Origin of the sequence: Kiloniella spongiae (assembly GCF_001026905.1) — a bacterium.
In the GTDB taxonomy this organism is placed as follows: domain Bacteria; phylum Pseudomonadota; class Alphaproteobacteria; order Kiloniellales; family Kiloniellaceae; genus Kiloniella; species Kiloniella spongiae.
On sequence record NZ_LAQL01000004.1, the window covers coordinates 115,344 to 173,014 of the forward strand.

57 protein-coding genes and 6 tRNA genes (2 of these 63 cut by a window edge) are annotated in these 57,671 nt (G+C 44.3%); 29 read left to right on the forward strand and 34 right to left on the reverse strand.

Annotated features, from left to right (window positions below):
- From WH96_RS07015 to WH96_RS21255, 11 genes are all read left to right on the forward strand, one after another.
- Positions 1-229: the final stretch of an ABC transporter ATP-binding protein gene (locus WH96_RS07015; protein WP_047763465.1), read on the forward strand. 1,406 nt of this gene lie to the left of the window's left edge; only the last 229 of its 1,635 coding nucleotides appear in the window; the start codon falls outside the window, past its left edge; it ends in the stop codon at positions 227-229.
- Positions 226-1,359 carry an ABC transporter permease gene (locus WH96_RS07020; RefSeq protein ID WP_047763466.1) on the forward strand — a complete coding sequence of 378 codons (1,134 nt, stop codon included), beginning with the start codon at positions 226-228 and terminating at the stop codon, positions 1,357-1,359. The genes WH96_RS07015 and WH96_RS07020 overlap by 4 nt, the downstream gene beginning before the upstream one ends.
- Complete coding sequence (locus WH96_RS07025; protein WP_204248145.1) at positions 1,352-2,326, forward strand: ABC transporter permease; 975 nt, start codon at positions 1,352-1,354, stop codon at positions 2,324-2,326. Before WH96_RS07020 ends, WH96_RS07025 begins: the two co-directional genes overlap by 8 nt.
- A gap of 1 nt (position 2,327) precedes the next feature.
- Positions 2,328-2,750: a cytidine deaminase gene (gene cdd, locus WH96_RS07030; protein ID WP_047763467.1), complete on the forward strand. Its 423-nt coding sequence runs from the start codon at positions 2,328-2,330 to the stop codon at positions 2,748-2,750.
- Positions 2,722-3,540 (forward strand): purine-nucleoside phosphorylase, encoded by an 819-nt coding sequence (locus WH96_RS07035; RefSeq protein WP_047763468.1) that lies wholly within the window; start codon positions 2,722-2,724, stop codon positions 3,538-3,540. Before cdd ends, WH96_RS07035 begins: the two co-directional genes overlap by 29 nt.
- Before the next feature lie 4 nt (positions 3,541-3,544).
- A complete protein-coding gene (deoC, locus tag WH96_RS07040) occupies positions 3,545-4,300 on the forward strand; it encodes a deoxyribose-phosphate aldolase (RefSeq protein WP_047763469.1) in 756 nt (251 codons plus the stop codon).
- Entirely contained in the window at positions 4,300-5,622 is a 1,323-nt protein-coding gene (deoA, locus tag WH96_RS07045; RefSeq protein WP_047763470.1) for a thymidine phosphorylase, read from the forward strand. Before deoC ends, deoA begins: the two co-directional genes overlap by 1 nt.
- Before the next feature lies 1 nt (position 5,623).
- Complete coding sequence (locus WH96_RS07050; protein ID WP_047763471.1) at positions 5,624-6,844, forward strand: phosphopentomutase; 1,221 nt, start codon at positions 5,624-5,626, stop codon at positions 6,842-6,844.
- A gap of 41 nt (positions 6,845-6,885) precedes the next feature.
- Positions 6,886-7,854 carry an adenosine deaminase gene (locus WH96_RS07055; protein WP_218045021.1) on the forward strand — a complete coding sequence of 323 codons (969 nt, stop codon included), beginning with the start codon at positions 6,886-6,888 and terminating at the stop codon, positions 7,852-7,854.
- 39 nt (positions 7,855-7,893) lie between these two features.
- Entirely contained in the window at positions 7,894-8,478 is a 585-nt protein-coding gene (locus WH96_RS07060) for a thymidine kinase (RefSeq protein ID WP_047763472.1), read from the forward strand.
- A 150-nt stretch (positions 8,479-8,628) separates the two neighbouring features.
- Positions 8,629-11,190 carry an ATP-binding protein gene (locus WH96_RS21255; RefSeq protein ID WP_053005752.1) on the forward strand — a complete coding sequence of 854 codons (2,562 nt, stop codon included), beginning with the start codon at positions 8,629-8,631 and terminating at the stop codon, positions 11,188-11,190.
- A 12-nt stretch (positions 11,191-11,202) separates the two neighbouring features.
- Here WH96_RS21255 and WH96_RS07070 read toward each other — a convergent pair whose 3' ends face one another.
- The 4 genes from WH96_RS07070 to WH96_RS07085 form a co-directional block, all read right to left on the reverse strand.
- Positions 11,203-11,616, reverse strand: coding sequence for an ExbD/TolR family protein (locus WH96_RS07070; RefSeq protein ID WP_047763473.1), 414 nt, complete (start codon positions 11,614-11,616; stop codon positions 11,203-11,205).
- A 4-nt stretch (positions 11,617-11,620) separates the two neighbouring features.
- Positions 11,621-12,061 carry an ExbD/TolR family protein gene (locus tag WH96_RS21260; RefSeq protein WP_053005753.1) on the reverse strand — a complete coding sequence of 147 codons (441 nt, stop codon included), beginning with the start codon at positions 12,059-12,061 and terminating at the stop codon, positions 11,621-11,623.
- A 6-nt stretch (positions 12,062-12,067) separates the two neighbouring features.
- A complete protein-coding gene (locus tag WH96_RS07080) occupies positions 12,068-12,742 on the reverse strand; it encodes a MotA/TolQ/ExbB proton channel family protein (protein WP_053005754.1) in 675 nt (224 codons plus the stop codon).
- 123 nt (positions 12,743-12,865) lie between these two features.
- Entirely contained in the window at positions 12,866-13,354 is a 489-nt protein-coding gene (locus WH96_RS07085) for a GNAT family N-acetyltransferase (RefSeq protein WP_204248146.1), read from the reverse strand.
- Positions 13,355-13,457: 103 nt separating this feature from the next.
- On the opposite strand from WH96_RS07085, the gene WH96_RS07090 reads away from it, so the two are divergent.
- Complete coding sequence (locus WH96_RS07090; protein ID WP_047763474.1) at positions 13,458-13,781, forward strand: dATP/dGTP pyrophosphohydrolase domain-containing protein; 324 nt, start codon at positions 13,458-13,460, stop codon at positions 13,779-13,781.
- 29 nt (positions 13,782-13,810) lie between these two features.
- Here WH96_RS07090 and WH96_RS07095 read toward each other — a convergent pair whose 3' ends face one another.
- Entirely contained in the window at positions 13,811-14,371 is a 561-nt protein-coding gene (locus WH96_RS07095) for a hypothetical protein (RefSeq protein ID WP_047763475.1), read from the reverse strand.
- Positions 14,372-14,627: 256 nt separating this feature from the next.
- Here WH96_RS07095 and WH96_RS07100 point away from each other — a divergent pair, with 256 nt between their 5' ends.
- The 4 genes from WH96_RS07100 to WH96_RS21265 all read left to right on the forward strand — a co-directional run bounded on the left by WH96_RS07100 (position 14,628) and on the right by WH96_RS21265 (position 17,136).
- The gene (locus WH96_RS07100; RefSeq protein WP_047763476.1) at positions 14,628-15,077 is read left to right on the forward strand and encodes a VOC family protein; all 450 of its coding nucleotides are present in this window, start codon (positions 14,628-14,630) and stop codon (positions 15,075-15,077) included.
- 137 nt (positions 15,078-15,214) lie between these two features.
- Positions 15,215-15,682 (forward strand): hypothetical protein, encoded by a 468-nt coding sequence (locus WH96_RS07105; RefSeq protein WP_047763477.1) that lies wholly within the window; start codon positions 15,215-15,217, stop codon positions 15,680-15,682.
- A 31-nt stretch (positions 15,683-15,713) separates the two neighbouring features.
- Complete coding sequence (locus tag WH96_RS07110) at positions 15,714-16,154, forward strand: hypothetical protein (RefSeq protein WP_162200128.1); 441 nt, start codon at positions 15,714-15,716, stop codon at positions 16,152-16,154.
- Positions 16,155-16,509: 355 nt separating this feature from the next.
- Positions 16,510-17,136, forward strand: a complete 627-nt coding sequence (locus WH96_RS21265; RefSeq protein ID WP_053005755.1) for a pentapeptide repeat-containing protein — start codon at positions 16,510-16,512, stop codon at positions 17,134-17,136.
- A 514-nt stretch (positions 17,137-17,650) separates the two neighbouring features.
- Here the strand turns inward: WH96_RS21265 and WH96_RS07130 are convergent.
- The 3 genes from WH96_RS07130 to WH96_RS07140 form a co-directional block, all read right to left on the reverse strand.
- A tRNA-Arg gene (locus WH96_RS07130) sits at positions 17,651-17,727 on the reverse strand.
- Between the two features lie 20 nt (positions 17,728-17,747).
- A complete protein-coding gene (locus tag WH96_RS07135; protein WP_047763605.1) occupies positions 17,748-18,053 on the reverse strand; it encodes an ETC complex I subunit in 306 nt (101 codons plus the stop codon).
- Between the two features lie 48 nt (positions 18,054-18,101).
- Positions 18,102-18,178 (reverse strand) — tRNA-Pro (locus WH96_RS07140).
- Positions 18,179-18,388: 210 nt separating this feature from the next.
- Between WH96_RS07140 and WH96_RS07150 the strand changes: the two genes are divergently transcribed.
- The gene (locus WH96_RS07150) at positions 18,389-18,727 is read left to right on the forward strand and encodes a DUF1491 family protein (protein ID WP_047763482.1); all 339 of its coding nucleotides are present in this window, start codon (positions 18,389-18,391) and stop codon (positions 18,725-18,727) included.
- Between the two features lie 85 nt (positions 18,728-18,812).
- Here WH96_RS07150 and WH96_RS07155 read toward each other — a convergent pair whose 3' ends face one another.
- Positions 18,813-20,390 (reverse strand): peptide chain release factor 3, encoded by a 1,578-nt coding sequence (locus WH96_RS07155; protein ID WP_047763483.1) that lies wholly within the window; start codon positions 20,388-20,390, stop codon positions 18,813-18,815.
- Positions 20,391-20,841: 451 nt separating this feature from the next.
- Between WH96_RS07155 and WH96_RS07160 the strand changes: the two genes are divergently transcribed.
- Positions 20,842-21,144: a hypothetical protein gene (locus WH96_RS07160; protein ID WP_047763484.1), complete on the forward strand. Its 303-nt coding sequence runs from the start codon at positions 20,842-20,844 to the stop codon at positions 21,142-21,144.
- A 32-nt stretch (positions 21,145-21,176) separates the two neighbouring features.
- Here the strand turns inward: WH96_RS07160 and WH96_RS07165 are convergent, their stop codons facing one another.
- Entirely contained in the window at positions 21,177-21,650 is a 474-nt protein-coding gene (locus WH96_RS07165) for a DUF192 domain-containing protein (protein WP_047763485.1), read from the reverse strand.
- A gap of 299 nt (positions 21,651-21,949) precedes the next feature.
- Here WH96_RS07165 and WH96_RS07170 point away from each other — a divergent pair, with 299 nt between their 5' ends.
- Positions 21,950-22,780 carry a universal stress protein gene (locus tag WH96_RS07170; RefSeq protein ID WP_162200129.1) on the forward strand — a complete coding sequence of 277 codons (831 nt, stop codon included), beginning with the start codon at positions 21,950-21,952 and terminating at the stop codon, positions 22,778-22,780.
- A 92-nt stretch (positions 22,781-22,872) separates the two neighbouring features.
- Here the strand turns inward: WH96_RS07170 and WH96_RS07175 are convergent, their stop codons facing one another.
- Together WH96_RS07175 and WH96_RS07180 are read right to left on the reverse strand one after the other, a co-directional pair.
- Positions 22,873-23,850 carry an alpha/beta hydrolase family protein gene (locus tag WH96_RS07175; protein WP_156176736.1) on the reverse strand — a complete coding sequence of 326 codons (978 nt, stop codon included), beginning with the start codon at positions 23,848-23,850 and terminating at the stop codon, positions 22,873-22,875.
- Positions 23,851-24,227: 377 nt separating this feature from the next.
- The gene (locus WH96_RS07180) at positions 24,228-25,685 is read right to left on the reverse strand and encodes a sodium:proton antiporter (RefSeq protein WP_082130375.1); all 1,458 of its coding nucleotides are present in this window, start codon (positions 25,683-25,685) and stop codon (positions 24,228-24,230) included.
- A gap of 337 nt (positions 25,686-26,022) precedes the next feature.
- Between WH96_RS07180 and WH96_RS07185 the strand changes: the two genes are divergently transcribed.
- From WH96_RS07185 to WH96_RS07195, 3 genes are all read left to right on the forward strand, one after another.
- Positions 26,023-26,259: a hypothetical protein gene (locus WH96_RS07185; RefSeq protein WP_047763488.1), complete on the forward strand. Its 237-nt coding sequence runs from the start codon at positions 26,023-26,025 to the stop codon at positions 26,257-26,259.
- Positions 26,260-26,561: 302 nt separating this feature from the next.
- A complete protein-coding gene (locus WH96_RS07190) occupies positions 26,562-27,032 on the forward strand; it encodes a helix-turn-helix domain-containing protein (RefSeq protein WP_047763489.1) in 471 nt (156 codons plus the stop codon).
- Positions 27,033-27,213: 181 nt separating this feature from the next.
- Entirely contained in the window at positions 27,214-29,202 is a 1,989-nt protein-coding gene (locus WH96_RS07195) for a sensor histidine kinase (RefSeq protein WP_082130376.1), read from the forward strand.
- Between the two features lie 152 nt (positions 29,203-29,354).
- Here WH96_RS07195 and WH96_RS22655 read toward each other — a convergent pair whose 3' ends face one another.
- From WH96_RS22655 to WH96_RS07205, 3 genes are all read right to left on the reverse strand, one after another.
- A complete protein-coding gene (locus tag WH96_RS22655; protein ID WP_281175842.1) occupies positions 29,355-29,480 on the reverse strand; it encodes a hypothetical protein in 126 nt (41 codons plus the stop codon).
- Positions 29,481-29,653: 173 nt separating this feature from the next.
- The gene (locus WH96_RS07200) at positions 29,654-29,968 is read right to left on the reverse strand and encodes a hypothetical protein (RefSeq protein ID WP_047763491.1); all 315 of its coding nucleotides are present in this window, start codon (positions 29,966-29,968) and stop codon (positions 29,654-29,656) included.
- On the reverse strand, positions 29,961-31,025 hold the full coding sequence (locus WH96_RS07205; RefSeq protein ID WP_047763492.1) for a phosphotransferase family protein: 1,065 nt from the start codon (positions 31,023-31,025) through the stop codon (positions 29,961-29,963). The genes WH96_RS07200 and WH96_RS07205 overlap by 8 nt, the downstream gene beginning before the upstream one ends.
- A 126-nt stretch (positions 31,026-31,151) precedes the next feature.
- On the opposite strand from WH96_RS07205, the gene WH96_RS07210 reads away from it, so the two are divergent.
- Positions 31,152-31,802, forward strand: a complete 651-nt coding sequence (locus WH96_RS07210; RefSeq protein WP_047763493.1) for a DsbA family oxidoreductase — start codon at positions 31,152-31,154, stop codon at positions 31,800-31,802.
- An 8-nt stretch (positions 31,803-31,810) separates the two neighbouring features.
- On the opposite strand, the gene WH96_RS07215 is transcribed toward WH96_RS07210, so the two are convergent.
- The 3 genes from WH96_RS07215 to WH96_RS07225 all read right to left on the reverse strand — a co-directional run bounded on the left by WH96_RS07215 (position 31,811) and on the right by WH96_RS07225 (position 34,702).
- Positions 31,811-33,088, reverse strand: a complete 1,278-nt coding sequence (locus WH96_RS07215; RefSeq protein WP_047763494.1) for a TRAP transporter large permease — start codon at positions 33,086-33,088, stop codon at positions 31,811-31,813.
- A 9-nt stretch (positions 33,089-33,097) separates the two neighbouring features.
- Entirely contained in the window at positions 33,098-33,619 is a 522-nt protein-coding gene (locus tag WH96_RS07220) for a TRAP transporter small permease (protein WP_047763495.1), read from the reverse strand.
- A 93-nt stretch (positions 33,620-33,712) separates the two neighbouring features.
- Positions 33,713-34,702: a TRAP transporter substrate-binding protein gene (locus tag WH96_RS07225; protein ID WP_047763496.1), complete on the reverse strand. Its 990-nt coding sequence runs from the start codon at positions 34,700-34,702 to the stop codon at positions 33,713-33,715.
- Between the two features lie 250 nt (positions 34,703-34,952).
- Here WH96_RS07225 and WH96_RS07230 point away from each other — a divergent pair, with 250 nt between their 5' ends.
- The gene (locus WH96_RS07230) at positions 34,953-35,675 is read left to right on the forward strand and encodes a metallophosphoesterase family protein (RefSeq protein WP_047763497.1); all 723 of its coding nucleotides are present in this window, start codon (positions 34,953-34,955) and stop codon (positions 35,673-35,675) included.
- 69 nt (positions 35,676-35,744) lie between these two features.
- Positions 35,745-36,992, forward strand: coding sequence for a hypothetical protein (locus WH96_RS07235; RefSeq protein WP_047763498.1), 1,248 nt, complete (start codon positions 35,745-35,747; stop codon positions 36,990-36,992).
- Between the two features lie 58 nt (positions 36,993-37,050).
- Here WH96_RS07235 and mfd read toward each other — a convergent pair whose 3' ends face one another.
- Together mfd and WH96_RS07245 are read right to left on the reverse strand one after the other, a co-directional pair.
- The gene (mfd, locus tag WH96_RS07240; protein WP_047763499.1) at positions 37,051-40,533 is read right to left on the reverse strand and encodes a transcription-repair coupling factor; all 3,483 of its coding nucleotides are present in this window, start codon (positions 40,531-40,533) and stop codon (positions 37,051-37,053) included.
- Between the two features lie 64 nt (positions 40,534-40,597).
- Positions 40,598-40,882, reverse strand: coding sequence for an FAD assembly factor SdhE (locus WH96_RS07245; RefSeq protein ID WP_047763500.1), 285 nt, complete (start codon positions 40,880-40,882; stop codon positions 40,598-40,600).
- 123 nt (positions 40,883-41,005) lie between these two features.
- On the opposite strand from WH96_RS07245, the gene recG reads away from it, so the two are divergent.
- Positions 41,006-43,087: an ATP-dependent DNA helicase RecG gene (gene recG / locus WH96_RS07250; protein WP_047763501.1), complete on the forward strand. Its 2,082-nt coding sequence runs from the start codon at positions 41,006-41,008 to the stop codon at positions 43,085-43,087.
- A 10-nt stretch (positions 43,088-43,097) separates the two neighbouring features.
- Here the strand turns inward: recG and WH96_RS22510 are convergent, their stop codons facing one another.
- The 4 genes from WH96_RS22510 to WH96_RS21950 all read right to left on the reverse strand — a co-directional run bounded on the left by WH96_RS22510 (position 43,098) and on the right by WH96_RS21950 (position 45,090).
- Positions 43,098-44,528 (reverse strand): DUF502 domain-containing protein, encoded by a 1,431-nt coding sequence (locus WH96_RS22510; protein WP_204248147.1) that lies wholly within the window; start codon positions 44,526-44,528, stop codon positions 43,098-43,100.
- Between the two features lie 147 nt (positions 44,529-44,675).
- Positions 44,676-44,763 (reverse strand) — tRNA-Leu (locus WH96_RS07260).
- Between the two features lie 125 nt (positions 44,764-44,888).
- Positions 44,889-44,976: transfer RNA gene (locus WH96_RS07265), tRNA-Leu, on the reverse strand.
- On the reverse strand, positions 44,947-45,090 hold the full coding sequence (locus WH96_RS21950; RefSeq protein WP_156176737.1) for a hypothetical protein: 144 nt from the start codon (positions 45,088-45,090) through the stop codon (positions 44,947-44,949). The genes WH96_RS07265 and WH96_RS21950 overlap by 30 nt, the downstream gene beginning before the upstream one ends.
- A 424-nt stretch (positions 45,091-45,514) precedes the next feature.
- Here WH96_RS21950 and WH96_RS07270 point away from each other — a divergent pair, with 424 nt between their 5' ends.
- Positions 45,515-45,874, forward strand: coding sequence for a TraR/DksA family transcriptional regulator (locus tag WH96_RS07270; RefSeq protein WP_047763502.1), 360 nt, complete (start codon positions 45,515-45,517; stop codon positions 45,872-45,874).
- A 181-nt stretch (positions 45,875-46,055) separates the two neighbouring features.
- Here WH96_RS07270 and WH96_RS07275 read toward each other — a convergent pair whose 3' ends face one another.
- On the reverse strand, positions 46,056-46,268 hold the full coding sequence (locus WH96_RS07275) for a DUF3126 family protein (protein ID WP_047763608.1): 213 nt from the start codon (positions 46,266-46,268) through the stop codon (positions 46,056-46,058).
- 142 nt (positions 46,269-46,410) lie between these two features.
- Here WH96_RS07275 and WH96_RS07280 point away from each other — a divergent pair, with 142 nt between their 5' ends.
- Positions 46,411-46,611 (forward strand): hypothetical protein, encoded by a 201-nt coding sequence (locus WH96_RS07280; RefSeq protein ID WP_047763503.1) that lies wholly within the window; start codon positions 46,411-46,413, stop codon positions 46,609-46,611.
- A gap of 12 nt (positions 46,612-46,623) precedes the next feature.
- Here WH96_RS07280 and WH96_RS07285 read toward each other — a convergent pair whose 3' ends face one another.
- The 8 genes from WH96_RS07285 to ssb form a co-directional block, all read right to left on the reverse strand.
- On the reverse strand, positions 46,624-47,652 hold the full coding sequence (locus WH96_RS07285) for a M23 family metallopeptidase (protein ID WP_047763504.1): 1,029 nt from the start codon (positions 47,650-47,652) through the stop codon (positions 46,624-46,626).
- On the reverse strand, positions 47,649-48,413 hold the full coding sequence (locus WH96_RS07290; protein WP_047763505.1) for a 5'-methylthioadenosine/adenosylhomocysteine nucleosidase: 765 nt from the start codon (positions 48,411-48,413) through the stop codon (positions 47,649-47,651). The genes WH96_RS07285 and WH96_RS07290 overlap by 4 nt, the downstream gene beginning before the upstream one ends.
- 209 nt (positions 48,414-48,622) lie before the next feature.
- A tRNA-Lys gene (locus WH96_RS07295) sits at positions 48,623-48,698 on the reverse strand.
- A gap of 38 nt (positions 48,699-48,736) precedes the next feature.
- Positions 48,737-48,812, reverse strand: a tRNA-Lys gene (locus WH96_RS07300).
- Between the two features lie 152 nt (positions 48,813-48,964).
- Positions 48,965-49,483, reverse strand: coding sequence for a pantetheine-phosphate adenylyltransferase (gene coaD / locus WH96_RS07305; RefSeq protein ID WP_047763506.1), 519 nt, complete (start codon positions 49,481-49,483; stop codon positions 48,965-48,967).
- A 32-nt stretch (positions 49,484-49,515) separates the two neighbouring features.
- The gene (gyrA, locus tag WH96_RS07310) at positions 49,516-52,353 is read right to left on the reverse strand and encodes a DNA gyrase subunit A (protein WP_047763507.1); all 2,838 of its coding nucleotides are present in this window, start codon (positions 52,351-52,353) and stop codon (positions 49,516-49,518) included.
- Positions 52,354-52,611: 258 nt separating this feature from the next.
- Positions 52,612-53,064 carry a GNAT family N-acetyltransferase gene (locus tag WH96_RS07315; RefSeq protein ID WP_047763508.1) on the reverse strand — a complete coding sequence of 151 codons (453 nt, stop codon included), beginning with the start codon at positions 53,062-53,064 and terminating at the stop codon, positions 52,612-52,614.
- 72 nt (positions 53,065-53,136) lie between these two features.
- Positions 53,137-53,664 carry a single-stranded DNA-binding protein gene (gene ssb / locus WH96_RS07320; protein WP_047763509.1) on the reverse strand — a complete coding sequence of 176 codons (528 nt, stop codon included), beginning with the start codon at positions 53,662-53,664 and terminating at the stop codon, positions 53,137-53,139.
- Between the two features lie 240 nt (positions 53,665-53,904).
- On the opposite strand from ssb, the gene uvrA reads away from it, so the two are divergent.
- Positions 53,905-56,745 carry an excinuclease ABC subunit UvrA gene (gene uvrA / locus WH96_RS07325; RefSeq protein WP_047763510.1) on the forward strand — a complete coding sequence of 947 codons (2,841 nt, stop codon included), beginning with the start codon at positions 53,905-53,907 and terminating at the stop codon, positions 56,743-56,745.
- Between the two features lie 65 nt (positions 56,746-56,810).
- On the opposite strand, the gene WH96_RS07330 is transcribed toward uvrA, so the two are convergent.
- Positions 56,811-57,671 carry the 3' portion of an adenylate/guanylate cyclase domain-containing protein gene (locus WH96_RS07330; RefSeq protein WP_053005756.1) on the reverse strand. The gene runs 372 nt beyond the window's last position, so only the last 861 of its 1,233 coding nucleotides appear in the window; its start codon lies beyond the right edge, outside the window; the stop codon is at positions 56,811-56,813.

Genomic DNA, 57,671 nt, shown 5'->3' on the forward strand with positions numbered 1-57,671 from the left:
TGACGCAGGATCCGCTATTCTTGTGGTTTCGGTCGAACTTGAAGAGATTATGTCCCTGAGTGATCGTATTCTTGTCATGTTCGAAGGTCGCATTGTTGGTGAAGTCTCTGGTAAAGAAGCAGACGCACGCCAGCTCGGTCTTCTCATGGGGAATGCAGGCACACAGTCCACTGGCTCTGAGCAGCAAAACAACAATAACACGACACACTCAGAGGAGATCCCGGCATGAGCAGTCCAAGTAAAGCGCTTCCCGCGTGGATTGACGTTGGTGTCATCCCCCTAATCAATATTTTACTCGCATTTTTTGTTTCCGGGATTGTTATTTTAATTATCGGTGAAGACCCAATAGAAGCAGTCAAAATCGTTGTTTATGGTGCTTTTGGTAATGACTATAATATTGGCTATACACTTCATTATACAACGAACTTCATTTTTACAGGGTTGGCTGTCGCCGTTGCTTTTCATGCGAGCCTTTTTAATATCGGTGGTGAAGGACAAGCTTACATAGGAGGCTTAGGTGTCGGGTTACTTTGCTTGGCGTTAGATCAATATGTTCCCTTTTGGATCATTCTACCTCTTGCAATTGCCGCTTCTGGTCTTTTTGGTGCAGCGTGGGCCTATGTTCCTGCTTATCTGCAAGCTTACAGAGGCAGCCATATTGTTATCACGACCATTATGTTTAACTTCATCGCGTTTAGTTTGATGAATTATATTTTGGTAAATGTTCTTATTGAACCAGGTCAAATGTCCCCAGAAAGCCGTGATTTTCTTACATCTGCTCAAATGCCAACAATGCAAGAAGCAGTTGGATGGTTTGGAATAGAGATTGAAAAATCCCCCCTTAATCTTTCAATACTTCTTGCACTATTTAGCTGCACTTTTGTTTGGCTGTTTATCTGGCACACACGCTGGGGCTATGCCATTCGGATGTTTGGATTTAATGAAAACGCCGCAAACTATAGCGGAATAAACACACAACGTTTAGTGGTTGGCACTATGTGTCTTTCAGGTGTTTTAGCTGGTTTTGTTGGTATCAACGAAATTATGGGAAACCACAATAGGGTAATGCTTGATTTTGTCGCAGGCGCAGGTTTCACAGGTATTGCCGTTGCCCTGATGGGACGTAATCATCCCGTTGGAATTATTATTGCCAGCCTCTTGTTCGGCACCCTTTATCAAGGTGGAGCAGAACTATCCTTTGAAATACCAACCATACAAGGAGAAATGGTTAAGGCTATTCAGGGTCTCGTTATTCTTTTCTGTGGCGCACTGGCCTATATGAGCAGACCGACAATTGAACGTATTTTTACGGCTATTGTTGAAAGCAACGGTACAGCCAAGGAGCAGACCAATGGATGATTTGTTCCTACTACTTCTATCTACGCTCGATTCAACCCTGCGTGTATCTGCACCGCTGGTGCTATGTGCGATGGCCGGCATTTTTTCTGAACGATCCGGAATTATCGACATCAGTTTAGAAGGCAAACTTCTTGCCGCTGCTTTCGCCGCCGCCGCTGTCGCTGCGGTCAGTGGATCTGCATTTGTTGGTTTAGGCGCGGCCATAGTGACCTCTGTCCTCATGGCGCTTCTACATGGCTTCGCCTGTATTACCCACCGTGGAAATCAGGTTGTCAGTGGGCTTGCGATCAATATCCTTGCTTCAGGACTTACTGTTACTCTTGGCGGCGCATGGTTCCACAAAGGTGGCCAGACACCAACGCTTAGTGGTGATGCGCGCTTCTCGCCAATATCCTTGCCTGGATCAGATTTCCTTGCTGAAATTCCATTTCTAGGCACCATATATGTTGAATTAATTAGCGGTCATAATTTGCTGGTTTATATTGCATTTCTGGCTGTTCCTATTACGTGGTGGGTACTCTACAAAACCCGCTTTGGGCTACGTCTGCGAGCAGTTGGGGAAAACCCGCAAGCTGTTGATACAGCCGGTATTTCAGTTACCTTCCTAAGATATCGTTCTGTTATTATTGCCGGCATTCTTTGTGGTATCGCCGGGGCATATTTGTCCACAGGGCAAAATGCAGCATTCGGCAAAGAAATGTCTGCCGGGCAAGGCTACATTGCTCTTGCTGCGATGATTTTTGGTAAATGGAAACCCGTGCCGGGTCTGCTCGCCTGTATGCTTTTTGGTTTCCTAGATGCAATGGCGGTTAGATTACAGGGCGTTGCACTACCAGGCATTGGTGAGATACCTGTTCAGTTTATGCAGGCATTGCCATACGTTCTGACTGTTATCCTGCTGGCTGGTTTTATCGGTAAAGCTATTGCGCCGAAAGCAATTGGGCGCCCTTATGTGAAGGAGCGCTAAGATGGAACGATCAGAAATTCTGGCTCAACTGCGAGAAAACATGTCACGGGCATATGCCCCCTACTCGAATTTTCATGTTGGATCTGTTATAAGATCAACTGACGGACAGTATTATAATGGGTGTAATGTCGAAAATGCTGCCTATCCGTTAGGTGTATGTGCCGAAGGTGGCGCAATCTCGGCCATGATACAAAACGGTAGCCGGGAAATTGCTGAAATCTATGTCATGGGTGATGGCGAGGCACTTGTTACGCCCTGTGGCGGATGCCGGCAAAAAATTCGTGAGTTTGCAAATGCAAATACACAAATTCACGTCTGTGGTCCCGAGGGACTGCGGAAAACCTTTACAATTGAAGATCTTCTTCCCCTTTCATTTGGACCTGATAATCTGAATAATGACGAACCCAAATCAATCCTCGAATGATGCTTTAGACGTTATTCGGGGCCGCCTTAATGGCGTTATCCCAGAAGTAGCTATCATCCTCGGGTCAGGACTTGGCCCCCTTGTTGAAGCTGTAGAAGACCCAACGACAATTTCATTTACCGATCTCCCCGGCTTTCCGCGCCCCTCTGTAGAAGGACATGCCGGGTCTTTGATCCTTGGGCAAATTAACGGAACAGAAGTCCTCATTTTACAAGGCAGAAGCCATTATTATGAAAATGGTGACGCCACTGGCATGCTAACGGCAATTGAAACCATAAAAGATGTCGGCTGCAAGCAACTGATCCTGACCAATGCCGCTGGCAGCCTGTGCGATGAAGCTGGCCCCGGCAGCCTGATGCTGATTACAGATCATATCAATTATTCCGGTATGTCGCCGTTGATTGGCGCCCGTGGTAATGATCGTTTTGTTGATCTAACTAATGCTTACGACCCTGCGATACGACAAACCTTAAAAAATATTGCTGATAAAAATGACATTCAGCTGCATGAAGGTGTTTATATGTGGTTCTCAGGGCCAAACTTTGAAACACCTGCAGAGATAAGAGCAGCAAAAATCCTCGGCGCTGATGCGGTTGGCATGTCCACTGTACCCGAAGTCATTCTGGCAAGACGCGCAGGTATTCCAACTGCAGCGATGTCCATCATTACAAACTACGGTGCAGGCATGAGCGATACTGTCCTCAGCCATGAGCAGACCATGAAAAGTGCTAAAACTGCCGCAGAAAATTTAATTAAATTGGTAAGTAATTACCTGAAGAGTTTAGGGTAAAAACATGACAGATAACGTAAAACTAGCTTTAAGCCTATTGGATCTCACAAGCCTTTCTGCTGATGACACAAACGAAAGTATCAAAGCTCTCTGCTCGAAAGCAGTAACGCCCTTTACCTCAGTCGCTGCCGTCTGTGTGTATCCCCCTTTCCTCTCTGTCTGCCAGGATGAGTTAAAAGGACAAGATGTCAACTTTGCTGCCGTTGCCAATTTCCCTTCGGGTGATGAAGGGTTGGAGGCAGCAATTGCACAGACAAAAAACATCATCGCTCTTGGCGGTAACGAAGTTGATCTTGTTATCCCTTACAAAGAGTGGATTGCCGGAAATAAAAAATCTGCACCAGATATGATTCGTGCATGCAAAGACATTTGCGGTGACAAGGTAGCACTCAAAGTCATCCTTGAAAGTGGTGCGTTTGAGGATATGGCCAGCCTTTATGAACTTAGCCTTGCAGCGATAAATGCCGGGGCTAATTTTATTAAAACCTCCACAGGTAAAACAGACGTGTCAGCTACTCTTGAAGCTGCTGAAACGATGCTTAAAGCCATTAAAGACAGTGGTCAAAACTGTGGTTTCAAAGCCTCTGGTGGTATTCGAACCCATGCGCAAGCTGTTGAATACATGGAACTTGCTCAAAATATCATGGGTGAAAGCTGGGTCTGTGCTGATAATTTCAGATTTGGCGCCAGTGGTCTTTTGAATGACCTTTTAAGCGTTTTGGGTCAAACAACTGATTCTGAACAAAAAAGCACCTACTAATGTTTCTTCCCCAAGAAGTAATCCGAAAAAAACGTGAGGGGCAAGAACTTAGTAATGATGAGATCGCTTACTTTGTCAAAGGGATTACATCCGGTGAGATGAGCGACAGCCAAATCGCCGCCTTGGCAATGGCTGTGTTCTTTCAGGGGATGAGTAATGCTGAAACCGTCAGCTTAACCCAGTCTATGACAAACTCGGGGGACACCATCGGCTGGTCTGAATTGCGAGACTTGGGTCCTGTATTGGATAAACATTCAACAGGCGGTGTTGGTGATAAGCTAAGTTTGATGATTGCCCCAATCATTTCTGCTTGCGGAGGTTATGTCCCTATGATCTCAGGTCGAGGTCTGGGGCATACTGGCGGTACACTGGATAAACTGGATGCTATCCCCGGGTACCAAACATCGATTGACATTGATCGTTTAAAATCCGTCACAAAAGCTGTGGGCTGTGCCATTGTTGGACAAACAGGTGATTTAGCCCCAGCGGATAAACGGTTTTATGCCATCAGGGACATTACAGCGACGGTCGAAGCCATCCCTTTGATCACTGCATCAATCCTGTCCAAGAAGCTATCGGCTGGTTTGGATCGTTTGGTGATGGATATCAAGGTTGGTAGTGGTGCTTTTTCCAACACCTTGGCCATGGCCGAAGAGTTAGCGGCAACCATTGTCAACGTTGCCAATGGTGCTGGCTTACCCACCCGGGCTCTTATCACCGATATGGACCAGGTACTCGGTTCATCAGCAGGGAATGCCTTGGAAGTAAGAGAAGCCTGGTCCTATCTCTCAGGCGAAAAGAAAGAAGTGCGAACAGACGCTATAACCACGTCCTTGTGCGCCGAACTTCTAATTCTGGGCGGCTTGGCAAAAACACATGACGACGCCCAGAATAAAATCATGACTGTTCTATCCAATGGTAAAGCTTTGGAACAATTTCAGAAGATGATTTCAGGTCTGGGTGGTCCAACAGATTTTTGTGACAAGCCGGACAGCTATCTGAAATTAGCCAAATACTGTGAAGATATCTATCTGGATACATCAGGATATCTGTCAGCTATGGATACCCGCGAAATCGGCATGGCTGTTGTCGCGCTTGGTGGCGGACGCTCCAAACCCGGTCAGGAAATTGACCATTCTGTCGGCTTTGATCGCATTGTTCCACTGGGAACTCGAGTTGATTCAAACCATCCCGTTGCACGTATTCATGCGAACTCCAGAGATCAGTTAGCAAAGGCAAAAACTCAATACCTGAATGGATTGACTGTGGCAGATAACGCCCCATGCCAACACTCCCCCATCTTAAAGTCGATAGCGAATTAAAATGTCTAGAGCATTCATATTATTAATGGATTCATTTGGTATAGGTGGCGCACCCGATGCTGAAAAATTTGGCGATACGGGTTCCAATACTCTGGGCCATATTGCAGAAAAGTGTGCACGGGGCAAGGCCGACAAAGAAGGTGTCAGACAGGGCCTTCTATATCTCCCCAATATGGAAAGGCTTGGGTTGGGACATGCTGCCTTTCAAAGCACGGGGGAATATCCCAAAGGCTTTTCCCCTCAAACCGAGGCCACAGGATTACACGGTGCTGCCAGCGAAATAAGTAAGGGAAAAGATACACCAAGTGGGCATTGGGAGATCGCAGGTGTTCCCGTCAAATTTGACTGGGGATACTTCCCGAATGAAACGCCATGTTTTGAAAATTCTCTTCTGGATGACATCATAAAAATCGGCGATCTCCCCGGGATATTGGGTCTTTGCCATGCATCCGGCACAGAGATTATTGCACGCTTTGGCGAGGAGCATATGACAAGCGGGAAACCGATTATTTATACCTCGGCCGATAGTGTTATTCAGATTGCAGCCCATGAACAAAGCTTTGGCCTCGACAGGCTTATTGATCTTTGCGAAAAAATACGCGTTCTTGTCGATCCCTATAACATTGGCCGTGTCATTGCCCGACCCTTTATTGGCGGTGATCCCGATAACTTTGAACGCACAGGAAACAGACGTGATTTCAGCGTCTTACCCCCTGCACCGACTTTACTGGATAAAGTCAAGGAAGCTGGCCGGGAAATGATAGCAATTGGCAAAATTGCTGATATCTATGCACATCAAGGACCGACACAGGTCATTAAAGCATCTGGTCACGACAACCTTTTCCAACGCACACTGGAACAGGTTGAAAAAGCTCCAGACGGCTCCTTAGCATTCACCAATTTTGTTGATTTTGACAGCTTGTATGGTCACAGACGAGATGTTGTTGGCTATGCAGCAGCACTTGAAGAGTTCGATAAAAAACTTCCAGAACTTATTTCGACACTAAAAGACGATGACCTCGTCATTATCACTGCGGATCATGGATGCGACCCCACCTGGTCCGGAACGGATCACACCCGGGAAAACGTACCCGTTCTGGCTTTTGGTCCGAAAATCAAAGCACAAAATATCGGTACCCGGGAATGTTTTGCAGATATTGGACAGAGCATCGCATCCTTCCTGAAAGTCGGTTCTTTAAAAGCAGGGAAATCATTTCTGTAGCAGCCCCCTTACTTAAGAAGATATAAGAACAAGCGAGATATATGATGGTTCTAAAAGCTGAATTACATGCACACCTGGAAGGAACAGCGTCTCCGGATCTTGTCAAACGTCTGGCACAACGTAATTCAATGAACCTGCCTGACGGTCTTTTTGATGCTGAGGGAAATTATCGCTGGGCGACGTTTCTCGAATTCCTCAAAGCATATGATCTTGCAAGTGCTGTGATTAAAACACCGTTGGATTACAGGGATGTAACATACGAGTACCTCAAACAATGTGCGTCGGAAGGTGCTATTTATGTTGAGGTCATGTCCTCTCCTGATCACGCCGCTATGGCTGGTATGGGATATCAGGATCATCTGGACGGGATCATTTCTGGCATAGAAGATGCCGAGAAAGACTTTGGTATTATTGGACGTATCATTGTCACTTGTGTGCGGCATCTCGGCCCAGAACAGGCTGTTAACGTTGCTAGACAGACCGTTGCGGCCCCACACCCCTATGTTGTTGGCTTTGGCATGGGTGGCGATGAAAATGCCCACCATCCTTCTGACTTTTCAAAAGCATTTCATATAGCGCATGATGCAGGGCTATCGTGTAATGTCCATGCTGGCGAAATGGCCGGGCCAGAGAGTATTATTGCGGCACTTGATCATCTGCCAGTTCAACGTATTGGTCATTGTGTGAGAGCAATCGAAGATCCCTATCTTATCTCTCGCCTTATAGATGAAGATATCACCCTCGAAGTTTGCCCCGGCAGTAATATTGCCCTCGGTGTTTATCCTGATTTTAGGACACACCCTTTCCTTAAATTACGCGATGCGGGATGCAAAGTAACCCTGAGTTCAGATGATCCTCCCTTTTTCCACACAACAATCGGAAATGAATACGCGATCGCATCTCGAGAATTTAACCTGAGTGATCAAGAATTGAGCGAGATCACAAAGTGTTCCATAGAAAATGCCTTTGCGGATCAAGCGACCATAGACAAACTGCTGGCACGCCTATAGTTATGTGACACACTCTTAATTTCTGTATCTGACGTATCTATGGCCAAGCTTTATTTTTACTATTCATCCATGAACGCTGGAAAATCCACTGTTCTCTTGCAGTCCAGCTATAACTATCAAGAACGTGGTATGGGAACACTCTTGTTCACGGCTGCTCTGGATGATCGTTATGGCAAGGGAAAGATTTCGTCACGGATTGGCTTACAGGCTGAAGCACTGATCTACGGAAAAGAAGACGACCTGTTACAGATGGCCAAAGATGAAATCAAGCAACGTGAAATCAATTGCGTTTTTGTTGATGAATCTCAGTTCTTGTCAAAAGCTCAGGTTTACCAAATCAGTGAAATCGTCGATGAGTTAAATATTCCCGTGTTGGCCTATGGTCTGAGAACAGATTTTCAGGGCAATCTGTTCGAAGGCAGCCAACAGCTGTTGGCTTGGGCAGATGTACTTCATGAGTTGAAAACCATTTGCCACTGTGGAAGTAAGGCGACAATGGTCATGCGCGTAGATGAAGATGGCACTCCGATACAAGAAGGATCACAAGTTGAAATTGGGGGTAATGACCGCTATATCCCTGTCTGCCGTAAACATTTCAAATCAGAAGTTCTGGAAAGAAATTAGAAGCCCTAAAAAGATCTTCATAATTACATATTCCGTTCAGGTATAATTAACATCTATTGCATACCCTGACACCGCTCGCCCAATAAAATAAGCTCTCATTTCATAAGAAGAGATTAGTTTGCGTTTGGTACAAGGTCAGGATAAGCAGGTATGAGTACAGGCATACAAAGCTCTCTTCATAATTTTGGGCGCGTAACGTCCTTTCTGTATATCGCCATCATTGCCCTTTTGTTTGGTGCCTTCATCACGGCCGTTTACAAGCTTGAAAATTACGCCACAACACAACAAGAAAAATCCTTTAACGACCAACAACTTCTTCAAACACAAATCACGAAAAGAGCGCTACAAAACGCCATAGATAATGTTCAGCGATTTGCAATTGACTTGGCAATGGATGACAAACAACCCACGTTTATCGGTTCATTGAATAAAGAGAAAATTACACAAGACCTCGCTAAATCCATGGTTTTTAATCCGGCAATTATTGGCGTGAGCTTTTACGATAAAAATCAGGTTGAACAGTTTTCAAGCATTCAGAATTCTCCTAACCAACATGTTTTGACAACCAAATTGAAAGAATGGGTTTCTCAAAACTGGATCGCCCTGAATTCATCAGAAATTGATTTAATTGTTCCCTCTTTTCATGTCGATGAAAAAACACAATTTTTTGCCATACTTGCTCCCCTTCGAAACACGAAAGGCTTTCAAGGTAGCGTGGTCACAGTTGTTGATTTGAATTATTTATCCAAAAAATACATCGCGCCGTTACGATCTGGTCAACATGGCGCGGGTTATATGATGAATGAAACCGGCGTCATTCTTTATGATCATGAAACAGAGATTATTGGCCGAAACGTCTATGATGGTTTGCACAAAGGTAAGCCGGAAATCCAACGGGTTGATCAACGCCTGCTATCAGAAAACAGTGGAGAGGACGAATATCGTTTTTCAGTAACGCGTGCAGAAGAAAACAAACTCTTTCGCAAATTAATCGCGTGGGACACAGCCTTTATTGACAACAAAAAATTCATTATTGCTCTTTCCGCACCGGATACAGAAATCGTTGGTCCCATCCAGGGGCTGCGTCAGCAAGGCATCTTCCTTGCTATCTTTCTCTCTCTAGGCTTGGTCACTGTCACCATTCTTTTTTATCGCAATACAAACAAAACGCTTGTTCAGGCAACCCGCCGACTGGAAGAGGAAGTCGAGGTAAGAACTGCATCGTTAAACCAGATCGAACGTAGCTTTCGAGATACTGTTGAAAATGCAGGTATTGGGTTTTATCGTACGACACCGGATGGCAAGTTTTTAATGGCCAACCCATACCTCGTGCGTATGAACAATTGTAAAAGCGAAGAAGAGCTCATCCAGACAGCACAGTACAACGAAGAAAACTGGTACGTCGAAAAAGATCGCCGCAAAGAGTTTATGAGTCGTGTTGAAGAAAACGGAGTTGTTGAAGGCTTTGTCTCACAGATTAAGACATACAATGATCTTGAAGAAAAATGGATCAGCGAAACCGCACGAGCCATCAGGGATGCTCAGGGGCAGATCCTCTTTTACGAAGGGACTGCTCAGGATGTAACCCACTTGATGCAATTAAAAGATGCGCATAAAAAAAGCGAAGCAAATCTAAAAGCCCACATCGCCGCAATGCCGGACCTTGGCATGATTTTTTCGCTTGATGGCGAGATTATTAATATTTATGGCGATCAGACGCTTTTGAGTTTGGATAAAGCCATTATGCTAGAGAAATCATTACATCAGATTATGTCCGAACACCAAGCCAATGAGTGGCTTTCCTTTATTCATTCCACGGTTCGATCCGGACAGGTTCAGACCAAAGAATATCGCTTGAACATTAAATCTGAACCCAAAGTATTCGAAGCCCGTAGTGCGCTGATTAAAGATCTGGAAAATGCCCCTGACCGCGTCGTCATTCTTATCCGGGATATCACTCAGCACTATCAGGACAAACAGACAATGTTATCCGCAATGGAAAATGCTGATATTGCAAACCGATCCAAATCAGAATTCCTTGCCAACATGAGCCATGAATTACGCACGCCGCTCAACGCCATTCTGGGCTATTCCGATATTATGCAACAAAGCCTTTTTGGCCCAATAGAAAACGCAAAATATCAGGAATATATAACTGATATCCACGCCAGTGGCCGCCATCTGCTGGATATCATCAATGACATTCTGGATCTGTCAAAAATTGAGGCTGGTAGCTATAGCCTGGAAGAAGAGACCATTCGTTTTACCGTCCTCTTGGAAGAGACTGATCGCATTATCGGTGGATCAGGAAGTGCTAAAAACATCGACTATGTAAAAGGGCATATCGATGATATCACGCTCAGGATTGATGTAAGGGCAGTAAAACAGATCCTGATCAATATTCTATCCAATGCCTTCAAGTTCACCCCGAACGGTGGGTCTGTAACCTTATCCACCTCCACAACAGATTTTGGTCTGGATATAATCGTGGAAGACACAGGTATTGGCATGGATCAAGCTGATTTACCCCGTATTCTAGAACCCTTTGTCCGCATAGGAACGTCGCTGACAACCGAAGCATCCGGCACAGGAATAGGCTTGTCCTTGACCAAAAAACTTATTGAGTTTCATCAGGGCACATTGAGTATTGAAAGCACGTTAAGCCAAGGCACAAAGGTGACCATTTCACTGCCAAAGGAACGACTTGTTTAACAATGAAAGCTTTCAGCCGCCTTGAATTGTAATCAAATCCTGATTCTCAATACCTAAGGCCTTAAGCTTAATCAACAAAGCAAACAGTTTTCCCGCATCTGTTTTTTCGTCTGCCCGTATCGTGAAGGTACCACTCGTACGCAGAATATTCTGCTTCTCGGCCTCTACGACGTTCATAAACTCAGATGCAGCAAATATCTGTCCCAAATAATAGATCTCAAAATCCCGAGAAATGGAAAGGCTTGCAAGATCACCGTGGAACTCTGCTTCTATAGAAGATTTTGGTAACACAATCGCAGCCTGTTCTTTCGGCTGTATCCGTCCCACCACCATAAAGAAAATCAACATCAAAAAAACAATATTAATCAAGGGCAACATTGTTTCAACGACAGGTTCCTGTCCTGATTTTTGCGAAGGAACGCGCAATTTTTTATTCCTCTGTCCCGGATAGATCCTGAGTATTATCTTGACCTTGATTCGAACCGGGCATCAGAACAGTGTCGTTCAGTCCACTCAACGCCAAGGCATCCATCGCCGCGATAACGTCCTGCAGCTTAGTTCCTGCTCTGGGTGTCAGCGTCACAAGAGACAAAGTATCGCCCTGTTCCTGCTGACGAACTATGCGGCCGATCTCGTTACAATCATAGAAGATTTCATCAAGAAAACATTTACCATTTGCGCCGACGTCAATTTTAACAACAGGGCGCTCAGATACAGCCCCCTTGCCCCCTGTTGCCGGTTTCAACGACAACAATCTCGGCATATCAAAGGATGTCGCCACCATAAAAAAGATCAACAAAATGAAAACGACATCGATCAAGGGTGTCAGGCCGATTTGCGGCGTTGTATTTCCCTGTCTCTTCACCTGCATTGTTTATTATTCCGCAGCTTTAGGGCTAACCAAACCCTGATGAAGCCCTTCTCCACGATTGAGATACAGATGCTCGGTAAGGCTATTTACTTTTTCGACAACACTTGTCAGTTGCTGGTAAGCCGCAGATTTTAAAAGCGCATGAAGCACCATGGCTGGCATCGCGACAACCAAGCCCAAAGCGGTCGTCAGCAATGCTTCCCAAATGCCACCTGATAAAAGGCTGGGATCAACATTGTTTCCTGCACTTTCCAATGCCTGAAAAGCCGAAATCATGCCGATTACGGTGCCGAGTAATCCCAAAAGTGGACTTAAAGCTGCAATCAGGGCAATAACACTCAAGCCGCTTTCCAGATTGGTCAAAAGCTTATCGCCCACCTTTTGTGCTTCATCATCCCAACGCTGTTCTTCATCGCGGTTGACGGCCAAACCTTTGTTAAGCGCGGCATAAAAGAGTTTCTGGCTCCATGGCGTGCCTTTATCTGCAAGCGATTTTGCTTCCAGTATTTTGCCACTGCGGACCAAATCCAGCGCTTTGAACAATTCTCTTTCGCACGAGAACCTAAGCCAGAGATACTGTAAAATCTTGGAAAGGAAGATTGTTAAAGTAAGAAAAGATAATCCTACAAGGCAATAGCCTACAATACCTGCTTTTTCGAGCATTTCATAGGTTTGCAGCACAGTCAGATCCTTAAGAAGAAAATTATGATAATGATTATCAATCTTATTTACTTCTTGAGATACAAAATCAAGTAAAAACTGGGGTGGAAACCTAAATCGTTAAATATGCACGAAGATCAAAAACTACAGAGTATAGGACTTCGAAAAGCGATCAACCAAAGTACCGTCCTTTAATGGAACCGCTTTTGTCGTTTTATAGGTCGTAAAGCCCATCTTTTCATAATACTGAAGCCCACTGCTATTATCGGCACGAATTGTTGCGTTGATCACTGAAAACCCATGGCGCACTAGATACGCACAGCTAACAGGAAACAATGCTTTACCTACACCATAAACGCGAGGGTGTACCCTGGCAAAGGTTCCTATATCAGCCCAATCCTTGGGAAGCTCCGGGTGGTGTCCCAAAACCTGAAGTCCTGTAAGAGAACTGTCCTCGCCTTCACTCACATGGCAACAGATACAATGGTCTCCGGTTAAAAAGTAATGTTTGAACTGTTCAACGTCGAGGCTCTCTTCCATCGCTGTCGTGCCACCAATTCCAATGATTTCATTCAAGAGAATACAGAGCTCTTCTGCATCACCGTCCCGTGCCAGTCTTACTTTAATGCTCACGCCACTCCCCCTCTAAAATCATTATTCAATTACAAGCGCTATGCTATAAGGAACTTCAACCGATTTTATATCTTAATTTTTCACAAAATTTCTAACGAAAAGCATGATTAAAAATACAGACGAAACGGCCCAGAATTTCCTGAAACTTTATCAGGCACATCAAAGCTGGAGCGAGGAAACCTTTGGCACAGAAAAAGGCCCCATTGGCCCTCTCCGCCACTTGATCAACGAAGCACAGGAAGCAATCGAATGCCCGGATGATATCACCGAGTATGTGGATTGCCTGTTTCTGATTACCGACGCTGCAAGGCGTGCTGGCTTTAGCCTCGATGAACTGACCTCAGCAGGCTTTGATAAGCTGGAAGTCCTCAAAGACAGAAATTACAAACGCACACCGGAAGGCGAGCCTTCCTATCATGAAAAGTGATTTTCTGCGTTTAATTTATATGAGGTAATTTAATCAGGCGGATCAAGAGTTAAAATATAACTCCCCAGATTATCAGAAATATCATCCTCTGTTTCGTGAGGGACCAAACCCACTTTAAAAATCAACTGTCGCGGCCATAGATCTGACATTGTAAAGCGTCCGATTAGCTCATCAAGGTTAATCCCCTGAAAAACAATCTGTTTATCATCTGACGCGCTTATCTTCTTTTCGAGATGAACAATGTTTGTAAACTCAACTTTCGAGCTTTCCAAAAGCTCTAGATCTGTGATCCCTTCCCGCACTGACCAATCTGTTTTCCCGACAACAGGAACAATATTCAGTATAACATCGGCTGTTATATTTCCCTCAAGATTAACCACCACATCTATCTTTGCAGGTGCCGCATCATTGTGCAGATTATATCTTGTCAACTTTGGATAAGCACCAAGCCGCGCCACATCAGGATCATCCGATGCTATGGCATAATGAACGGATATCCCTTTAAGCTTTATGCCTTCAGCTGCGAAGGCAATAGGAACGTATGTCAGATAAAGTAGGAAACCCCATTTCAGTGCACACTTTAAGTTCATTGGTAAATCCCGCTCCTTAAACTCTCTTTTGTTTGGAACCCAAGATATTATCTACTTAGTGTTCTGTCGGAATTACCTTTAAATTGGTTCTTGAAAAGATCGTAAAACCTACCCGCCTCTTGAGACGAAGCTTCCTTTGTTTTCTCCAGCGTAATCTTCGATGGCCAGATATCTTGAAGCTGGCTATTCACCTCACTACTCTCAATATGAGAACAGGTATCCAAATTATATTTAACCTCTTTTGGTGAAGGAAATCATGAAAAATAGAGAATTTAAGGTACGGGCATTGGGTGAAATTGCGATCCGGTGTCGCGACAAAAAAGCAATGACAAAGTTTTACGATGAGGTCATTGGCTTAGAACACCTCGCCGGAGACGTGGATGACCGGGTGACATTTTTCAAGATTGCAGAAGGGTTTGGCGGTCACACCAGTGTACTCGCCCTATTTCGTCCTGACGAAATCACCGGAACAGACACCAGTGAACACCAATTACCCCAAACTGGCGCCGCATCATCGCTGCACCACATTGCCCTGTCATTGCCATATGAAGAACAACAAGCCGTAATGGACTGGTATGAACAGATCGGTCAGGATTACAGAGTTCAATTGTTCGACTGGATTGGATGGCGTGGAATTTTCACCCGCGACCCAGATGGAAACACAGTGGAGTTAGTGGCCTACGATCCTGAATGGTCAGCGACATGATTGACAGAAATATATTTTCAATATGCTGCAAACCTATGCAGAAACATAGGACCAACTCAGTTTAATATTGAACAAAATACTCCTAGACATTCCGAGAATTTTATTGAGAATATTCTCGCAAAAGATGTGAGGTGGTTATGTTTAAGTTCTTTAAGAAAATTCCCAAATACTTCAGAACTAATTTCGATTTTTTTAACGCTCGAACCCCCGAAGAAATTGAGGAAAAAAAGCTCAATAAAGAAAAAGAAAAAATCCAAAGAGATATTAATGACCTAGGTATCCAAAAGATCATCAAACCAACAGTAATTGTTCTCGGAACTATTATGCTTGCGAGTTTGAATAACCTTCCCAATAGCAGTGACGAGTATTATCTTTATCACGCATTTCTTTGGCTGATTGTTGGATCTCTTATCGGGCTGATGGCGGTAGGTCTTGCTCAAGCCACCATCCTCGAAAAGAAAAATAGTAACAGAGCTGTATTCGCAATACCCTTTATGCTTCTTATAGGTATGGCTTTTTTTGATCTTCGTCTTTGTCGGATTTCCCCAGTTGCTCGACCATGGAAATACCATCTCCAAGCCGGAAAAAATAGAGCATACCGTTAGCTAATGTATGCGTGATAGAAGAGGATCTACTTTGAATAGACGAATTAAACGCTCCACTTATGGTTTTATTGGTGAAAAACCCAAAAGGTCTAACAAAAGAGAAATTCAATGGAATGAAATCTCCAACTTCTTGAAATATTCTACAATAGGTTTTGGAGCTGCAATTACTCTTTGCTTTAATAATCTCGCGACTACTGCCACTCACTACTATCTCTTTAAAGCATACGTAGCGGGAATATTGTTTTGTGTATGTGGTTTTGGAGCTAGTGTAATCGGGGCCACGATCAAAGCAACTGATACAAAAGCAACTAAAATAATTACTTGGGTCGGGGTGATTACAATGCTTGTTGGGGCTACTTTGTTTTTGATTTTGACTCTTGAAAACATCTCTCTTCATAGCAAAACAATAGAGAAGAAACTGCCTGCGATATCTTTCCATCACGCAGCCTCCCCTGACAGGACGCCGACATGAGCTTTAAAGGTTTTTGTAAATGTTCTGGAATTATAGCCATTTTTTGTTTTGTCATTCTCGTAGCAAATTCCATTTTTATGTTCGCTACAGTTTCTGGAGAAAAAAATGACTTTTTTTCTGGCTTGAAAATCAAAAAGAAGAAATTGAAGCTCTTCCAAACCTCGTTCTTGCTATAGGTGCAATTTTTGTAGTTTTTGGATCTTGTTTTGCCGCATGGCGAACAATTATTAGCAACCAAGAACATCAGCTTGAGCTTAAAAAGCATGATGCTGAACTGTTCAATAAAGCATTTGAACAGTTGGGTAATAATAGCCCACATGTAAGAGTAGCTGCTCTTATACGATTGTGGAAGGGAGTGGAAGAAGGGAGATTTGAAAAGAGCTCCTTTTACCTCCTCCTTGATCAATACATAGTTTCGATCAGTAGCCGCAGAGGAAATATTTCAGATAAAACAATAGATTTTGAAACGCGTGAAAAAAGGAAAGAGGCAAGAACTGAAACTCGCTCTATTCTTCAATTTTATAAAGAAGAAGTTAATAAAGAAAATCTTAATCGGAAACGAAACTGGGCTTACAGCAACCTTTCTGGCATGGATTTTAGAGGCATGGATCTTAGGGGAACAAACCTCGAAGGCTGTAATCTCAAAAACACTATTTTTGTTGCAGCAAAAATGAACGATACAAATTTGAGAAGAGCAAACCTTGAAGGTGCGAATATGAGTTGTGCAGATTTGGGTGAGGCATTTTTGAATAAAACAAATTTGAAAGAAACTGATTTCTCTTATGCAAATATTAGCAGGGCAAACCTTACGAATTCTTATGTAGAAAATGCAAATTTTACCGGGGCAAGATTAGATAGAACTCTTCTGGATGGGATTCATAAATTCACCCAAGAACAGTTTGATAGCATTAATGATGAGACAAAAACGCAAGTAAGAACCCCTGAACATATACACCTGACCGTCATAAAAAACAAACATTGAGATGCCTGCGCTGTTCCCGATTATTCTCATAAAATCACTCTGAAAGAATATGAGCTATCAAACTTTAGCAGCTGGATCCTGAAGATTAGAAGAAAAGCTTCTAAAGAATGCCCGAACCTCTTAAATCTCATCTTTCAGGATCTGCGCGACACCACGATAACAAATCTCGCCAGTGCCGGCAGCACCATTCCCCAGATCACTTCCGTCTCTGACCATTCAGAAAAATCTATTCTTGGCATCCTGAAACATTACCTAGCATTGAACGGTGATATGGCAGAGGCCGTAATCAAGAAGTTGATAGAGTTTCAAACCGAAGAACAGGAAGCGAAATAGTTGGAAGAAATGTTGGAACTTTGTTGGAAGATACCCGAAAAATCTTGTTGGAAGATTTGTTGGAAGAAAATTTGGACATCTTTCAACACCCCAAAGTTGGATTTTTTGTTGGAATAAAAGTTGGAAAAGATCAGGGCCTTGTTGGAATAAACCAGCAAGACCCTGTTTTCTTTAGTATTTTTGGCGCGTCCGGCAGGATTCGAACCTGCGACCTACTGATTAGAAGTCAGTTGCTCTATCCAGCTGAGCTACGGACGCTTTATTCTTTTGTCAGGTGATTAGTGTGTCCAGCGACCGAGGCGGGTGGTACTGAAATTATCGCCATAACCTTTTGGCTTTAATTTCCGTTCCTTAGGCTCTTCAACGCTGTACATAACACCTTGACGTTGTGCATATGCAATCGCTTCTTCTTTACTGTCGAACCACATACGAAGCTGTCCGCGCGTATCACGAGAAGATGTCCAGCCCATAAGCGGTTCAATCTCGCGCACTGCGTCAGGTTCATATTCAACCAGCCAGCGTTTGGTGTTTGCACGACCAGACTGCATTGCGTTTTTCGGCGGCTGATAAATACGAACTTGCATGTTTACCTCTAGTATCAGGTCTTCAAGAAACCAGCGATATAATCTTAGTGGTCGGGGAGAGAGGATTCGAACCTCCGACCCTCTGGTCCCAAACCAGATGCGCTACCAGGCTGCGCTACTCCCCGTTTCCACGGTCATCGTATAAGACAGAGTAACACGCAAGGCAACAATCTTTTTTTAAATCATTGTAATTTTCGCCTTAAAAGAGACAATGCGCTGAATAACTTAAGAAAGTCTTTACTCGCGATTGGTAAAGCAAGGCGGCTTAACAAGAGCCAAGAGGCCAAAGATTTTCCTAAAGAACTCTTACAGATAATTAGGTTTTATAAGCAGTTATGACAGACAATTCCCTCGGATCAGATCTTTGGATCATGGCACAGGTCAGACAGTCTAATCAGAACGGAATCCCGGCCATGGTCATCCACAAAGGCGATCCAGACCGCGGGAGTTTATTGCTGAAGATCAATCTGCTGGGACCCGGCTGCCAGGTGTTGAGCCAAACACGCGATATTGACGGCAATCTGGCCTGGCTTGCCGCGAACAAGGGCGAGTTGATGGACGATTATGCTGCTCACGAATATGTTGAGCGCGCTGTCAAACGCGACCCCGACCTTTGGGTGGTAGAGTTCGAAGACAGAAACGGCGGAAACCCCTTTGGCGGAGAAATTCTCTAACACCGGAAGTTTACGCCATCTTCTTTAAGTAAAGCTCATGAGATAGAACAACTAACTTCTAATCAGTAGGTAGCAGGTTCAGCCCCTACCGTTCTCTGGTCGCCGTAAAGTTGAGCTTGGGGTTATCTTCCTGAATACGCCCCATATCCCAGTGGTTACGTGCCATATATACCGGGCACCCGTCTCTGTCGTCCGCCAGAGAGCCTTTGTTGCGATCAAGGAAGTGTTTCATCGCCGCCGCGTCATCCGAGGTCACCCAACGGGCAGTTACAAACGGTGCAGCTTCGAAACCAACATTGATGCCGTATTCCTGCTCTATCCGAGCCAAAAGGACTTCTAACTGTAGCTGTCCGACAACACCCACGATATAGCTGGCCCCGATGATCGGGCGGAAGACCTGTGTCACGCCCTCTTCGGCTAGACTTTCCAAAGCCTTGGAAAGATGTTTGGCTTTGAGCGGATCATCAAGACGTACACGTTGCAGAATTTCAGGGGCAAAACTTGGAATACCAGAGAAGCGAATATTTTCGCCCTCTGTCAAACTGTCACCAACCCGAAGCGTTCCATGGTTGGGAATACCGATAATATCCCCGGGCCATGCCTCTTCCGCCAGCTCTCTGTTCTGGGCAAAGAACATGATCGGGTTGTGAATACTCATGGATTTACCCGTTCCGATCTGGTGCAGTTTCATACCGCGTTTAAACCTGCCGGAACAAATACGCATAAAGGCAATACGGTCCCGGTGTTTCGGGTCCATATTTGCCTGTACCTTAAAGACAAAGCCGGTAACTTTGCTGTCGGAAGGTTCAACTTCTTTTGGTTCTGCGGGCTGCGTCGTTGGTGCCGGGGCAAATTGCAAGACAGCATCCAACAACTGCTTCACACCAAAGCTTTTTAAGGCAGATCCAAAATACACAGGCGTCAGATGCCCTTCGCGGTAGCTTTCCAGATCGAAAGCAGGATAACCATCCATAGCCAGATCAGCTTCTTCCAACAACGTATCGTACTGGTCGCTGGGAATAAGATTTGGTAGCTCATCCCCAAGAAGTTCAGCCTTTACCGGCGTGCCATAGCTATCTTCCCCAGTGAAAGGGATCATTTCTTCACGGACGAGATCATAACAACCTTTAAAAGTACCGCCACCACCGACAGGCCAAACCATCGGCACGGTATCAAGCGCGAGTGCCTCGGCAACTTCATCCAAAATTTCGAAAACTTCACGGCCTTCGCGGTCCATCTTGTTCACAAAGGTAATGATGGGAATATCACGCAGACGACAAACTTCGAAAAGCTTGCGCGTTTGAGCCTCAATACCTTTGGCCGCATCAATCACCATGATCGCAGAATCAACCGCGGTCAGCGTACGATAGGTATCCTCACTGAAATCTTCATGGCCCGGTGTATCCAACAGATTGAAGGTCGCCCCTTCGTATTCAAAGGTCATAACCGAGGTCGTGACCGAAATACCACGGGCCTGTTCGATCTTCATCCAGTCAGAATGCGCACGTCTGTTTTCGCCCTTGGCCTTCACCTGTCCCGCCATGCGAATAGCACCACCCAACAACAGTAACTTCTCTGTCAGCGTTGTTTTACCGGCATCCGGGTGCGAGATGATGGCAAATGTGCGGCGAGATTCAGCCTGTTTGGCAATTTCAGAAGACATGATTTTATTCTATCACTATGTACTAAAGGCGTATGTACAAAAACTGTACTCAGTTCCAACAATATCCTGCTCAATTATAGTCGGCAGGTATCGAATTTTGGCAGACAATCCCGTTTATTCAATGAAACGTCAAGATCAAACCCCGTAAATTGATCAATTATCGCCTCTGGTAACGCATAAAAAACTGTTAACCGCATAAAAATCACCCCAGAAAACAAGCATAATACTTGATCACAAAAGCCCCCTAAATGTCACAACTTTGTGTACAAAAAATTTAAAAAGAACGCCTAACCTAATGATAAAAAGACAAAAAGACACAAAACTTGGAATCCCTCCAAGCATTCAACCCCTAGTCGAAACCACGGTGTTTAATTGAAATTTAAGATACATAGCGCAATATATTAGACAGAGCAGGTGCTCGCCCTATATGGCACCCCGAAAGGAGGCCCCTATGTTAAAGTACATCACCCTTGCTGTGATCGCTTGTACGGGTTTCGTTACAACATTACCGGCTTACGCACAAAATCAGTGTGATAAGCGCGATAGCATTCTTGAAATGCTTTCTGATCGGTATAGTGAAAAAACTCAAGCTGTTGGCGTTACCAATAAAGGCGGTTTAATCGAAGTACTCACCAATAAAGATGGTGCAACCTGGACCATTATTGTAACCACACCACATGGTATCAGTTGTCTGGTTGCGGCTGGCGAAGGCTGGAAACAACTGGAAAAGGCAGCTTTGGAACCAAAAGTTTAAAAAACAATAGTGCCTCATTTTTAAATATTGCACTATTTCTGCAACAAACGATGCTGTGCAATATCACCAACCTTGATGCCAAGCCGGAATGCTGTTCCGGCGTTAAGTTCCAATACCCCAATTACATTCTGATCTGAAGATATCGTTTTTGTCGAATGCGGGGTTGTATTTTCTTTTATATAAACGATTTTACCTTCTGAATTTAGAAACAACATATCCAAGGGGATATAAGTGTTTTTCATCCACATCATCACATTGTTCGGTTTATCATAAATAAAGATCATACCTGCGTTTTCTGCCATATCCTTGCGATACATAAGCCCCTGGGACCGCTCTTCATTGGATGATGCTATTTCTATATCAAACTTATGGGCTTTACCCGTCGCAGAGAAAATTGTCAGGGTGTCTTGTTCGAATAAGACCTGTGCAACACTGATACTTGTCGCAATAAAAATCATGCTACACACAAGGATGATCTTGGTTATGTATTTTCTGATAAATGCCATTAAAGTGTCGTAATTCCTATAAGTTACTGTTTTTTGTTCAAGGTTTACTTCAGCATTCATTTTTGTATTAAAAATTAAAAACTGACCCTATCATCAAAAACTCATCCGCGCGCCCTTCTCTAGAACGCTAATCGGTACATAAGCTTGAGACAACTGATAAATCTGCAGATAACATTACTTTGACTTTTAAGCAGAAAGATCTTGTCTTTACCACAATATCCTATGTTATTATTTATTTGAAATATCAATCTGTTGTCCCAGAGAAATTGATGGCAGAGAAACCGATGAGGAAGAAACCGATGAGCCACAAGAGTATCCTTGTTCACCTAGCCAATGACGATGAACACAAGACACGCTTGGATGTCGCGCTGCGCCTCGCCAAACAGAACGATGCCCATATATCGGCGCTCTTCATTACGACGCCAATTGGCATGCCTGTTGAAGTATATGGTCGCGGAGCCTCGGTTCAATATCTTCTGGATGCTACAAAATCTGCAGAAAACAGAGCTGACGAACTTGAAAAAGAGTTTAAAGACGTCTGTCATCGCGAAAATATTTCTCACAACTGGATTGTGGAAGAAGGTGATCACATTAGCCTTTTGGCCGATCATGCACATGCCGCAGATATTATTATTGTCAGTCAGCCAACTTTTGAGCACTTTGAAGATCGTTTCAGAACCCGCCTTGTTGAAGAGATTACTCTTCTTAGCGGCCTACCTTGCCTTATGATTCCGCGTGGTTTTGACGCCTCCAAGGATGTGGGAAAACGCATTATGGTTGCCTGGAAAGGCACCAGAGAAGCCCTACGGGCAGTGCGCGATAACTTAAGCGAGTTAAAGAAAGCCGAAAAAGTTTTCCTTCTGACAATTCAACCAGAGACCGACGACGCGCTTTCGTTGAGTGAAGTACGCAATTACCTCAAACGACATAACATCGAGGCAGAAACGGTTAAAATAGCCCAAACTGAAAACTCTATCGGGCAAACCATCCAAGATGCTGCAACAGCACAATCCTGTGATGTTATTGTCTGTGGTGCCTATGGGCATAGCCGCCTGAGAGAAATGCTCCTTGGCGGCGTGACAAAGCATCTGGTCAAAGAGGCAACAATCCCGGTTATTATGTCTCATTAAAGAAGACATGAACACTGAGATATGGGGGCTCGATTAGATCAACGCGTGAGTTAGATGCAGTGAGATAGATATCTCGGGGTTATATACCTAGTTTATTTTTTCAGATAACGATCTAAAGCCTCTATTATCTCGTTTGCCATTTGATTGTGTATATTTTCACGGCCAACCTTAATATCAGACACGCAAATTTCTACATTAGCCCCTTCTTCTTTCAAGATAAAGGCACCCTTTGGTTTACAGACACTAAACGCGCTGTGTTGGCTTGCGTTCTGTAGCATTGAATAATGTGAGTTTGGTATCTTACTGGCGAGACTTGATGCATTAAGTGCACTTATGATTGTTTTTTGCGCGCCCAAGTTTATCACGCGGACAGGAACATCCACACTGCCCAGGCTTTGATCAGAAAAGCTCGTCGTCAATTCCGGATCAATGATAACAGCAGCTTTAATACGCGCATCCGTATGCTTTTTCTCTAATCCGGTTAAATCAATTTTCCGCAGATCCACACCAAACTTCTTAAACCACGCACAATCCATCCCTCGATCAATCTCATCACACGAACGAATAAAGCTTTCCTTTTCAATACTAGCACCGGCAAGTGATAAAACAGATGTTCCTCCAAGAAAGAAGCCGACAGCACCTATTCTTTGGCGATCAATATACGCACTCCATTCAGAATTATTTTCAAGTGCAGTTATGGCCGTTGAGATATCAATTGGGCGCCTCCACAATTCATCATTTGCAATTCTTGCATCTGCATATCCTAGAGAAGGCGCTCTAACGTCTGCTACGATAAACCCACTTTCCACGAGTTTAGCAGCAAGCCATGCACTCTGGTGTTGAGCCGATCTCATCCCACCATGAGAAAGCAACACAGTTGGAAAGTTACCCGAGACTATCTGAGCATTTTTTTGGGCCACAGTTCCTTCAAATACAGCATTGCCCCCAACAACAGTTGTTTTTTCGCTATCTCTAGCAGGATACCAAAGTGTTACGTTTAACGACGCCTCACGTTCTGGAGATTCTATAGCTAATGTGGTTACACCAACAACGACCTCATCAGCTTTCACCGAAAAGCCAGGTAAAGCGACAAATAAAACAGACAAAACGGATAGGGAAACAGAAACTGAGAACGGAATTCGCCGCAACTTGATCTCCATCAGAGAAATAAAACACAAACACGAGAAAAAGTTTCCCGTTATCGACTGATTACTTCAAAAACACCAGGCACTTCAATACAATTAATTGCGCTAATTTGCGGCATTACCTATTTGACTTTTTTTAATGACTTTAATGGAATTTTTCCACTCGGAATAAGAGTGTGAATAGGAACTTACCGTAATTCTATTAAATATTAGAGTTAGATGGAAGAGACCATTTACGCCTCCACGCACAATACAAAAAAACGCTCCTTAAATCGGGAGCGTTTTTTGCCAAGATATATACTCTAGATAAAGAACATAAAGGTAAGCAATACAAAGCACGGAATAAGGATAGCCCCGGACCACAGCATATAACCAAAGAAGCTCGGCATTGGGACACCACTTTCCTCTGCGATGGACCGCACCATAAAGTTAGGCGCATTACCAACATAGGTATTGGCCCCCATAAAGACCGCACCTGCTGAAATAGCCAACAATGTATTTGAAAGCTCTCCTGTAAGGGTCGCGACATCACTTCCAGTTGTATTAAAGAACACGAGATAGGTCGGTGCGTTATCCAGGAAACTCGAGAGGATACCTGTGGCCCAGAAATACATGTAATTAACAGGCTCGCCCTCTGGGGTACTCACGGATTCAACAATAACACCCAAAGCACCTGATGTTCCTGCTTTCAGGATCGCGATGGCTGGAATAATGGTAATAAAAATGCCGATAAAAAGCTTACCCACTTCAAGGATCGGGAACCAATTAAAGCCATTATCCTTCCGGCTCTGATCATTCGTAAGTCTCAAAGACAAATAGGCAAGGAACAGAAGCGCCGCATCTCGGGCAAGATTCTGTAATTCAACATGAACGTAATAAATGTCAAAAGAAATACCCGGCTTCCAGATCCCGGACATCAGAACGGCAGCAACAACACCAAACAATAGCAAGAGATTGATTTTCCCATCCAAAGCAAAAGAGACATCATCAGTAGGGCCTGAGGTCTCTGACGCAGCAACGATTGGACCTTCTTTGTTATAAAGGAAGCTATCAAGTGCAAAATAGACCAACAGAAGAACAATAGACAAAAACAACATTGGCAAGAACATGTGAACTGTCGGCCAGAAGAAATCTACACCTTTGAGGAACCCTAGAAACAGCGGAGGATCCCCAAGCGGTGTCAATGAACCGCCAATATTTGCCACGAGAAAAATAAAAAATACAACCGTGTGTGTCTTGTGCTTTCTGTGTTCCATCGCCCTTATTAAAGGACGGATCAACAGCATCGCTGCCCCTGTCGTCCCCATGAAACTTGCCAAGGCTGTACCGATAAGCAGGATAATGGTGTTTAAGGCCGGTGTACCCGTTAGCTTTCCACGTACTCGAACACCGCCCGCGACAGTAAACAAACTGAAGAGTAAAATAATAAAAGGGAAGTATTCTAATAACCCGACGTGAAGAGTTTCATAAAGAGCAAGTTCATAGCCAAAGAAAATGGTAAAGGGAACTAAGAAACTAACAGCCCAGAAACCGGAGATTTTCCCAAAATTTTTGTGCCAAAAATGAGGGGCAACAAGCGGAAATACCGCAATTGAAAGAAGCATGCAGGCAAAGGGAATAACCCAGATCAAACCAAGATCTTTCCCCTCTAAATGAGGCGCCCCCGCACCAGCAGCTGCTGCAACAGTTGGAAACAACCCCGTAAGAACCACGAAAAGTCCAGATGCAGCAATTTTACTGAACCAAGGTTTAACTTCCATATTATCCCCACCCTGTACCTTTTATGTGCTTTTGAAGCTTTTCGTGTCTAAAAAATTCGACACATTGTAATTTTTATAGTGAACATTTTGTAAAGACATTGTACAAAAAAAACAAGCTTTGGCTCATGTTTATCTTATTCAACAGATTACAATTTATACCATCATGATCAGCATATAAACGTATTGTGGTAAAACGACGCTCCTTCTTACTCGAACTAGTGTTTTGACTGTGTTTTATACAGATTGAACTTTACCTACCTCTCAAAAAGTTGTTGCTACAATCCTCTCTCTTATGATTTACCCAGTAAATTGATGACTAAAACTTGAAAGCACCGTGATGACCAAACCAACAAATATACCTGAAATTCAAAACCGCCTTGAGATTTTGAGCCAAGAGCTTATGGCACTCATACAAGAATACCAGCTTGATGCTCAGGATCCTTTGGATGTCATTCCTGTTGCTCGCCAAAAAGTATCAAATAAAGATGATTACATTAGATTTCTGGAATTATCTTTAGAAGGACGACTATTGGGTGAAGCCGCCCAGCACCTTGAAGCTTCCTCTCCCGAATAATAATGACAAAACATAGCAATAGACAAAATATTAAACATAATGAAAATCATTTATTTAGGAAATAATTCTTAGCTATTGAAAAATTAATTAGTAATTTATTAAACAGAATGAGATAAAAACATTAGCATAAGACTGATTTACGATACTTATTTAGTTATTGCTTTCTAATAAATTAAATAACTATTGAAAAGATGCCGAACTTTATTATAAAATAAGAACTTATTGGTTAGTATTCACAGGCGAGTACTTGGGGTGTAAAGAGCGGAATGGTAGAAATACCATCGCAACCATCAAGGTTAAGCATGAGAAATAAAAAACCACTTCCCAAAAGAATTACAGGCGTTCCAAACGCGGTAGATGTTCACGTCGGTCAACGATTAAGATTACGGCGCACCCTGCTTGGTTTAAGCCAGGAAAAACTGGGTGAAGCACTCGGTCTAACCTTTCAACAGGTGCAAAAATATGAGCGCGGCACCAATCGTATCGGGGCAAGCCGCTTGTATGATTTGGCACGCGTACTGGATATTGATATTGGCTACTTCTTTGACGAGATGACCGATGAAGTCTCTCATCGCTCCCCCGGGCAGATCAGAGGCATGGCAGAAGAAGGGGAAGAACTTCCCTTTCAAAAGGATCCAATGGCCAGGCGGGAAACGTTGGAGCTGGTCAGAGCGTACTACAAAATAGAAGAAACAACTGTTCGCAAGCGACTGTTAGAAATGGCAAAAACATTAGGTAATGTTCCTAATGACCAATTTGATTCTTCTGACTAATTTACAATAGCAGTTAATACCAAGTTCAATAAGCTTTGAAAATTACCTGCTGAAGACAGTTTTCAGCTTATTAACAAAATCGTATGTAGATTTATTGTAATGTCCCCAACGTGTAAAAACTTGGCTATTCCCAGCTATAGTTCGAAAGTTTTCATTAAACTTTCGTTGTTAAAATTAAGTGATGTATCTAGACACTTATTTCTCATCGTTCGTTGATTTTCCAGGCGATGCGCTTCCATTTATTGGAGTTTTCCGCTTCGACCTTGTTGTACTCTCTATCGCAATAGCAATATTCGGTGGCTGGGCAGGAATGATGTGCTTAGCCCGCGCAGAAAAACTCACTGCCAATGACCAAGGCAGTGGCGCACTCTGGAAAGTAACAGGAGGGCTCGCTTTTGGAGGCTCGATCTGGGGGATGCATTTCATCGGCATGCTGGCATTTTCGCTTCCCTGCGGGATCTCCTATGACTTCCTAACCACCTTTATTTCAATCATCCCTGCAATCCTAGCCAGTTTGACCGCTCTATTTGTAGTTAGCCAGCAAAGTTACAATCTTCACTTACGACTTGTGATTGGTGCCGTTTTGATGGGCGCTGGTATTGGAACCATGCATTATGTCGGCATGGCGGCAATGCGGCTGCCCGCTATTTTGTTCTACGATCCGCATTATGTGGTTCTGTCCGTCGTAGCCGCCGTGATTCTGTCCTATATTTCTCTTGCCGTCGTTGAATACGGGCAACGCCAAACGTCCTATCGGCGCGTACAACAAATAATTGCCGCGACAACTCTAGGCCTTGCAGTAGCATCAATGCACTATATTGCCATGCAAGCAGCAATTTTTTATCCAATACTGGAAGATATAGGTCCATCCGGAGGACTGGCCGATGTTGTTCTCGCAGTCTTTGTCAGCCTCGGCACATTAGTCTTGGCTGGCGGTGTTGCGACAGCAGCGTTTGCCGCTCGCCTGAAAGAAAGTGTCCGAAACCTGGCCAATGAAGCCCGTCAACGCACAGCTGCCGAAAGAGACGCACGTGCTGGCCAAGCGAGGTTACAGGCAATTTTCGATACCGCAGTCGAAGCAATTATCGTAATCGACAAGCAGGGAACAATTCGCCAATGGAGTAAAAACAGTCATCGAATTTTTGGATATACAACACAGGAAATGCTGGGTCAGAACATTGCAAAGATTACTAATGGCATTAGTCCCAAAGAACACCGCAGCTTTATCCAACGCTTCGAGGAATCCCGTCAGGCACGCGTCATCGGTATTGGCCGCGAAGTTAGCGGGCGACACAAAGACGGGGCCATCATTCCTTTGGAATTATCTGTAGGAGAAACCAAAGTTGATGATGAAATCCTCTATACAGGTATTCTACGTGACGTTTCGCAACGTAAAAAAATAGAACGTGAGTTACGGGAAGCAACACGCGCCAAAGAAGCTAATGAAATGAAGGCTAATTTCTTGGCCCACATGAGCCACGAAATGAGAACGCCTTTAAACGCCATCCTTGGGTTTTCCGATATTATGCGGGCACAAACCTTTGGGCCACTCAACGAAACTTATGTCGGATATTCAGAAGATATTTTTTCATCCGGCAATCATCTTCTCAACATTGTAGATGCGCTTCTAGAACTTTCAAAGATCGAGCAAAATGAGCAAAACCTAGAATTAACGGATATTGCTTTACCAACATTAATTTCAGATGCAACTAGCACAATTCAGGAAACTGCAAAGAAAAAGAGCCAGACAATTTCCGTGCTGATAGACAATGATTTACCTAAAACCATAAATACGGATAGAGGCAAATTGTATCAGATTTTGATCAACCTTGCCTCTAACGCTGTACAATATACACCTGACCAAGGACGCATTACCATTCGCGCTTGGCCAAGTGATGGCCATGTTAAGGTTGTTATAGAAGATAACGGAATTGGTATGACCCAAGAAGAAGTCAACCTAGCCGTCAAACCTTTTGGTCAGGTAAAAAATGCATTTACCTCTGATTTGTCTGGAACTGGGCTTGGCTTACCTATCGCTCATGCCTTTGTCGAACAAATCAGAGGAGAACTAAAAATCATCAGCCGAAAGGATAATGGCACTAAAATAACAGTCACTCTGCCAATATCTCTCGAAAAAGAATTGACCAACGAACAAGTCGCTACAGGATAAATTCATTGCTGTTCCCTACCATGCATCAAGTAGCCCCTCCAGAGCCAGGGCATACTCGCCAATTGTCGCGTGGTTAAAAGCAGAAAAAAGGCCAAATGATTACTTCTTACCTAAGTTCAACAAAAAAATAATGCGATAAGTTCAGTATAAAATTATTGGGCCATAACCTGAAAAGCTGTCAACCAACCATAAGAAAGCACGAACAGGAAAAAACCGAAACTACCAAATGCTACCAAGCTACTCAGTAAAAAATCCAACATATTTGTTTCGTCTTGCATATCAGGCTCCTTAGCTCAAATCGTGTAAGAACAATATAGGAACATTTATGCATCAAGATCGTAATTCAGTCAAGAACAAAAAGAGAACAAAATAATTACCTCTTCAAGACAATCAAATAAATTTTTTTATTTTCAATATGTTAAAAAAACTTATTAACGTACAATTTTCATATTCACTCAGGCGATTCCAATAAGGACACATAACGTACAAGGCTATGCGGACTTACCTTTCTCAAACAGCTTTCATTCTCGCTCATAAGCTGGCGGTAAAGCTTTTCATCAGCGTCAAATTTTTGATTTCTGATGCCCTCTTTAATCTGGTTAACATCGCCTTTGTGAAGGATTGTATTTTCGGTCTCTTTTGCTGCAAATGATGACGCAATCCATTTAATACGTTTGATCGCCTTTAGATCATCACCAGATTTCTGCTCGCATGAGGAAAGCAGATCTTGTGCTTGTTTATTGAGTATCTCAACATATTTACGCACAAGCGTCCCCCTCCCCCTCATACGAGGCGAAGCTCGTCGGTGGTGTTAATTCCAATAACATTCGTTCGATCTCCAAGGGACGCACGAGACCTGTAAGTCCCAGTTCCAAATCTTTTTCACCATCAATAAAGTTGCGGTCCCCCTGTTGAATCGCAATAACAAGCCACCTTAGGTGTGACATCACCTCCCAGAAAAGTACTCGACTTTCATCAACGTCTTTATCTGCCACTGAACGATATCCCTTATAGAAGCTTGCTCTGGTTGAAATCCCTCCTGCTGGTGTGTCTTCCATTCCGTATCGCCAACATTTTGCACAAAACCATCCCAAATCACTATAAGGATCCCCCCAACCAGAGAATTCCCAATCCAATAGTCCAGACAAGCCGTCTGATGTTGCCAAGTAATTCGCTGTTCTGAAATCTCCGTGAGTCAGGGTTGGAATAGATGATGTCATATCTTCCAATCGGGACAGGCACCACCGCATTGCCCATTCCGCCGGTAAATTGGCTTCACCCCGATTATCAAAGAACTCTTGATATGACTTTATTTTTTGGCGAGTAAGCTCTGTAGAAGATGAGGTATTAATATTGTCAGTATCTTGTGGTTTAATAGTATGGATTTTCGCAAGCTCGACACCGAGTTCATAGCCCAGTTTCTCCCCAATATTCAACTGACGAATTTGGTCGAAATCAGTCGTCCCCGGCAAATGTTCCAAAAGAATAAAAGGCTTGCCTATGATGTTCAAATCTTCACAAAGACAGAGAGGTTCAGGAACTCTTACCTCTGCCTGCCAAGCCATGGACAAATACTCGAACTCTTGTTTTTTTAATAAGCTACCCGGGATTCTTGTCTTGGCATCCGTCCGTAGAACAACGCAAATCTGTTCGCCCGCAACAGAACGTAGATCCATTTTCCAGTTTTCCTGAATGGCACCTCCGGACATTGTGAACAGCTTTTCAATGCGAAGCTCTTGACGTCCAAGCACCTTGCTCACAAATTGAGCTAATGTCGCGTTTGTTTTTGTAATGCTTTTTGTATTGCCAGGGGCCAGAAGCACAGCTTGTCCTTTTATGATGAAGTAGATGTTCCTATATCCGGGGTAACTCATAACAAATAGATCTATACCAACAAAGTCAGAAACAGACCGAGACTTTTCAAAACACGCTATAAGGCCAATATCACCATGAGCAAAACACCTATTGAAATCGATGTATATTCCGACCCCATCTGTCCTTGGTGTTACATTGGCTATAAACGCTTTCAAAAAGCCAAAGAGCTGCGTCCGGATTTTGATGTAAAAATTCGCTGGCTATCTTTTCAGTTAAACCCGGATATGCCGCCAGAAGGGATGGATCGCCAAACCTATCTGGATACAAAATTTGGAGGACGCGCCAACGCAACACAGTTTTACAGTCAAATCGCTGCGGCCGGAAAATCTGAAGGGATCGACTTTAAATTTGATGACATCCAAAAAACACCAAACACTGTCGAAGCACATCGTCTTTCTCTTTTTGCCGCAACACAGGGAAAGCAAGATGAGCTTATGGAACGTCTGTTTGAAAGCTACTTTTTGGAAGGCAAAAACATTGGTGAACGTGACGTACTCATAAATATTGCTACCGAAGCCGGTCTTGAAGGAGCAGACGAATATCTGGACAGTGCCCAGGGTCACGAAGATGTTTTATACACAGATCAGAACGCACGTAATCTCGGTTTGACGGGTGTCCCCTGTTTTATCGTCAATCGCCAACACATCCTTCCCGGCGCCCAAAGCCCGGATACCTTGGCTCAAATGCTGGACATCGGTCATCAGCAGTTAATTGAAAACAGTTAAAGATCTAATTAGAATTTATCACCATAAGGTATGTACATCGCTAACCCTGGAACAAACCAAAGTAGAACCGCCGTCCCCAGCATAATTAGGACAAAGGGCCAAACACCCTGAATAACTTCAGACAGTTTGGCTTTTCCAACAGCCTGGACAACAAAAAGGTTCATGCCCACTGGCGGCGTTATCAAGGCGCATTCGATCATGATCACAAAGAGAATGCCGAACCAGATTGGATGAATTCCCATCGGCGCCAGTGACTCGAATAAAACCGGCATCATGATCAGCAGCATGCTCAATGATTCCAAAAACAACCCCATGACCAACAAGACGATACAAATCACCAATGTGAAAAGCCATGGTTCTGAAAAAGCCGTCGCCACAAAAGTCGTCACATCTTGTGGAATTTGATAGATCGTAATCGATTTTCCAAACAAAGCCGCGGCGGCAACAATAAGAAGAACAGTTACTGTCGTCTTCATGGCGGCCATGGCTGCAGTATGAATATCTGCAAATGTATTTTTTCTCTTCGCAAGCACAATCGCCATAGATAAAAAGAACCCGACACCCGCGGCTTCACTCGGCGTAAAGAGACCACCATAAATGCCGCCAACAACGACAAAAGCGATGAAAGCAACAGGAAGAGCAGCTATTGTCGAAGAAAAACGTTCTTCTGGTGTGGCTTTTTCAGATCTGGCGTAATTTTTATTAAAGCGGGCAAAGCAAAAACTGTAGAAAATAAACATCCCGGCAAGGAAGATACCCGGGCCAATTCCCGCAAGAAACAGATTAGGTATCGATGCCTCGGTTATAACTCCATAAATGATCATGGGGATTGAAGGCGGAATAAGAATACCTAGCGTCCCACCAGCAGCAACCAAGCCAAGAACAAAGAATTTGGGGTATCCCCTTTTTGTCATTTCCACGATAACAACAGTTCCAACTGTTGCCGCTGTTGCGACAGAAGATCCTGAAATTGCAGCAAAAAGAGCGCAGGTGAGAACAGTTGCAATAGCCAGTCCGCCGGGCCAATGACCTACCCAGGATTGAACAGCTCGAAACAAGTCAGAGCCAACGCCGCCAACCAGCAGGATATGCGACATCAAAAGGAATAGAGGTACAGCCAGCAATTCAAAGCTATCGACACCAGAAATCATAAACTGGCTGACCATGATCATAGGCAAGCCTTTAAGCCACAGCAAAATAGCCCCAAGGGATGCCATTGCGATGGCAACGGGAACTCTTAATAACAACAGGCCAATAAGGGAAAGAAGTATAAGGATGGTTTCCATGATATGGCCTTAGTGCGCTTGATCTAATTCGCTCAGGGTTTCTTCTGTTCCTATGCAAGTTTTATAAAACTCTGACAAACACTGAAGAAATAAAAGAAGTAACCCTATGGGAAGTGATATTTGAATAACCCACATAGGGATTGCCAGAACACTATCCGTCGTCGCAGATGTTTTGAGTGAATAGCCAATATCTTTGAAACTATTAGCTATGGTTAAGATACAAAACAGTGCCGTAAGGATAATGGCAAAGAGATCCAAGGTTTTACGAAGCGTCGCATTAATATTGTCACCAATGATATCAACAATAATGAGGCTTCTTTTTTGAAGCGCAAAAGCAATTCCAAGATATACACACCAAATTTGTGCGATTTGAGAAAACTCTTCTGACCACTTTGTCGGCATTCCCAATTTACGCATGACAACTTCGTACGTAATAAAAAAACCAATCAGAAAAAAAAGCCATGCAGCAACGACACCGGCTGAACCAGTTATTTTATCGATCGTTTTCGAAAAGCGATTCAAGAGTTTCATAAAATTACTAAATCAATTTCATTGAAGTGTACCACCATACGTGAGGGAAATATAATTTCATCTCCCTCACACTGATCAATCAGTTATTTTGAACTAAAGCTTACCAGCCGCGTCGACAATTGCCTGACCTTCGTCCCCGGCACGCTCGATATAGGCATCAACAACAGAAGACGTTGCTTTTTTCCACTCGCCCCTTTGTTCATCTGTCAATTCAACAATATTGATTTTATCAGCCAGATATTTACGCGCTTCAGCTTCTTTGTTTGCGATAGAAGTCCTCAGCTCTTGCTCTACACGCTTTCCTGCTTTCGTGATAATTGCTTGTTCTTTGCCTGATAAGCCATTCCAAACGTCATTGTTGATAACAACGATAAATTCAATATCAGCATGATTGGTCAGAGTAAGATGATCCATGACCTCGTACAGCTTTCTTGATTGAACTGCTGTTATACCAGTCATACCAGCGTCAACCGTGCCGTTTTGGTAAGCTAGGAACTGTTTTGAACCTGACATAATCGTCGGAGCAGCATCAAGGGCTTCAATAGTGTCTGAAATCGTGGCACCAAATGATCGTATTTTTTTACCCCTGGCATCTGCAGGGACAACAATCGGCTTGCCGCCCTTTGTCAGGATGATCGCCCCGCCAAATGCCTGGTACCACAAAGGTTTTGCACCTGTTTTTTCGATTGCGGGGTCAAGAATTTGACGTATTGTACTTCCGGGCGCAGCTGCAGCGGCGACCTTATCACTGCTATCAAACAAAAACGGTACATAAAAAGCATCAACGGCAGGAACTGTTCCCACAAAACGAGTCAATGACGCAATACCCATTTCAATAGCCCCAGAGGCAACAGCTTGCGGAACTTCTTTGTCTTTAAATAGCTGTGCGGAAGGGAAAATTTCGATTTTCAAATCGCCGTTTGATTCTTTTTCAACTTCCTCTTTAAAGCTGGAAATATTCTGCCCCAGTGGGTGCTTCAAAGGAAGTTGTAGTGTTAATCGTAGTGTTGTTTCTGCATAGGCTGTACTTGCTATTGTTGAAAAAACAGCGCCGGCCAGTAAACCACATAAAGCTTTTTTCATAAGATTACCCCCTAAGTATTTGTTATTTTTTTGACCTTCGCGGATTTAGAATTGGACATCCGCAACCATTGTGTGATGATTATTGAATAATAGAGAATTCAACTTAAATCAATTGATTTGAGAATAAGACGCAATAATAATACTTTAATCAGGGGCAAATTTGTTCATTCCAACATTTCTCTATCTTTAAAATATTTGATAATTTCTGAATAACTTATTGATAGAAGATCATAACAAAGGATATTCGAAAATGCAGATAGCAATTATATCAGATATCCATGGAAACCTTCTGGCATTAGAGACAGTTCTTGAAGACATAAAGCGTCGTAAGCCTGACCTTACTCTAAACCTTGGAGATTGTGTGTCTGGCCCCTTTTGGCCGAAAGAAGCTTATGATCTTCTCAAAGAATTAGACTTACCAACTGTGCGGGGTAACCATGATCGGTGGCTCGTCGAACGAAATGCTGCAGAGATCAATTCGGGTTATAACTTTGCCTGTGAAGTTCTATCAGGATTTGAAAAGCAGAAACTTGGCAACCTCCCTTCCCGCCTTCATCTGGATGAAGATATCTTCGCGTTTCACGGCACACCCGACAGCGATACAAAATACCTGCTCGAAGACAAGATCGATGGACGTCTGGCATTAGCCCGCAGCGAAGATGTTCACAGACGCATAGGTCAGGATCATCAGGCCAGCTTGTACCTGTGTGGTCATAGTCATTTAGCCCACGTCGCAATGGGCCCAAACAGAAGTACTATTATAAACCCCGGCAGTGTCGGATGCCCTAGATACACCGATACAGACAATCCCCTGGAAGCCGAGAATGGGATCGCGCTTGCCCACTACGCCATTGCGACAAAGACAGAGCAGCGTTGGTCTGTAGAGCTAATTGCCCTTGATTATGATTGGCCAAAAGTTGCTCAACAGGCTGAGCTAAACGGTTATGCAAGCTGGGCACGGGTTTTTACCTAGTATTATCATTTATTTCTGTAAAACAAATTGAGACTCATGGGGGCCACCCCCTTACCTGAGGCATAAAGTTTGAATAAAGTATTTAAAGTTCCTCTCTACATAGCTGGGTTTTTGCTCTCAATTCCCGTTATTTTTTTTCTTATTCTAACGTGGTCTCAACGCCCTTATCACGCACCTACTTTTTATGCACGAATGACTGTGGATATGAAGGTTGATAGTTACCCTGTTCATATGGAGCGAATTATCACCTGTAAAACAGTTCCTATGGGAGGGAATGATCTTTCTCAAATGTTTAAGCGAGTTTCTAGCCAGTATGTCAGCTATCCTCGTGCTTTTGGGAGTTACTTGCCCGATAACGCCGCTGTAATGATGTGGACACCCTATGAGTGTGATCGCGAAGAATATCAGGATGATAATGGTTTAACAAAGCTAAGGGCAAAACAGCTCCATCCTGATTACGTCCCGCGTATTGGCTGGACGCCAGATACTGCGACAATGCAAACATTGGAACTGTATATTGACAGAGATTCATTCAAATCAAATACAGCCAGAGTAACGGATCTGAAATTTCACGTAGAACTGGTTGATGAAGATGTTGCTGAAAAGGAAATGGCTGAGCCTGATGATTTTCAGTGGTTTAGTGGCAATATCTACACTGATGGTGACTGGAAAGATTATAAAAAAGTTCGGTATAAATCCTACTACGCTTTAGTGCTAAAAGAGAACCAATGGCGTGGCTACAATCCTATTATTGATGCAGAGTTGGATAGTTATACATATCCCCAAATGGTTGAACGCCGCCCAGAACTTGGGGGGCAGCAACCGCGACACCTGCTGTCTAATCTATTTGACGCCAAAGGCAGAGGAATAATGTATGGGTACCGCGCAAATGGAGTGCTTTATTCTGCTCTTGCGGGTGGGTTTCCCAAGATTGGACATGGGATAACATCAAATCTAGAAAACCGTATTGAACACCTTTTTCCTGAGGGTAAAGCATTAAGAGTTCAAAGGAGCGGTGTGTGGGATCGCTTTATTATGCATAGGCAAGGTCCTCGTTTCGTCGATGGTAAGAGAGTTATTAATAATTCAAATTTATTAGATAATGCTATTCCACCCATGGAAATTATATTTCTTCGTGATGATGTTGTTATTTCTCCAAAATCTGGTTACCTCCAAAACCAAAAACTACATCCAAGTCTTTATTTATATGATCCAAAAACAAAAGAAATCTTCCTGATCGAAGTTGCTGCGTTTTCTATATACCCTGCTGTTGAACACCCCTTGTTTCAACAGGCTGAAACAAGAGGAGTTCAGTAATGACATCCCCAATGATAGACTATGCTTTGATATCAGCCCATGTGTATGAAAGCGCGCTTTACTTTGACTTCGCCAATTTAACCAATTCTTCCATCATCATCTTAACCCCCTTCAGGCGGCTTCCTGCGTCATCCCAGGCGCGGCGATATACCAACTTGTGATCCGGACGGATTTTAACAGTGCCGACCTGTTCCTGAATAAACATGATAAGTGCAGATGGATTTTCAAAGGTATCATTTCTAAAGGAAACCACGGCGCCTTTGGGGCCTGCGTCAACCTTTTCGACACCGCTTTGTTTACAAAGTCCTTTGATCAACATGACTTGCAGCAGGTTTTCCACTTCCTCCGGCAAATCACCGAAACGGTCAATAAGCTCAGCTGCAAAGCCATCAATCTCTGAGCGCTCTGTCAAAGAAGATAAACGTCGATAAAGCCCCAGACGCACATTCAGATCAGCAACATAACGGTCCGGGATTAACACGGACGTTCCAATATTGATCTGCGGTGACCAAGTCTGATCTTCTTCACTGTTCACTTCATCGCTACGCAAGGTTGCAACGGCTTCTTCCAACATCTGTTGATAGAGTTCAACACCAACTTCTTTGATATGGCCGGACTGTTCATCGCCAACAAGGTTCCCTGCCCCGCGAATATCCATATCGTGGCTGGCAAGGTTAAAGCCAGCGCCAAGGCTATCAAGCGTTTGCATAACCTCTAGACGACGCTCGGCGGTTTTACTCAACAGCTTGCCAACAGGGAGGGTCAGATAGCAATAGCCCCGGATTTTGGAGCGCCCGATACGTCCTCTGATTTGATAGAGTTGAGCAAGACCAAACATATCAGCGCGATGCACCAGCATTGTATTGGCACTTGGGATATCCAGCCCGGACTCAATAATACTCGTCGACAGCAAGACATCATATTGGTGATCACAGAAAGCGGTCATGACATCTTCCAGATCACGAGCAGCCAACTGACCATGAGCAACACAGATCTTCACTTCCGGCACGAGTTTTTCGAGGCGTTCTTTAAGCTCTCTCAAATCAGACAGTCGCGGGCATACATAGAATGTCTGACCACCGCGGTAATGTTCCCTGAGAATAGCTTCACGTACGATGACCGGATCAAAGGGGAGAACAAATGTACGTACAGCCAAACGATCAACCGGCGGTGTAGCAATCAGGCTCATTTCCTTAACACCGGACATAGCCATCTGTAGTGTCCGTGGTATCGGTGTTGCGGTAAGTGTCAACACATGAACATCAGAACGAAGCTCTTTCAGACGCTCTTTCTGTTTAACACCAAAGTGCTGTTCTTCATCGACAATCAACAAACCAAGGTCAGAGAATTTCATATTTTTAGCAAAGACAGCATGGGTCCCCACCACAATCTCGACCGTCCCCTCGGCCAGACCTTTTTTTGTTTCCGTCTGCTCTTTACCGGTTGCCAGGCGAGATAGCTGTCCAATGCGTACAGGCAAGCCTTTAAAACGTTCGACAAAGTTATTGTAGTGCTGACGGGCAAGTAGCGTTGTTGGCACAACAACGGCCACCTGTTTGCCGCTCATAACGGCCACAAAAGCCGCTCTTAGCGCAACTTCAGTTTTCCCAAAGCCTACATCACCACATACAAGACGGTCCATCGGACGTCCTGATCTCAAGTCTTCAAAAACATCCGCAATGGCATTAAGCTGATCTTCTGTTTCCGGGTAAGGAAAACGGGCGGCAAACTCGTCATACAACCCTTCCGGTACATCAATTGTTTCTGCTTTACGCAGAAGACGGTTCGCAGCAATGCCGATAAGCTGATGTGCTATTTCCCGAATGCGTTCTTTTACGCGCGCTTTTTTAGCCTGCCATGCCGCGCCGCCCAAACGATCCAGTTCCGCGCCACAATCTTCCGAGCCATACCGGGAAAGAATTTCGATATTCTCTACAGGGACAAAAAGCTTGTCGCCACCACTATAAACAACCTTGAGGCAATCATGAGGTGCACCACCGACATCAACCGTTTCAAGCCCAATATACTGTCCGATCCCGTGTTCCATATGAACGACAAAATCTTTATCCTGAAGCGATGAAACTTCTTTTAAGAAGTTATCTGATTTACGGCGCCGTTTCTGTGCACGAGCAAGACGTTCACCAAGAATATCCTGCTCGGTAATAAAAGCCACATTTGGTGTGATCACACCGCGTTCCAGCCCCAGCGTCAAGAACTGCACTTGCTTACGCATGGTTTTCTTGTGAATTTTCCAATCTTTCAGAACATCGGTATTGGCCAAGCCGTGTTCATGAAACATAGAAATCAGTCGATCGCGAGATCCATCACTAAAACCGGTAACGATAATTTTTTTACCGTTCGTCTGTTGAAGGCGAATATACTCGCTGACCTCGTCAAAGACATTGACGTCTTCACGATTTCTGGCTTCAGAAAAATCTTTACCCTGCTTGCCTTCAACCTCAATCAGGTTTTCAAGATGATCAGGTAACGTAAAGCCCGAAAATTGTGTGACTGGCCTTTTGGATAGTATTGCATCCCAATCTTCAACAGACAGAAACAAGCGCTGCATTGGAACTGGTTTGTAAACCCAGCCACCTTCCGCCGTATTTTCCATTGTCTGTCGTGCTTGGAAGAAATCAGTGATGGACTCGATCCGGGCATCTCGTGCTTCCGCCGCCTGACCATCCAGTGTCACAACGGCGGTTGGTAAATAATCAAACAGTGTTTCCAGATCGCCATAAAAAAGCGGTAACCAGTGCTCCATACCAGGATACTGTCGCCCTTCGGATATGGCTTCGTAGAGAGGATCATCCTTGGCAACGGCACCAAAAGTTTCGCGATAGCCTTTTCGGAAAGATTCAATTGTTTTTTCATCAAGAATTGCTTCGCCGACAGGTTTAAGCTCCAGACTTTGGGCATCACCAATTGTTCTTTGTGTCAGTGGATCAAAATACCTTAGCGTATCAAGCTCATCCCCAAAGAAATCCAGGCGCAGGGGAAATTCTTCACCGGGAGGATAAACATCAACAATACCACCGCGAATTGCGTATTCACCGGCTTCACTTACCGTTTCCGAACGCAAATATCCATTGGTAGAAAAGAACTTTAACAGATCTTCGTTTTTAATCTCCACGCCGGATTTGGCCACAAGAGTTCTGTTTTTAAAAAGCTCTCTTGGCGGTATTTTCTGAAGTGAAGCAGAAATTGTCGTCAGAACAAGACGGCCTGATTTAGGCACAGGCGTTGCCAGTAACTTTGCAAAAGCATTAATACGCGCGGCCAAAATGTCTTTGTGGGGGCTCACCCGATCATAAGGTAAGCAATCCCAGGCAGGGATTTCAATAATCTCTATATCCGGCGCAAAGAACCCAACAAGTTCAGCCAGAACAGCCAGACGGTTATCATCAAGCGCAATATGCAAAACAGGTTGCGGCGCTAACTCGACAACAAGCTCCGCAAGAAGCTGAGCATCATAACCTTCGGGTGCTGATGAAATCTGATAATGATCGGCGGCTTGAAGTCGGGTCGCGAGTGTTTTCACAGTTACAATTCTTTATATTAATCGTCGTTTTGAATATCAGCTATAGCCAAATATAATAAGGCCGTTATCGTTTATTCGGGGTGTATTTAAAGCTCAGTAAAGCATCAAGAACTTTGTTATGCATATCTTCCGTTGGTGCCGAATTGCCAATAATCCAGTCGTAGAGAACGGGATCAGGAATTTCAAGAACGCGTTCAAACAGGTCCAGCTCTGTCACGTCCATATTACCGACGTTCTGGTCAGCAAAGGTTCCAATAATGAGATCAGCTTCCTGTGTTCCGCGATGCCAGCTTCTGAATCTAAGCTGTTTTCGCCTTTTGTTTAATTCAGCGTTGGCTGCTGTACCCATAAACCTCATCCGTCATTGAATTTAATACGCTTGTTCGTTTCGCTTGCACATTAAGCTATGATATAGGAAACATTACTAGAACATTTAATAAACATCCGATTTAATTTCTGCAAGTTAAAGCCCGTGCGTCCAGAGATTCTCTTTCCACTATTTACTCCTGTCTCAACTCTTCAAGGTGTTGGGCCTCGCTTAAGCACACTTTATGAAAAGCTGGCAGGAGGGCGTGTGCTTGATCTTTGTTGGCATTTACCTGTGGGGTTGGTTGATCGTCGCTACTCCCCAACCATTGCTGATGCTATCTCTGATCGCGTTGCCACACTCAAAGTCACGGTATCCCGACATATCCCTTCCCCCAATCGTCGCAGTCCCTATCGGGTTATCTGCCATGATCTCACGGGCGAGATGACATTGATATTCTTCCATGCACGTGGTGACTATATTATGAAGCTACTTCCTGTGGGGGAAGATCGCATCATAAGTGGCAAGCTGGAACGCTTCGGGGATGTCCTGCAAATGGCACATCCGGACCACATGGTCCCCCCAAACGAAGAAGAAGATGTAAAAACAGTAGAGCCAGTTTATCCCTTAAGTGCAGGCGTAACTCTCAAGCCACTCTCAAAAGCCATTAAAGCTTCCCTTGCTTTGGCTCCAGTTGTACCGGAATGGCTCGACAGCTCTCTAAAAGAGCAGGAAAGCTGGCTTGATTGGCATAGTTGCCTTCAAAAAGTTCATCACCCCCAATCCGAAGATGAACTGACAGCCTTTTCCCCCTATCGAAAACGATTGGCCTATGATGAGCTTTTGGCAAACCAGCTTGCCATTTCCCTTGTCCGTGAACAGCAGACAGCAGCAAAAGGGCGCATAATTAAAGGCGACGGGTCTCTGCGGGGAAAAATGCTCGACATCCTGCCCTTTACGCTGACGGGATCACAAGACCAATCCATCAGAGAAGTTATTGCTGATATGGAAAGCTCTAACCGCATGCTCCGATTGGTGCAAGGTGATGTGGGAAGTGGTAAAACAGCCGTTGCGCTTTTCCCAATGTTGGCAGCAATAGAAAGCGGTTTTCAAGCTGCATTGATGGCCCCGACAGAGATCTTGGCTCGTCAACACTATAAGACCTTACAACCCTTTGCTGAAAAGCTTGGCATTTCTGTTGTGATCCTAACAGGTCGCGATAAAGGCAAAGCGCGCAAAGCCATTCTGGAAAGTATCGCCGACGGCTCAACGCAAATGGTCATTGGCACACATGCCCTTTTTCAGGATGAAATAGACTTTTCCGACCTGGCTTTGGCCGTGATTGATGAACAGCACCGATTTGGTGTGCACCAACGTCTTTCGCTTGCGCGAAAAGGGGCTGGTGTTGATATGCTGGTAATGACGGCCACTCCTATTCCCCGAACGCTCATGTTGACAGCTTATGGTGACATGGCGGTATCTCGCCTGACTGAAAAGCCAGCTGGACGACAACCCGTTGACACCCGCACAGTATCCGTTGAACGGATTAATGATGTTATTAACGGTGTTGCGCGATCCTTGGATCAGGAAACAAAGGTCTATTGGGTTTGCCCATTAGTTGAAGATTCAGACAAATCTGACCTTGCCGCTGCAGAAGAAAGATACCGCGAACTAAGCGAACGATTTGGCGACCGTGTAGGTTTAGTTCATGGCCGCATGAAGGGCGCTGAAAAAAACGCCGTCATGGAAAAATTCTCCAAGGGAAATGTAGATCTGCTTATTGCAACAACCGTGATCGAGGTTGGCGTTGACGTTCCCCAAGCAACCATTATGGTGATTGAGCATGCAGAACGCTTCGGTCTGGCACAGCTCCATCAGCTTCGGGGGAGAATTGGACGTGGTAGTGAGAAATCAACCTGTATTCTGATGTATCAAGGACCACTGGGCGAAACCAGCAAAGCCCGTCTTAAAATCATGCGGGATAGTGATGATGGTTTTGTTATTGCCGAAGAAGATTTACGCTTGCGCGGCGCTGGTGAAGTCTTGGGAACTCGACAAAGCGGATTACCCGAATTCAAAGTTGCCGATCTGGCCTGTCATGGTGAATTACTGGCAACAGCACGAAATGATGCCAAACTGATCATGGATAAAGATCCAACACTGCAAACTCCTAGAGGGGAAGCTCTCCGCACACTGCTGTATCTTTTCGAAAGAGATACAGCAGTTAAATACCTTAAGTCCGGTTAGTAATTATGGCTTAAGAAGCCGCCTTTTGAGACTCTACGTCTTTATCGCTTTTATCCGTTTTTGCATCAGAGATTGTTGGTTGTTCGATCAGTTTTTCCTGCTCTTCATCTGGAGCTTGATATTCAGGCGTAACGATCCCCCCAGAAACAACCATCTTGATTCCCTCTTCGACGCTCATTGTCAGCATTCTTGTTTCCTTACGAGGAACAAAAAGCAAGAATCCGGAAGTTGGATTTGGTGTTGTCGGCAAAAAGATATTAATTGATTCGTCCTGAGATATATCTTTGATTAACCGGTTCGAATCCCCCGTATAAAAACCTAGGGCCCACGACCCGGGCCTCGGGTATTGAAACAAAACTACCTCACGAAACGCATTAGAATGATTTTGAAATATCGTCTCAATAATCTGTTTCACAGCCCCATAAACGGTTCGAATAACAGGCATTTGATCCAACAGACGCTCGCTAATTCGCAAAAGCGTTTTACCGACAATACCGGCCGTCAGGAAACCGATAAGTGTCAAGGTGACAAAGATAAAGAAAAGGCCCAACCCCGGTAATGCAAAAGGCAAATAGGTTTCAGGATTCCATTTTTGAGGAATATAAGGGCGTACCCAATCATCAATAAAAATAATAATTTCCCACGCCAACCAGAAAGTCAGTCCTATCGGGGCAGTAACCAGCATACCCCCAAAAAAGTAGTTCCTCAATTTCGTCAAAAGGCTAGGTTTGTGATGTGCAGAGTTCTCTTCTGATGCTTTTTTTTCTTTTTCTTCCTGAGTAAGTTTTTTTATTTCTGAAGGCGATAAAATCCCTCCGGAAATAACAAGCTTGATCCCCTCCTCCACGGTCATGTCCAGATGATGAACATCCTGTTTGGGAATAAAAAGCAAGAAGCCTGTTGTCGGATTTGGTGTTGCAGGCACAAAAACATTAATGACAGTATCATCTGTCAAACTCTGTACTTCACCCTTCGTGCGCCCGGTAATAAAACCAACAGCCCAAGATCCACGGTGAGGGTATTCAACAAGAACAACTTCATTAAAAGCGGTAGAATTTTTAGAAAGAACAGTTTCAAAAACCTGATGCGTCCAACTGTAAACACTGCGCACAACAGGAAGCTTTTTAACAACGGCTTCACTTGCGCGCTTCAGTAACCGACCAATGTACCCAGCTGTTAAAAAGCCTATCAGAGTTAATCCGACAACAATAACAACGAGTCCAAGACCTGGCACCCCGAACGGAAGGTAATTTTCAGGATTCCATTTAAGAGGAATAAGTGGGGTAACTTGGCTATCCACAAAAGTAATGGCTTTCCATGCAAGCCATAAAGTTATGGTAACAGGCGCTGTAATCAAGACCCCGGCAAGAAGATAGTTACTAAGTCGCTGCGCGAACGATTGCTTCGACTTGTGAGTAGCTTTCAAGCCTTTATCTTTCATAAAATCAGGTTCCATTTAACAACTGTTCAAGACACTAAGACAAATGTGTTGTGTCTTGCACCTAAACATTGCTGTTAAAGCTGCTATTTTCAAGGAGGAAATTGGAAAGCTGTGACAAATTGAAGAAGAATATAAATCACTGTTATATGGTGCGGCAAAGAGGACTTGAACCTCCACTCCCATAAAGGGAACTAGCACCTGAAGCTAGCGCGTCTACCAATTCCGCCATTGCCGCATCGTCATCAAAGCTCTCTTTCTCAAACATATTATGTGCTGCAAAGAGCAAATAATTTTGATAATCAAAATTGTTGAAGAACACAGAAGAGCAAGAGTATTTTTTGAGCAACAACATTCCAATTTTGGTGCGGTCGAGAGGACTTGAACCTCCACGGGCTATTAGCCCATAACGACCTCAACGTTACGCGTCTACCAATTCCGCCACGACCGCATCGCTGTTGCTGATGGGGATATATACTGATCCTCTCAGAAAGGGCAAACGAAAAATTTCAAAAAATGAAATTTGTTGTGGATAAATCAAAAGCCTTTCTTTTTTACGCTTCATTAGCGGTTTTCATTCTAGGTATGAAAGTTATTCTCTCTAAAATATTCAAAGAATCAACGAACTATAAATTCGGATATTCAGAGCCATGCCCACAATGCCATCATCCTCACCTTCGCTCATGATTTCAGCACTATCGATAATAACGATTTGTTAAATATCGTTAATTTTTGATCCGTCAACCATCGCTTTGGACACAGAAACATCACAACCATCTGGGTATTTGTTTTGATATGTTCTGAGAAACACTTCGGAACGAGACGTTGGCCATACCGTGCCTGTTCATGGTAACCCCCATTTGGCCGTCCCCCTGTTTTGTTCCGGAGTGTTTTCTATTCCAATTTTCTATTTTTCCAGACATTTCGATTTTACACTGATCAGAGCATTTATTTGCTATGATGCTACTCAATGGGGATAGCGAGGCTCAATGTCTGATCAAAAAACAACCATCAACTTGAAAAACATTGCATCTGAATTAGAAAAGCGAAAAACAGAAATATCTGATATTCGCGCTTCCAGTCAGCAATCAAGAGATGTTGTCGAACTGGACCAGAGCAAAGTCGGCAGGCTGTCACGGATGGATGCTCTCCAATCCCAAGCGATGTCTCTCGAATCTGAAAGGCGTCGACAGGTCGAGCTCAGTAAAATTGAGACAACACTGACACGACTACAAAACAGGAACTACGGCTATTGTTTACGATGCGACGAAGAAATCCAGTTGAAGCGCCTGGAGCTTGATCCCACAGTCAGCCTCTGCATAGATTGCGCGACAAAAAAACAGCAATGACTAAATTCCGAACGATACTAGGGAAATTAATAGCTAAAAGCTGTTTGCATCAATATAAAATGTCCAAAAATAAAACACCCGGAATCAATCTTTTGAGATCAAACCCGGGCATCACTAAAACAAGCTTAAACATAATACAGAGCAAGCCATAAAATTCAGCGCTCTGAATTAAGTACTTATCTTATTTTGGTAGATCGTCAGCTAAAATAGCCATATTAAAGGAATAGGAAAGTTCATCGTCTTCGTCATCTTTATATATGACGCCAATAAATTCACCACCAAGACTAACCTCAATAGAATCTGCTTTTGTCGTCTTTCTATCGAGTGCAATTGCCTCATTCCCAAAAGTTTGACGCAAGTATTTTTCTACGCTGGTAATTTCGTTGTTATCCACGCTTCCGATCTCCGACATTAAATTTAAAGGACCTGATTAACGAAACATCTGGTGAACTAAAAGGTTTTTCTCCCTTTAAACCACCAAAAAATTCCCTATATATGTTAAGACTTACTTAATACGTCTGTGTCAGGATGCAAATATGAATATTAATGCGCCTTCTTTTCAAACCACTGTCAGGTTCTCAGAGCCTGCTGCTGCTATTGATATCAGCGTTGCTGAAAAAAATTCGCAAGCAGCTGTGGAAACAAAGCGTCCTGTTGAAAACAGCGAAGCATCTGCTGATTCAAAACAGTTTAACGGGGACAAAGATCGTGGCCAGAATCTAGACATACAGGTTTAAGTATTAAAACTCTTACGGCAAAGTCTGTATTTTCTGTCTAGAATCAATAACCTTCCATTGCCTATCTACAATTCTTTCCAGTGTAATTTTCCCTGTATACACACCTGATATCCATCCATCTTCAGGACGTTTTTTCCCTATATATTTAAAAAAAGATCCTTGGTTATTTTTTAAAATCACCTGATCTTTTGTTATGTCACCTTGCGAATTTTCATAACTAATTGTTAAACGATCAGCTATTTTAAGCCCTCGAATCTCCCCCCAGAACAAAAGAAATTCCGAATTATTCTTCACAGATATTCTTTGCTGCTCACTTTGAAATGCCAATAACTTAAGCACTGGCACCTGACCTGCAAAACCCGCGTCTATTATTCCTGAACTTTTATACTGAAAATTTCTTTTCCAAGGACTATCCCATAGAGATTCCATAGTTGTTTCAGTACAACCAGACGGTTTCTTTCCAGTAAAGGGATCTCTCAACTCCTGATTATGCGAAACCTGAAAGTGCAGGTGTGGAAATTCTGTTTTCCCACTTAAGCCAATCGTACCAATAACATCCCCTGCCTTCACCATATCACCAGGAGATACATTAATAGAGTTTTTCCGCAAATGCGCATAGGTGGTTTCCCAACCATTCTCATGTGTAACGACAACGTTGTTACCAGCCTCACGCAGCGTAACACTTTCGTTTCCTTTTAAGATATAATCGCCCTCATTAGCATCGTTTCTTTTGCTTCGAACAATGCCATCTGCAACCGCTAAAACACGAACTCCCTTAAGATATAGATCATAGCTAAGCACCCTGAAATCAGTTCCTCTATGACGCTCATAGCTTAGCGTTCCACAGGCATAGTCGCGATGCCCTGAACCGGGCCATACATCAACATAATTCTGAATTGCACACTGAGAAGGAACAGAACAATCAACAGGACTTATAAACTGTGGCGAATTACTATCAGCCCCCGCCCTTGAGATTGCGAATAACCCAAGAAACACCCCTAAGCTGTACCCAACTACTCTATTCTTAACTTTCACGCTCATAGCAAACGGATAATACGCCTCAGAACCAACGCAGCACCACCGGCAGTCTCTTCAAGGAATTTGATAAAGTCCATCGTGCTTTCTTCTCCCGCAAGATCGCTAAGCGATCGTATAATAACAAAAGGCACTTGATAGTGTTCTGCCACTTGCGCAATCGCTGCACCTTCCATCTCAACCGCTAGTCCCCCCAGTTCCTTGAACAACCTGTCTCTTGCAACTGTGCAGCCAATAAACTGATCACCTGTTAAAATAGTGCCAGACGTAACAACAGGCTTACGCGCCTCTCCGCCAGCTGCTTCAGCAGAAATCACCGGAAGCTCAAAATCTTCAAGCTCACTAAGTAGCTTACTTATAAGTTCAGAATCTGCATCGTAACCAAGTTTTTCAGTTGGCATATGGATCGGCAAATGCCCGGGCTGATAGGTTGTTAGCTTATCCGACACAATCATCCCGTAATCGTGCTGGATAAGCTTGGTTCCGATAATAACATCCCCGACGCCAAGGCTAGGATCAACACCACCGGCAACACCAGAAAAGAGCACTACACGGCAATTGAATTGCTCTATAAGCAAGGTTGTAACAACCGCCGCATTAACTTTCCCCATGCCCGCTTCGACCAGCACAGTTTCAACACCATCAAGTTTGCCTTGAAGAAACGAAAAACCAGCAATCTGTTTTTCACTCGTTTTCTCAAAAGCAGATCCAAAATGCTCGATTTCATTTGGAATAGCGCAAATCAGACCAAGTGGTTTTTGGGACACGATTTTTTCCTTTTAAACAGAAAGTATTTATCTGAAATAACTTTATTAGACGGAGCATTAAAAACTTCAACATTTTAGCGTATTCCAAGACTATTATTCCCAGAGAAAGCGAACAAGTATATTCCCAGAGGAAGTGAACAGAAAAAGTTGTGATGTTTTGGAAACAGAAAAACAAAACCCCGCCAAAAAGCGGGGTGTATTGTACAGAATGGTGGGCCCTACAGGATTCGAACCTGTGACCTGCCGATTAAAAGTCGGACGCTCTACCAGCTGAGCTAAGGGCCCAATCTGTAATATATAAATCCAGAACAATCTGGGGAGAATGGTGGGCCCTACAGGATTCGAACCTGTGACCTGCCGATTAAAAGTCGGACGCTCTACCAGCTGAGCTAAGGGCCCATTCTCATTTGCTTATCGACATCAAAGTGTAATGCGGTAAGCGAGGCGGAAGATAGAACCACTTATTGATTCGGTCAACAGCCTTTTTGTCTTCAACCGTAAAAAAAGGAATATTTTTAAACCAAGAAAGAAAGATCGTGCTTAAAAGTCAGTTAATCCTTGGATTTACGCATAATTTCAAACTTCTCTTCCAGCTTCAATTTCGTCTCGGGGCTAACAAAAGAAGATATATCGCCACCGAGATACCCAATTTCTTTTACAAATCGCGATGAAATAAACTGCTGTTTTTCAGAAGCCATTAAAAATACGGTTTCGATTTCAGCATCAAGCCGGGCATTCATACCCGTCATTTGGAACTCATATTCGAAATCAGAAACCGCACGCAAGCCACGAAGAATGACCCCCGCACCAACTTCACGTGCAAAGTTCACCAACAAATTGTCAAAGGGCAGAACTTCTATCTCAAAGCCCTTATCTCGCAAAGGTGCCGTATCATGCAGCACCATATTCACCCGTTCATCCGTATTGAACAACGGCCCCTTGCGGTCATTGCGCGCAACGGCAATGACCAACTTATCAACCACACGGCACCCACGGGTAATAATATCCATATGCCCCTTGGTGACCGGATCAAAAGTCCCGGGATAAAGCCCAACGTGTTTTTTCGTCATGCCCTAAACTCTTCTTCGTTAGGATACGGGGATTACTCCCCGCCTTTTACGTCCTCAGATGCTTCTGGCTCAGATGCTTCTGATGCAGCCTCAGCAGTTTCACTTTCTACTGCATCCGCAGCCTCAACACCTTCGCTTCCCTCAGTGCCTTCAAGGATATCATCTTCCTCGTCTTCACCATCATCAGCCAATCTGGATACAGAAACAATTTTCTCATCATCAGCAACGTTAAACAAATTAACACCACGTGTTGAGCGCCCTGCAATTCTGACATCGTGCACTGGGCAGCGAATAAGCTTACCAGCATCCGTTACCAACATGATGTGGTCAGTCTCATCAATCGGGAATACGGAAATAACAGTCGTTGTTTTTCCTTTTGCTCTGGATAAATCCAGATTTCCAATTCCCTTACCACCACGGCTGGTCACACGGTATTCATAAGAAGATGACCGTTTGCCCAAACCATCCTGTGAGATCGACAGAATGAACTGCTCACTCTCGGCCATACTATCAAGCTGCTCCTGAGACAGTGTTGTCTCAAGCGCTGATGGATCAAATTCGCCCTCTTCCGCGTTTTCACTACGACGTTTTGCATTCGCATACCGTAGATACTGTTCACGGGTATCAGAATCAGCATCCATGTGATTGATAATCGCCATGGAAATAACTGAATCACCTTCAGCAAGCGAAATACCACGCACACCCGTCGAGGTACGCCCAGCAAAGACGCGAACACCATTCACCGGGAAGCGGATACATTTGCCACGTGCCGTGGATAGCATAATGTCGTCATGCTCAGTACAGGTCTGTACACCAATCAATCTGCTATTTTCATCTTCCAGCTTCATGGCAATTTTACCATTGGCCATAACGCGGGTAAAATCAGACAGCTTGTTACGACGGATACCACCAGTAGATGTCGCAAACATAACGTACATTTCTGACCATGCTTCCTCGTTCTCAGGAAGCGGCATCATGGTGGAAATCGTCTCACCCTGTTGCAGCGGCAGCATATTCACCAACGCTTTCCCCCGTGATGTTGGTGTACCCGGAGGAAGGCGATAAACCTTCATCTTGTAAACCATGCCACGGGAAGAGAAGAAGAGAACAGGCGTATGGGTATTACAAACAAAGATCTGAGAGACAAAATCCTCGTCTCTTGTTGCCATACCTGAACGGCCCTTACCACCACGACGCTGCGCACGATACGTACTTAGCGGAACACGTTTAATGTACCCACTGTGGCTAACCGTCACCACCATGTCTTCTCGCTGGATGAGGTCTTCATCGTCATACCCGAACACGCCATCCAGAATTTCTGTCCGACGCGGCGTAGCGTATTTGGCCTTCATCTCGATGAGCTCTTCACGCAGGATACCAAGAAGTTTTTCGCGAGAAGCGAGTATTTCGAGATAATAACGGATTTGATCCGCGATATCTTCCAACTCCTTGGCAATCTTATCCCGCTCAAGACCGGTCAACCTCTGTAGACGTAGCTCCAGAATTGCTCTTGCCTGTGCTTCAGAAAGGAAATAATTGCCATCAGCATCAACATTACGCCCCGGTTCATCAATCAATTTAATGAGCGGTTCTACATACTTAGCAGGCCACGCGCGGTTCATAAGCTGTTCACGTGCGATCACAGGATCAGAAGCGGCACGAATGAGCTCGATGACCTCATCAATATTGGCAACCGCAATCGCCAAGCCAACCAATAGGTGCGCGCGATCACGTGCTTTATTCAACTCGAAAATTGTACGACGTGTAATCACTTCTTCGCGGAATGCGATAAATGCAGAAATAATTGATTTCAGATCCAACAGCTCTGGACGACCTGAATTCAACGCCAGCATGTTTGCCCCAAAGGACGTCTGTAACGGGCTATAGCGATAAAGCTGATTAAGAACAACTTCCGGCTCTACATCGCGACGCAGTTCGACAACTACGCGGACACCATGACGATCACTTTCGTCCCGAATATCTGTAATACCTTCGATTGTCTTATCACGGGCAATATCCGCGATCTTTTCAAGCATTCTGGCTTTGTTGACCTGAAAAGGAACCTCGGTAACAACAATTGCCATCTTATCCTTGCGGATTTCCTGAACCTCGGCCTTGCCGCGCATAACAATTGAGCCACGACCTGTATGATAGGCATCGCGAATTGTTGTTCGACCAAGAATAACACCACCTGTCGGGAAATCAGGCCCGGGGATAATCTCGTTCAGCTGATCAATTGATAGTTCCGGATCATCGACAAAGGCACAGCAGGCATCCAAGACTTCACCAAGGTTATGCGGTGGAATGTTTGTTGCCATACCAACCGCAATACCACCGGCACCATTGACCAAAAGGTTTGGATAACGGGCAGGAAGAACAATCGGCTCTTTCGTGGATTCATCATAGTTGTCCTGGAAATCAACCGTATCGCGGTCGATATCTTCCAAAAGAGCTTCACTGGAAACGCGCTGCAAACGAGATTCCGTATAACGCATCGCCGCAGGTGGATCGCCATCCATGGAACCAAAGTTACCCTGGCCATCAACCAGCGGCAGGCGCATAGAGAAGTCCTGCGCCATACGAACCATGGCATCGTAAATGGCCTGGTCACCATGCGGGTGATACTGACCCATCACGTCACCAACAATACGGGCAGACTTACGATAAGCTCTGTTCCAGTCGTAACCGGATTCCTTCATCGCGTAAAGGATGCGACGGTGCACCGGTTTAAGGCCGTCCCTGACGTCGGGAAGTGCACGAGACACGATCACGCTCATAGCGTAATCGAGGTACGATCGCTTCATTTCGTCTTCAATAGTTACCGGAAAAACATCCTGGTTATCGGATGATGTATCAGAGTTCGAAGTCACGTAATTATCCTGTTTCTGTTTAACAGAAATGCCCTCTAAAACCGTGAATGGCACAAGGCCGGAACACAAGTTATTTCAGGCGTAAAAAAAATCACATGAAATGTAACAAATTCATCGCGTAGCCACAACAAAATGTATGTAAAAAGAGAAGGAAAAATACCGTTCTACAGGATTGAATTTAAATAATTTTTTGACCCCAGCTTTAAATCGACAAATTCTACTATATTTTAATTTGTCAAGGGGCAAAATCTCGCCGTTTCATACGGCGCGGATCATGTCTACGTGCGGTATACCTGCGTCATCATAAGGTTCTTCAGAAACCGTCACATAGCCAAGATTATTGTAGAACTTCTGTAAATGCTCCTGAGCTGAAATCTCAATTCTTTCAGCACCCAGCTGTTTGGCAATAAAGTCATGTGCCCGCTCCATTAACTCAACAGAGATCCCCCGTCCTCTGGCTGCCTTAGCAACCGCGACCCGACCAATCGTGTAACAGCTATCATCTTTAGGATCTTTCAGAATACGGAGAACACCAACAACAGTGTCTTCGTGGCCATAAGCTAGCACATGCCAGGCAACGCTATCCTGTCCATCCATATCCCTATATAGAGATTCCTGCTCCAGAATAAAGACATCAGAACGAAGCTGTAAAACACGATAAAGCTGTTGTTTGGAAAGTTGCTCGAAATGTAAAAGATCAGTTTTGATCATGGCCAAAAACCTATTGTAAAAATAAAAAAGCGACCCAAAAGAGCCGCTTTAATACATTGCATTCTAACTAGCTTAGAACGGGATCTCGTCGTCAAGGTCGTCAACGGGTGCACTGCCGCCTGTTGATCCGCCGCCAGAGGAGCCGCCACCAAAGCCGCCGCCGTATCCGCCGCCTGAGCTACCGCTGCCGCCAAAACCACCGGCATCACCACCGGAAGAATCGCCAAAGCCGCCACCCTGACCATCATTACGGCCATCAAGCATTGTCAATTCGCCGCGGAAGTTCTGAAGAACGATCTCTGTGGTGTACTTTTCAACACCAGCGTTGTCGGTCCATTTACGGGTCTGCAACTGCCCTTCCAAATAAACTTTGGAACCTTTGCGCAAGAATTTCTCGGCAACATCGACCAGACGATCGTTAAAAATAACAACGCGGTGCCATTCGGTTTTATCCCGACGCTCACCCGAGGTACGATCTTTCCAACTTTCTGATGTTGCTATGTTCAAATTAGCCACACGCTGTCCTGATTGCATGGAACGGATTTCCGGATCACGCCCCAAATTACCAACCAGAATCACCTTGTTAACACTACCAGCCATGGCTTCGTCCCTATGATTTACTTTAGAATCTAAAAAAATTGATCTGGAACCCTATCAGTCGGGCTGCTCAGAGCCAACGTCTAATAGAAGATCGATCTCTTTTCTGCAAGATCTTCGCATTTCTCCGGAGAACTTTCAGCAAAATATTCATCCTATTTTATAAAAAAGGATGCATTTTGTTCACTGTTCGTCCATATATATTCCGACGAGAACATTTGTAAAACATTTACAGGCGATAAAATGAGTTCAATACAGGAATCCCGCACTATTTCCGTACGTGGCGCGAGAGAACATAACCTGAAAAACGTCAGTGTTGATTTACCCAGAAACGAACTCGTTGTTATCACTGGCCTCAGCGGGTCCGGCAAATCTTCTCTCGCCTTTGACACGATTTACGCCGAGGGGCAACGACGCTATGTCGAATCCCTCTCGGCCTATGCCCGCCAGTTCCTTGAGCTTATGCAAAAGCCCGATGTGGATTCTATCGAAGGATTATCCCCAGCAATTTCAATTGAACAAAAAACAACGTCAAAAAATCCGCGCTCTACTGTTGGTACCGTTACAGAGATCTATGATTACCTGCGCCTTCTCTTTGCGCGGGTTGGTATCCCCTACTCACCAGCAACCGGCCTTCCCATCCAAAGTCAATCTGTCAGCCAAATGGTTGATAAAGTCATGGAGATGGAAAGTGGTACCCGCCTCTATCTGCTTGCGCCAATTGTACGGGGCCGCAAAGGCGAATACCGTAAAGAGCTTGCCGATCTGCAAGTCAAAGGTTTTCAGCGCGTAAAGGTCGACGGAGAACTCTACGAAATCGGCGACGTCCCCGCACTGGATAAAAAGAAAAAACACGACATCGAAGTTGTTGTTGATCGTGTCGTGGTAAAGGGCGACATAAAAACGCGTTTGGCTGATAGTCTGGAAACAGCGTTGGGTCTTGCCGACGGCATTGCTTTTGCGGAAAACGCCAAGACAGGTGAACAGACAATCTTTTCAGCTCGCTATGCCTGCCCGGTATCCGGTTTTACCATTGACGAGATCGAACCCAGACTGTTTTCTTTTAACAATCCCTTTGGTGCCTGTCCGGCCTGTGACGGGTTGGGAAAAACCCTTATCTTTGACGGTGATTTGATTGTTCCGGATCAACGCGTTTCCCTCAAAGAGGGCGCCATTACCCCTTGGGCGAATTCAACATCTAAATACTATTTGCAAACCCTGAAAAGCCTCGCTGAGCATTATGACTTTCCACTGGATATTACTTGGAATGAACTACCAGAAAAAATCAAAGCACTTCTTTTGAACGGTTCTGGTAAAGATGTCATCGAAATGACCTACACCGACGGCAACCGCAGTTACCAGACCAAGAAACCTTTCGAGGGCATCATTCCCAACATGGAAAGACGTTTTCGGGAAACTGATAGTGATTGGGTTCGCGAAGAGTTGTCAAAATACCAAACAAAAAAACCGTGTCAGACATGTGATGGACACCGCCTGAAACCAGAAGCATTGGCTGTTAAAATTGGAAAAAAACACGTTGGTGAAATTGCCCAACTTTCTATTGCCGAAGCCGAGAAATGGTTCAATGAAATCCCAGAAATTCTCAGCGACAAGGAAAATGAAATCGCAGTCAGAATTCTCAAGGAAATCAATGAACGGCTTTATTTCCTTGTAAACGTCGGCCTCGACTATCTGACCCTTTCCAGATCTTCAGCAACGCTGTCAGGCGGTGAAAGCCAACGTATTCGACTGGCATCGCAAATTGGCTCGGGCCTTACGGGTGTTCTTTATGTTCTGGATGAACCCTCGATTGGTTTGCACCAGCGGGATAATGCCCGGTTGCTAGAGACCCTGCGTCGCCTGCGGGATCTTGGCAATACTGTGGTCGTTGTTGAACATGATGAGGATGCCATTCGAACTGCGGATTATCTTGTGGATATGGGACCACGAGCCGGAAAACATGGCGGACAGGTTGTTGCCTGTGGAACGCCGGATGAAGTGATGGCAACAGAGGCAAGTTTAACGGCCAAGTATCTTACTGGTGAAGTCTCGATCACACTCCCTGAAAAACGCCGCAAAGGTCATAAAGGGCAAAAAATTAAAGTCCTCAAGGCAAACGAAAATAACCTGCAAAATGTATCGATTGACGTTCCGCTTGGGACTTTTACTTGCATCACAGGCGTTTCCGGTAGTGGTAAATCAACACTCATCCTTGAGACGTTATATAAAGCCGTTTCGCGAAAGTTACATAATGCCAAAGGACAGCCTGGAAGCCACGATACAATAGAAGGTCTAGAGTTTATCGATAAGGTGATTGATATTGACCAATCCCCTATTGGTCGAACACCTCGATCAAACCCTGCGACTTACACAGGCGCGTTCTCTCCGATCAGAGACTGGTTTGCCGGATTACCCGAAGCCAAAACCCGCGGTTACAAACCCGGACGCTTCTCTTTCAATGTAAAGGGTGGACGCTGTGAAGCCTGTCAGGGCGACGGTGTCATCAAGATTGAAATGCACTTCCTGCCCGATGTTTATGTCGAATGTGACGTCTGTAAGGGCAAGCGATATAATCGTGAGACGCTTGAGATCCTCTACAAAGGAAAATCAATTTCAGATGTTTTACATATGAATGTTGATGATGGCCTGGAATTCTTTAAGGCGGTTCCATCTATCCGTAACAAATTAGAAACCTTGCAAAGAGTTGGACTGGGATATGTTCAAGTCGGGCAAGCTGCGACCACACTTTCCGGTGGGGAAGCACAGCGCGTTAAATTGGCCAAGGAGCTTTCCAGACGGGCAACAGGGAAAACGCTCTACATACTCGACGAACCAACTACCGGCCTCCACTTTGATGATGTAAAGAAGTTGCTGGAGGTCCTTCAGTCCCTCGTAGATCAAGGAAACACAATCCTCTGTATTGAACACAACCTTGAAGTCATCAAAATCGCCGACTGGATTATCGATATGGGACCGGAAGGTGGTGATAAAGGTGGACGTGTTGTTGCCACCGGAACACCAGAAACTGTCGCCAAGACAAAAGGCAGTTATACAGGTGAATATTTAAAACCTTATCTGAAGTAACAAAAAAGGCCGGATGGAAAGTAATCTATCCGGCCTTTTCCAATCAAACCTGATTTGATCAGTGATTAATCATCTAGCGTAAAGATCTCACGTACTTCTTCGATCCCGCGCAAGGTATGCTCGCCCATTGGCATGCATTTCCGCCCGACGATTTCAGCAAACTCCTTACTCATCAGAATGCGCTTACCAAGCTCTTTGGTCAGCGCCTCCAATCTAGCGACCTCGTTAACTGCTGGTCCAACCGTTGTGAACTGAAGTCGATCAGGCAAACCGATGTTGCCAAACATGACGTTCCCCACATGCAAACCAAGACCAAACGTGGCTTCGCATTTGCCATTATCACAGGCGCAGGCATTCAATTCCTTAATACGTTCAACAGCATCATAGGCGGCCTTTACGGCCATTTCTCCGGTCTCGGCTTGTGTTTTATCCTCAGTGAACGGGAAAATTCCCAGAACCGCATCACCGATCAATAAAAGAACATCACCCCCATTATCAATAATGGCCCCTGCTGTACTTTCAAAATACCCGTTTAGCAGATCCAGATAGTCTTCTTCCGGCATCATATCTGCCAGTGCGGTTGAGTTCCTGAGATCACTATACCAGATGACCGCGTGGATCTTTTCACCATCCCCACGCTGAATTTGACCTTTAAGAACCCGTTGCCCCGCATTACGACCGAGGTATGTCGTTGAGATATTGTGGGCGATTTGCGAGGTGATAATCACTTTACAGGCAACAGCCAGACGGTTTTGAACACGAATAAGCGATTTTATGTCCGTATCACTCAAGCCTGCTTTAATATCGCTCGACCAGGTGCCCAAGATCCCTCTGCCATCTGTATCACCCAGAGATTCTTGATCAAAATGGATCGCGTAACATAAAACATCCGTATAGCCATCGTCACGAAGATCTTCCATTAACTT

Coding starts and splice junctions, on each gene's coding strand:
- WH96_RS07020 (WP_047763466.1), top strand. CDS start 226: ATGAGCAGTCCAAGTAAAGCGCTTCCCGCGTGGATTGACGTTGGTGTC.
- WH96_RS07025 (WP_204248145.1), top strand. CDS start 1,352: ATGGATGATTTGTTCCTACTACTTCTATCTACGCTCGATTCAACCCTG.
- cdd (WP_047763467.1), top strand. CDS start 2,328: ATGGAACGATCAGAAATTCTGGCTCAACTGCGAGAAAACATGTCACGG.
- WH96_RS07035 (WP_047763468.1), top strand. CDS start 2,722: ATGACGAACCCAAATCAATCCTCGAATGATGCTTTAGACGTTATTCGG.
- deoC (WP_047763469.1), top strand. CDS start 3,545: ATGACAGATAACGTAAAACTAGCTTTAAGCCTATTGGATCTCACAAGC.
- deoA (WP_047763470.1), top strand. CDS start 4,300: ATGTTTCTTCCCCAAGAAGTAATCCGAAAAAAACGTGAGGGGCAAGAA.
- WH96_RS07050 (WP_047763471.1), top strand. CDS start 5,624: ATGTCTAGAGCATTCATATTATTAATGGATTCATTTGGTATAGGTGGC.
- WH96_RS07055 (WP_218045021.1), top strand. CDS start 6,886: ATGATGGTTCTAAAAGCTGAATTACATGCACACCTGGAAGGAACAGCG.
- WH96_RS07060 (WP_047763472.1), top strand. CDS start 7,894: ATGGCCAAGCTTTATTTTTACTATTCATCCATGAACGCTGGAAAATCC.
- WH96_RS21255 (WP_053005752.1), top strand. CDS start 8,629: ATGAGTACAGGCATACAAAGCTCTCTTCATAATTTTGGGCGCGTAACG.
- WH96_RS21260 (WP_053005753.1), bottom strand. CDS start 12,061: ATGCAGGTGAAGAGACAGGGAAATACAACGCCGCAAATCGGCCTGACA.
- WH96_RS07090 (WP_047763474.1), top strand. CDS start 13,458: ATGATTAAAAATACAGACGAAACGGCCCAGAATTTCCTGAAACTTTAT.
- WH96_RS07095 (WP_047763475.1), bottom strand. CDS start 14,371: ATGAACTTAAAGTGTGCACTGAAATGGGGTTTCCTACTTTATCTGACA.
- WH96_RS07100 (WP_047763476.1), top strand. CDS start 14,628: ATGAAAAATAGAGAATTTAAGGTACGGGCATTGGGTGAAATTGCGATC.
- WH96_RS07105 (WP_047763477.1), top strand. CDS start 15,215: ATGTTTAAGTTCTTTAAGAAAATTCCCAAATACTTCAGAACTAATTTC.
- WH96_RS07135 (WP_047763605.1), bottom strand. CDS start 18,053: ATGCAAGTTCGTATTTATCAGCCGCCGAAAAACGCAATGCAGTCTGGT.
- WH96_RS07150 (WP_047763482.1), top strand. CDS start 18,389: ATGACAGACAATTCCCTCGGATCAGATCTTTGGATCATGGCACAGGTC.
- WH96_RS07155 (WP_047763483.1), bottom strand. CDS start 20,390: ATGTCTTCTGAAATTGCCAAACAGGCTGAATCTCGCCGCACATTTGCC.
- WH96_RS07160 (WP_047763484.1), top strand. CDS start 20,842: ATGTTAAAGTACATCACCCTTGCTGTGATCGCTTGTACGGGTTTCGTT.
- WH96_RS07165 (WP_047763485.1), bottom strand. CDS start 21,650: ATGGCATTTATCAGAAAATACATAACCAAGATCATCCTTGTGTGTAGC.
- WH96_RS07170 (WP_162200129.1), top strand. CDS start 21,950: ATGAGCCACAAGAGTATCCTTGTTCACCTAGCCAATGACGATGAACAC.
- WH96_RS07180 (WP_082130375.1), bottom strand. CDS start 25,685: ATGGAAGTTAAACCTTGGTTCAGTAAAATTGCTGCATCTGGACTTTTC.
- WH96_RS07185 (WP_047763488.1), top strand. CDS start 26,023: ATGACCAAACCAACAAATATACCTGAAATTCAAAACCGCCTTGAGATT.
- WH96_RS07190 (WP_047763489.1), top strand. CDS start 26,562: ATGAGAAATAAAAAACCACTTCCCAAAAGAATTACAGGCGTTCCAAAC.
- WH96_RS07195 (WP_082130376.1), top strand. CDS start 27,214: ATGTATCTAGACACTTATTTCTCATCGTTCGTTGATTTTCCAGGCGAT.
- WH96_RS22655 (WP_281175842.1), bottom strand. CDS start 29,480: ATGCAAGACGAAACAAATATGTTGGATTTTTTACTGAGTAGCTTGGTA.
- WH96_RS07210 (WP_047763493.1), top strand. CDS start 31,152: ATGAGCAAAACACCTATTGAAATCGATGTATATTCCGACCCCATCTGT.
- WH96_RS07215 (WP_047763494.1), bottom strand. CDS start 33,088: ATGGAAACCATCCTTATACTTCTTTCCCTTATTGGCCTGTTGTTATTA.
- WH96_RS07220 (WP_047763495.1), bottom strand. CDS start 33,619: ATGAAACTCTTGAATCGCTTTTCGAAAACGATCGATAAAATAACTGGT.
- WH96_RS07225 (WP_047763496.1), bottom strand. CDS start 34,702: ATGAAAAAAGCTTTATGTGGTTTACTGGCCGGCGCTGTTTTTTCAACA.
- WH96_RS07230 (WP_047763497.1), top strand. CDS start 34,953: ATGCAGATAGCAATTATATCAGATATCCATGGAAACCTTCTGGCATTA.
- WH96_RS07245 (WP_047763500.1), bottom strand. CDS start 40,882: ATGGGTACAGCAGCCAACGCTGAATTAAACAAAAGGCGAAAACAGCTT.
- WH96_RS22510 (WP_204248147.1), bottom strand. CDS start 44,528: ATGAAAGATAAAGGCTTGAAAGCTACTCACAAGTCGAAGCAATCGTTC.
- WH96_RS21950 (WP_156176737.1), bottom strand. CDS start 45,090: ATGAAGCGTAAAAAAGAAAGGCTTTTGATTTATCCACAACAAATTTCA.
- WH96_RS07270 (WP_047763502.1), top strand. CDS start 45,515: ATGTCTGATCAAAAAACAACCATCAACTTGAAAAACATTGCATCTGAA.
- WH96_RS07280 (WP_047763503.1), top strand. CDS start 46,411: ATGAATATTAATGCGCCTTCTTTTCAAACCACTGTCAGGTTCTCAGAG.
- WH96_RS07285 (WP_047763504.1), bottom strand. CDS start 47,652: ATGAGCGTGAAAGTTAAGAATAGAGTAGTTGGGTACAGCTTAGGGGTG.
- coaD (WP_047763506.1), bottom strand. CDS start 49,483: ATGACGAAAAAACACGTTGGGCTTTATCCCGGGACTTTTGATCCGGTC.
- WH96_RS07315 (WP_047763508.1), bottom strand. CDS start 53,064: ATGATCAAAACTGATCTTTTACATTTCGAGCAACTTTCCAAACAACAG.
- ssb (WP_047763509.1), bottom strand. CDS start 53,664: ATGGCTGGTAGTGTTAACAAGGTGATTCTGGTTGGTAATTTGGGGCGT.
- uvrA (WP_047763510.1), top strand. CDS start 53,905: ATGAGTTCAATACAGGAATCCCGCACTATTTCCGTACGTGGCGCGAGA.